Source organism: Sphingomonas sp. CFBP 13603 (assembly GCF_014892665.1).
Classification (GTDB): Bacteria; Pseudomonadota; Alphaproteobacteria; order Sphingomonadales; family Sphingomonadaceae; genus Sphingomonas.
Window position 1 is genome coordinate 1 of record NZ_JADBIA010000008.1, and the last position, 57,671, is coordinate 57,671.

At 59.5% G+C, this 57,671-nt stretch carries 47 protein-coding genes and 3 pseudogenes (1 of these 50 running past the window's edge); 12 read left to right on the forward strand and 38 right to left on the reverse strand.

Translation table 11 applies throughout. The features are described 5' to 3' along the window. The first annotated feature begins 213 nt into the window (after nucleotides 1-213). Nucleotides 214-450: a hypothetical protein gene (locus IFR23_RS13020; RefSeq protein ID WP_192976290.1), complete on the forward strand. Its 237-nt coding sequence runs from the start codon at nucleotides 214-216 to the stop codon at nucleotides 448-450. Nucleotides 451-786: 336 nt separating this feature from the next. Here IFR23_RS13020 and IFR23_RS13025 read toward each other — a convergent pair whose 3' ends face one another. The 7 genes and pseudogenes from IFR23_RS13025 to IFR23_RS13055 form a co-directional block, all read right to left on the reverse strand. Continuing rightward, nucleotides 787-1,179, reverse strand: coding sequence for a hypothetical protein (locus IFR23_RS13025; RefSeq protein ID WP_192976291.1), 393 nt, complete (start codon nucleotides 1,177-1,179; stop codon nucleotides 787-789). A 384-nt stretch (nucleotides 1,180-1,563) separates the two neighbouring features. Continuing rightward, nucleotides 1,564-1,899, reverse strand: coding sequence for a hypothetical protein (locus tag IFR23_RS13030; protein WP_192976292.1), 336 nt, complete (start codon nucleotides 1,897-1,899; stop codon nucleotides 1,564-1,566). A gap of 78 nt (nucleotides 1,900-1,977) precedes the next feature. Then, nucleotides 1,978-2,187, reverse strand: a pseudogene (locus IFR23_RS20620) (hypothetical protein); the annotation flags it as partial. 280 nt (nucleotides 2,188-2,467) lie between these two features. Continuing rightward, nucleotides 2,468-3,503, reverse strand: a pseudogene (locus IFR23_RS13040) (IS110 family transposase). A 377-nt stretch (nucleotides 3,504-3,880) separates the two neighbouring features. Next, nucleotides 3,881-4,717 carry a helix-turn-helix domain-containing protein gene (locus tag IFR23_RS13045; protein ID WP_192976293.1) on the reverse strand — a complete coding sequence of 279 codons (837 nt, stop codon included), beginning with the start codon at nucleotides 4,715-4,717 and terminating at the stop codon, nucleotides 3,881-3,883. A 447-nt stretch (nucleotides 4,718-5,164) separates the two neighbouring features. Beyond that, entirely contained in the window at nucleotides 5,165-6,196 is a 1,032-nt protein-coding gene (locus IFR23_RS13050; RefSeq protein WP_192976294.1) for a replication initiator protein A, read from the reverse strand. Nucleotides 6,197-6,770: 574 nt separating this feature from the next. Further along, nucleotides 6,771-6,979: pseudogene (locus IFR23_RS13055) on the reverse strand (transposase); the annotation flags it as partial. Between the two features lie 252 nt (nucleotides 6,980-7,231). On the opposite strand from IFR23_RS13055, the gene IFR23_RS13060 reads away from it, so the two are divergent. Then, nucleotides 7,232-8,539, forward strand: a complete 1,308-nt coding sequence (locus IFR23_RS13060; protein WP_192976296.1) for a sugar transferase — start codon at nucleotides 7,232-7,234, stop codon at nucleotides 8,537-8,539. On the opposite strand, the gene IFR23_RS20625 is transcribed toward IFR23_RS13060, so the two are convergent. The 5 genes from IFR23_RS20625 to asnB form a co-directional block, all read right to left on the reverse strand. Further along, the gene (locus IFR23_RS20625) at nucleotides 8,540-8,974 is read right to left on the reverse strand and encodes a DnaJ domain-containing protein (protein ID WP_192976297.1); all 435 of its coding nucleotides are present in this window, start codon (nucleotides 8,972-8,974) and stop codon (nucleotides 8,540-8,542) included. It abuts the gene before it with no gap. Next, entirely contained in the window at nucleotides 8,971-9,981 is a 1,011-nt protein-coding gene (locus IFR23_RS13070; protein WP_192976298.1) for a M48 family metalloprotease, read from the reverse strand. Before IFR23_RS13070 ends, IFR23_RS20625 begins: the two co-directional genes overlap by 4 nt. Nucleotides 9,982-10,061: 80 nt before the next feature. Next, a complete protein-coding gene (locus IFR23_RS13075; RefSeq protein ID WP_192976299.1) occupies nucleotides 10,062-10,295 on the reverse strand; it encodes a hypothetical protein in 234 nt (77 codons plus the stop codon). 250 nt (nucleotides 10,296-10,545) lie between these two features. Next, nucleotides 10,546-11,541 carry an SDR family NAD(P)-dependent oxidoreductase gene (locus IFR23_RS13080; protein WP_192976300.1) on the reverse strand — a complete coding sequence of 332 codons (996 nt, stop codon included), beginning with the start codon at nucleotides 11,539-11,541 and terminating at the stop codon, nucleotides 10,546-10,548. 87 nt (nucleotides 11,542-11,628) lie between these two features. Then, nucleotides 11,629-13,590 carry an asparagine synthase (glutamine-hydrolyzing) gene (gene asnB / locus IFR23_RS13085; protein WP_192976301.1) on the reverse strand — a complete coding sequence of 654 codons (1,962 nt, stop codon included), beginning with the start codon at nucleotides 13,588-13,590 and terminating at the stop codon, nucleotides 11,629-11,631. Nucleotides 13,591-13,796: 206 nt separating this feature from the next. Here asnB and IFR23_RS13090 point away from each other — a divergent pair, with 206 nt between their 5' ends. The 3 genes from IFR23_RS13090 (at nucleotide 13,797) to IFR23_RS13100 (ending at nucleotide 16,863) form a co-directional block, all read left to right on the forward strand. After that, nucleotides 13,797-14,648, forward strand: a complete 852-nt coding sequence (locus IFR23_RS13090; RefSeq protein ID WP_192976302.1) for a class I SAM-dependent methyltransferase — start codon at nucleotides 13,797-13,799, stop codon at nucleotides 14,646-14,648. A 192-nt stretch (nucleotides 14,649-14,840) separates the two neighbouring features. After that, nucleotides 14,841-15,626, forward strand: a complete 786-nt coding sequence (locus IFR23_RS13095) for an FkbM family methyltransferase (protein ID WP_192976303.1) — start codon at nucleotides 14,841-14,843, stop codon at nucleotides 15,624-15,626. Nucleotides 15,627-15,750: 124 nt separating this feature from the next. Next, nucleotides 15,751-16,863, forward strand: coding sequence for a glycosyltransferase family 4 protein (locus IFR23_RS13100; RefSeq protein ID WP_192976304.1), 1,113 nt, complete (start codon nucleotides 15,751-15,753; stop codon nucleotides 16,861-16,863). A gap of 24 nt (nucleotides 16,864-16,887) precedes the next feature. Here the strand turns inward: IFR23_RS13100 and IFR23_RS13105 are convergent, their stop codons facing one another. Beyond that, nucleotides 16,888-18,024 carry a glycosyltransferase gene (locus IFR23_RS13105; RefSeq protein ID WP_192976305.1) on the reverse strand — a complete coding sequence of 379 codons (1,137 nt, stop codon included), beginning with the start codon at nucleotides 18,022-18,024 and terminating at the stop codon, nucleotides 16,888-16,890. 43 nt (nucleotides 18,025-18,067) lie between these two features. After that, nucleotides 18,068-19,105, reverse strand: coding sequence for a glycosyltransferase (locus tag IFR23_RS13110; RefSeq protein WP_192976306.1), 1,038 nt, complete (start codon nucleotides 19,103-19,105; stop codon nucleotides 18,068-18,070). A gap of 308 nt (nucleotides 19,106-19,413) precedes the next feature. Between IFR23_RS13110 and IFR23_RS20630 the strand changes: the two genes are divergently transcribed. Together IFR23_RS20630 and IFR23_RS13120 are read left to right on the forward strand one after the other, a co-directional pair. Further along, nucleotides 19,414-19,689 carry a glycosyltransferase family 2 protein gene (locus tag IFR23_RS20630; protein ID WP_446740909.1) on the forward strand — a complete coding sequence of 92 codons (276 nt, stop codon included), beginning with the start codon at nucleotides 19,414-19,416 and terminating at the stop codon, nucleotides 19,687-19,689. A 256-nt stretch (nucleotides 19,690-19,945) separates the two neighbouring features. Further along, complete coding sequence (locus IFR23_RS13120; protein WP_192976308.1) at nucleotides 19,946-21,022, forward strand: TIGR00180 family glycosyltransferase; 1,077 nt, start codon at nucleotides 19,946-19,948, stop codon at nucleotides 21,020-21,022. Here IFR23_RS13120 and IFR23_RS13125 read toward each other — a convergent pair. From IFR23_RS13125 to IFR23_RS13165, 9 genes are all read right to left on the reverse strand, one after another. Further along, nucleotides 21,008-22,561, reverse strand: coding sequence for a lipopolysaccharide biosynthesis protein (locus IFR23_RS13125; protein WP_192976309.1), 1,554 nt, complete (start codon nucleotides 22,559-22,561; stop codon nucleotides 21,008-21,010). The two genes, IFR23_RS13120 and IFR23_RS13125, sit on opposite strands and share 15 nt — an antisense overlap. Continuing rightward, the gene (locus IFR23_RS13130; protein ID WP_192976310.1) at nucleotides 22,558-23,745 is read right to left on the reverse strand and encodes a class I SAM-dependent methyltransferase; all 1,188 of its coding nucleotides are present in this window, start codon (nucleotides 23,743-23,745) and stop codon (nucleotides 22,558-22,560) included. The genes IFR23_RS13125 and IFR23_RS13130 overlap by 4 nt, the downstream gene beginning before the upstream one ends. Further along, on the reverse strand, nucleotides 23,742-24,635 hold the full coding sequence (locus IFR23_RS13135) for an NAD-dependent epimerase/dehydratase family protein (RefSeq protein ID WP_192976311.1): 894 nt from the start codon (nucleotides 24,633-24,635) through the stop codon (nucleotides 23,742-23,744). Before IFR23_RS13135 ends, IFR23_RS13130 begins: the two co-directional genes overlap by 4 nt. Continuing rightward, nucleotides 24,632-25,165 carry a dTDP-4-dehydrorhamnose 3,5-epimerase family protein gene (locus tag IFR23_RS13140; protein ID WP_192976312.1) on the reverse strand — a complete coding sequence of 178 codons (534 nt, stop codon included), beginning with the start codon at nucleotides 25,163-25,165 and terminating at the stop codon, nucleotides 24,632-24,634. The genes IFR23_RS13135 and IFR23_RS13140 overlap by 4 nt, the downstream gene beginning before the upstream one ends. Then, nucleotides 25,155-26,420 carry a class I SAM-dependent methyltransferase gene (locus IFR23_RS13145; protein ID WP_192976313.1) on the reverse strand — a complete coding sequence of 422 codons (1,266 nt, stop codon included), beginning with the start codon at nucleotides 26,418-26,420 and terminating at the stop codon, nucleotides 25,155-25,157. Before IFR23_RS13145 ends, IFR23_RS13140 begins: the two co-directional genes overlap by 11 nt. Further along, nucleotides 26,417-27,520, reverse strand: coding sequence for a CDP-glucose 4,6-dehydratase (gene rfbG, locus IFR23_RS13150; RefSeq protein WP_192976314.1), 1,104 nt, complete (start codon nucleotides 27,518-27,520; stop codon nucleotides 26,417-26,419). The genes IFR23_RS13145 and rfbG overlap by 4 nt, the downstream gene beginning before the upstream one ends. Further along, complete coding sequence (rfbF, locus tag IFR23_RS13155; protein ID WP_192976315.1) at nucleotides 27,484-28,257, reverse strand: glucose-1-phosphate cytidylyltransferase; 774 nt, start codon at nucleotides 28,255-28,257, stop codon at nucleotides 27,484-27,486. Before rfbF ends, rfbG begins: the two co-directional genes overlap by 37 nt. 29 nt (nucleotides 28,258-28,286) lie before the next feature. Next, nucleotides 28,287-29,057 (reverse strand): cephalosporin hydroxylase family protein, encoded by a 771-nt coding sequence (locus IFR23_RS13160; protein ID WP_192976316.1) that lies wholly within the window; start codon nucleotides 29,055-29,057, stop codon nucleotides 28,287-28,289. 294 nt (nucleotides 29,058-29,351) lie between these two features. After that, a complete protein-coding gene (locus tag IFR23_RS13165; RefSeq protein ID WP_192976317.1) occupies nucleotides 29,352-30,362 on the reverse strand; it encodes an EpsG family protein in 1,011 nt (336 codons plus the stop codon). A 153-nt stretch (nucleotides 30,363-30,515) separates the two neighbouring features. Between IFR23_RS13165 and IFR23_RS13170 the strand changes: the two genes are divergently transcribed. Beyond that, nucleotides 30,516-31,628 carry a glycosyltransferase family 4 protein gene (locus IFR23_RS13170; RefSeq protein ID WP_192976318.1) on the forward strand — a complete coding sequence of 371 codons (1,113 nt, stop codon included), beginning with the start codon at nucleotides 30,516-30,518 and terminating at the stop codon, nucleotides 31,626-31,628. 12 nt (nucleotides 31,629-31,640) lie between these two features. Here the strand turns inward: IFR23_RS13170 and IFR23_RS13175 are convergent, their stop codons facing one another. Genes IFR23_RS13175 through IFR23_RS13190 form a run of 4 tightly spaced genes read right to left on the reverse strand, consistent with a single transcriptional unit; the run spans nucleotide 31,641 to nucleotide 37,242 of the window. Then, complete coding sequence (locus IFR23_RS13175; protein ID WP_192976319.1) at nucleotides 31,641-32,987, reverse strand: O-antigen ligase family protein; 1,347 nt, start codon at nucleotides 32,985-32,987, stop codon at nucleotides 31,641-31,643. Next, nucleotides 32,984-34,309, reverse strand: a complete 1,326-nt coding sequence (locus tag IFR23_RS13180; RefSeq protein WP_192976320.1) for a hypothetical protein — start codon at nucleotides 34,307-34,309, stop codon at nucleotides 32,984-32,986. Before IFR23_RS13180 ends, IFR23_RS13175 begins: the two co-directional genes overlap by 4 nt. After that, the gene (locus IFR23_RS13185) at nucleotides 34,299-36,518 is read right to left on the reverse strand and encodes a GumC family protein (protein WP_342344957.1); all 2,220 of its coding nucleotides are present in this window, start codon (nucleotides 36,516-36,518) and stop codon (nucleotides 34,299-34,301) included. Before IFR23_RS13185 ends, IFR23_RS13180 begins: the two co-directional genes overlap by 11 nt. Nucleotides 36,519-36,561: 43 nt before the next feature. Next, the gene (locus IFR23_RS13190) at nucleotides 36,562-37,242 is read right to left on the reverse strand and encodes a polysaccharide biosynthesis/export family protein (protein ID WP_192976322.1); all 681 of its coding nucleotides are present in this window, start codon (nucleotides 37,240-37,242) and stop codon (nucleotides 36,562-36,564) included. A 1,185-nt stretch (nucleotides 37,243-38,427) separates the two neighbouring features. Between IFR23_RS13190 and IFR23_RS13195 the strand changes: the two genes are divergently transcribed. Then, nucleotides 38,428-38,838, forward strand: a complete 411-nt coding sequence (locus IFR23_RS13195) for a hypothetical protein (RefSeq protein ID WP_192976323.1) — start codon at nucleotides 38,428-38,430, stop codon at nucleotides 38,836-38,838. 354 nt (nucleotides 38,839-39,192) lie between these two features. Here IFR23_RS13195 and IFR23_RS13200 read toward each other — a convergent pair whose 3' ends face one another. Further along, on the reverse strand, nucleotides 39,193-39,966 hold the full coding sequence (locus IFR23_RS13200; RefSeq protein ID WP_192976421.1) for a metallophosphoesterase: 774 nt from the start codon (nucleotides 39,964-39,966) through the stop codon (nucleotides 39,193-39,195). Nucleotides 39,967-40,032: 66 nt separating this feature from the next. Then, nucleotides 40,033-41,319, reverse strand: coding sequence for a nucleotide sugar dehydrogenase (locus IFR23_RS13205; protein WP_192976324.1), 1,287 nt, complete (start codon nucleotides 41,317-41,319; stop codon nucleotides 40,033-40,035). A 290-nt stretch (nucleotides 41,320-41,609) separates the two neighbouring features. On the opposite strand from IFR23_RS13205, the gene IFR23_RS13210 reads away from it, so the two are divergent. Continuing rightward, nucleotides 41,610-42,602, forward strand: coding sequence for a site-specific integrase (locus IFR23_RS13210; protein ID WP_192976325.1), 993 nt, complete (start codon nucleotides 41,610-41,612; stop codon nucleotides 42,600-42,602). A gap of 251 nt (nucleotides 42,603-42,853) precedes the next feature. After that, complete coding sequence (locus IFR23_RS13215; protein WP_192976326.1) at nucleotides 42,854-43,813, forward strand: IS481 family transposase; 960 nt, start codon at nucleotides 42,854-42,856, stop codon at nucleotides 43,811-43,813. Nucleotides 43,814-43,923: 110 nt separating this feature from the next. On the opposite strand, the gene IFR23_RS13220 is transcribed toward IFR23_RS13215, so the two are convergent. From IFR23_RS13220 to IFR23_RS13235, 4 genes are all read right to left on the reverse strand, one after another. Then, the gene (locus IFR23_RS13220) at nucleotides 43,924-45,846 is read right to left on the reverse strand and encodes a S9 family peptidase (RefSeq protein WP_192976327.1); all 1,923 of its coding nucleotides are present in this window, start codon (nucleotides 45,844-45,846) and stop codon (nucleotides 43,924-43,926) included. A 263-nt stretch (nucleotides 45,847-46,109) separates the two neighbouring features. Beyond that, nucleotides 46,110-47,198, reverse strand: coding sequence for a glycosyltransferase (locus IFR23_RS20560; protein ID WP_192976328.1), 1,089 nt, complete (start codon nucleotides 47,196-47,198; stop codon nucleotides 46,110-46,112). Beyond that, a complete protein-coding gene (locus IFR23_RS13230; protein ID WP_192976329.1) occupies nucleotides 47,195-48,496 on the reverse strand; it encodes an O-antigen ligase family protein in 1,302 nt (433 codons plus the stop codon). The genes IFR23_RS20560 and IFR23_RS13230 overlap by 4 nt, the downstream gene beginning before the upstream one ends. Before the next feature lie 231 nt (nucleotides 48,497-48,727). After that, nucleotides 48,728-49,609, reverse strand: coding sequence for a glycosyltransferase family 2 protein (locus IFR23_RS13235; protein ID WP_192976330.1), 882 nt, complete (start codon nucleotides 49,607-49,609; stop codon nucleotides 48,728-48,730). Nucleotides 49,610-49,817: 208 nt separating this feature from the next. Here IFR23_RS13235 and IFR23_RS13240 point away from each other — a divergent pair, with 208 nt between their 5' ends. Then, a complete protein-coding gene (locus IFR23_RS13240; RefSeq protein ID WP_192976331.1) occupies nucleotides 49,818-50,726 on the forward strand; it encodes a hypothetical protein in 909 nt (302 codons plus the stop codon). Between the two features lie 16 nt (nucleotides 50,727-50,742). Here the strand turns inward: IFR23_RS13240 and IFR23_RS13245 are convergent, their stop codons facing one another. The 5 genes from IFR23_RS13245 to IFR23_RS13265 form a co-directional block, all read right to left on the reverse strand. Then, on the reverse strand, nucleotides 50,743-51,933 hold the full coding sequence (locus IFR23_RS13245) for a sugar transferase (protein ID WP_192976332.1): 1,191 nt from the start codon (nucleotides 51,931-51,933) through the stop codon (nucleotides 50,743-50,745). A 311-nt stretch (nucleotides 51,934-52,244) separates the two neighbouring features. Continuing rightward, entirely contained in the window at nucleotides 52,245-53,441 is a 1,197-nt protein-coding gene (locus tag IFR23_RS13250) for a hypothetical protein (protein WP_192976333.1), read from the reverse strand. Then, nucleotides 53,438-55,633, reverse strand: coding sequence for a GumC family protein (locus IFR23_RS13255; protein WP_192976334.1), 2,196 nt, complete (start codon nucleotides 55,631-55,633; stop codon nucleotides 53,438-53,440). The genes IFR23_RS13250 and IFR23_RS13255 overlap by 4 nt, the downstream gene beginning before the upstream one ends. Before the next feature lie 17 nt (nucleotides 55,634-55,650). Next, nucleotides 55,651-56,388 (reverse strand): polysaccharide biosynthesis/export family protein, encoded by a 738-nt coding sequence (locus tag IFR23_RS13260; RefSeq protein WP_192976335.1) that lies wholly within the window; start codon nucleotides 56,386-56,388, stop codon nucleotides 55,651-55,653. Nucleotides 56,389-56,474: 86 nt separating this feature from the next. Continuing rightward, a protein-coding gene (locus IFR23_RS13265; RefSeq protein ID WP_192976336.1) for an O-antigen ligase family protein crosses the window boundary here: on the reverse strand, nucleotides 56,475-57,671 show its 3' portion. The gene runs 165 nt beyond the window's last position; only the last 1,197 of its 1,362 coding nucleotides appear in the window; its start codon lies beyond the right edge, outside the window; it ends in the stop codon at nucleotides 56,475-56,477.

Genomic DNA, 57,671 nt, shown 5'->3' on the forward strand with positions numbered 1-57,671 from the left:
CCGTCTTCTTCTCTGCCGTCGCGCTCGCGGCCACTGTCATCTTCTGGCTATGACCAATGAGTCCTGACCCTAGCCGGAACAGAGTCCAATTAGTGCACAATAAGCTTATTTATGCCATAGTAATTAGACCGTCGGCCTGGCCTCACCGACCCTCGTCGATGCGGTGATGATCAAGAGTGAGGCTCAAAGCGGTTCAGGGAAATTAGTCGGCTGATGGATATCGCCAAATTTGATGCACGATATCCGACACCGGGGCACGCTGCCGCAGCGGAACGACGGGAACGATTGCCTGCCTGCGATCGGGCGCGCTTCGACTATCTTCGAGGGTGCCGAGAACGAGCAATTCGGGCCCTGAAAATTGCCGAAAACGATGACGACCGATCTTACAATCGCGAATCCATAGAAATGGTCGATCGCGGAATTGCGAAGCTTGAACGCCGCTGGAGATGAAGCGAACCAATGCTTCTGCTGTGGAGCCATAAGGTCGTTTGATTTTAAAATCGGTAGCCCGCAGGCCTGCAGTGTGGGGCGTAAGCGACGTCCTGAACGACGATCAGGCAGTTGAAGCCTGCCGCCAAATTGACCGGGCAGTTAAGGCCATAAAACAAATTGGGTCGTAATAACGATTGGCCACCAACACCCGAACTGGCTGTGGACGGCTTACATGCTTGGCCAAAACGATTTTCTTGCGACAAAATCAACAGTTACGCGTTAATGGAATCAGTCGCGACGGGTGGTCCTTTAACGTGCTCGTCACACGCATTCGTCGCGACATTGCATATCGTTTTAGTTTAATTTATCGCTTAGTTGTCGCGGCAGGTTGAGCTTTCCCAGGGCGCCTCCCTGCCGCGACGCATCCCAGATTAGCTCCCGGACGTCGCCTTGATTGTGGCTGTTACGGCCTCTGCCTGCTTCAACGCCGCCAGTTGCTCCACTGCCGTTGCTGCATACCGCGCTGCCAGTAGACCGCGTTCCGCCAGCGACGTCGCCAAGCGCACGCGCGCTGCGTTCCCGAGACAGGAACGGAAGCACGAGTTCGGCCGTCGACGCGATCCGGTCATAAGCGGCCTGAGCTCGATCGATCGCGGATCCGATATGCGCAGCTTGCCCGGTCGAGATCGTCGCGCAGCTGGCGAGCATCGACGGCGCGCATAGCGCCGTGGACAGCAATTTGTTCATAGCGATCTTTTCGAAGATTCTGCCTGATCCTCAGGCGGGGGCGTTTGGGCCGGTCAGGCAAAGGCGCAGTTCGCGCAGTTCGCGACTTCAATGGATGGTAAAGAAACGACAGCGCGATTTGTCGGGCGAAAGCGTAGGGAAAAGTTCTCTGTGGGGGGTGACTATGTTTGGCAGCGATGTGAAAGTTTGGACGCCCCACATAGGGTTATCGTCCGCGTCCCAAGTATATCTCTTCAATGGGAATGGCTTTGAGCCTCTTACACTGACATCGGCGCCCGTAGCTCATCGGGAGCGGCGGAATGACCGCCCTTCGGTCGATGCCGCGCGCACTGATTCATAGCCAGCCTCCCGCGATTAGCGCCTCCTGAAACGACATCGCCAACCCTACCACTTTTTCGGCGCGATCAATCCCGTTGATGATCCGTCGCGCCGAGGTGAACTGCTGCGAGGTTGCGACGCCCTGGCAGGCACGTAGCGTGCGAACTTATGCCGCCCGACCTTATCGCCAGCGAACCAATTCTCGGACATCCCCCGGGCCATGATGCGCGCGGAGATTTCGGTCTCGAGCGCACGGTCGAAGTAGGCGAGTAGCGCCCCCTTTAGCCCGAGTTGGGCGTCCTCGATCTCGTAGCTGCCGTCCCACGTCAGCTGGACGTCGCCGCTGTTCGACCGCTCCTGGACGGTCAGCGCGGCGAGCGCCCGGTAAGCATCGCCTCGCACGTCAACACCAGCTAGCCGCCGCTCTCGCCGCGGGCGAGAGCGCGCGAATCCGCCACCCGTCACGCCCCACCGTTTTCAGCGATTGTAGAGCGGCCCTTCGACAGGCTCAGGACAGGCTTTTGCTGGCCGTAGTGCTGGGTGCATCACGCTAGCGCAGCCATTGCGGTTCACGAAAACGATGCCGCTCAATACCCGCCGGTCGTCAATTCACGGCTTGCCATGGCTCGTTGGGAAATATGGCCGCAGGCGCGCCATCTGCTCCTCCGCCAACCCGTACAGGTCGCTCATCCTCAGTCCCCTCACGGAGCCTGAATCATCTGTGGACGCCCCTTCGGTTGCAAGCGGAGTTTGGAAGTTCTGACACGTAGTCGGATGCTGCCATCTGTCCGGCCTGTAATGCAGCGTAAGCCGCTAATCCGTATGGGAGTTCGCGGACCGGAACCACATCAGATTAACGTGCTCGAAGCACACTGATTCAGTCTGGTTCTTCCGGCCCCGTCTCGCCGACTGTTGTGCCATACCTTCCTTCGTCCGACTGCGCCCTCCGACGCCTCTAGCCCGCCTTGGCTTACGCCGCAGCCGCGACCGGAGCTCTGTAATCCTCTTGCTTGATCAGCAATGCCCAAACGGTGCGCGCCATCTTGTTGGCGAGCGCGACCGTAACCAGCATACGCGGTTTTCGCGCGAGCATGCTTTCGAGCCATGAGCCCGCCGGTGCTCCGCGCTTGCTCGCCTGAAGCACAACCGCGCCGCTACCGATGATGAGCAGACGCCGCAGCGTTCGTTCTCCCATGCGCGAGATCGCGCCGAGCTTCTGCTTGCCACCGGTCGACATCTGTTTTGGCACTAACCCCAACCAGGTGGCGAAGTCGCGCCCCTTGGCGAAGGTTTCAGCGGGAGGAGCTATCGCCGCAATGGCCGTGGCGGTAATCGGACCAATGCCGGGAATGGTCATCAGCCGGCGCGCTACCTCGTCCTCGCGAGCACGACGCGCAATCTCCTTGTCGAGGACCGCTATTCGCTTGTCGAGTTCGGCCAACATGTCGACCATCATTGCGAACATCGGTCGCGCCGCCTCGGGCAGCGTTTCCCCGATCTTTCCGTCATCGAGCAGATCCGCCAGCATCGCGAGGTGGGCGGCACCCTTCGGAGCGACCCAGCCATATTCAGCCAGATGTCCGCGAAGCGCGTTCCCGAGCTGAGTGCGCTGCTTCACTGCGAGATCGCGCGTGCGGAACACCAGCGCGGCCGCCTGCTGTGCCTCGGTCTTCACCGCCACGAACCTGATGCTCGGTCGCTGAGCAGCCTCGCAAATCGCCTCAGCATCCACCGCATCGTTTCTATGTCGCTTCACATACGGTTTCACGTACGCTGGCGGGATCAAGCGCACCTCATGGCCCATCGCCGTCAGTTCGCGCGCCCAGTGATGCGCGCCGCCACATGCCTCCAGTGCCACCAGACAGCGTGGCTGCGCTCTAAAAAAGTTGAGGAACTTGCCACGGCGTGATCCTGCGGCTGAACATCGCCCGGCCGGCCGCGTCGGCACCATGCGCGTGAAAAACCTGCTTAGCGATATCAAGACCGATTGTGGTAACCTCTGTCACGTACGCCTCCCTCAGTGGTGCTCAACACCTCCACTATTGCACATCGATGCAGTCGGGGGGCGTCCACCCCATCAGATTGCACGTCTCACACCAATGAGTTCTGACCCTACATAGTGACGAGGCAACAGCCGAGAGAGGCTTGATGGCATGAGACGACATCAAACCAGCCGCCCCGTCCGTTGACGGTTCGACCTGTAGATGTCGCGTCGGATAAAACGCATCGCCGGCCGCTTGCTCCAGTTAGGGAGCATATGACGGCGCAGCCGGCATTCGGAATGCCCTTTTGCGATTCGTTGGATCGTGTTCGTTTGTCACTTCCGGTGTCGTCAGGCTGGTGCGCTGACCGGTTAGGTCGGCTCGATAGTAAAGTAATTATATTAATTTGGTAGTGGTTGCGGATTGTTTTGAGACTCGCGCTCGAGACGATCGATACCCGCGCCCAGCTTGGCAAGCATTTTGCCCAATTGCCCGCCGACCATCGCTGTGGCGAGCTCGTGGCACGACAGCCCCGCAACCATCGCCGCAACCTCGCCGGTGCGGTCGATCTCTCGCTGTACCACGTCATCGGGCAGGGGGGCCGGACGCATCCAGCGTGGCATGAAGCCCAGCACCCGCTGCGGCAGGGTAGGGCGGTACGCGTTGGAAGTCTGTCGATAGCGCGGTCCCGGCCCGTCCGCATCGACGCGCTTGAACCGGCGCTGACGGACGAGAAAACCGATATCTTCAAGGATATGGAGCGCGCGAGCGATGGTCGCCCGACCCAGGCTCGTCGTCATGGAGAGATGGTCGTAACTGGGGAAGACACGTCCCCGATTGAGACGGGCGAGTGTGAGTATCTCCTCATAGACCCGCACAGCGGCTGCGGTGAGCGTGACGATCCGGCGCTCGGCGGCGGTCAGGACGCGATCGCCGGCGCGGGCCTCGCGGCGCAGCTGGCGGCCTGCATCGAGCGTCCGACGAGCGATCCGCAGCAATTTATCGGTCTCGCCCTTAGCCGGTACCGCGAAGAACAGCTCTTCGAACGTTCCCGCTTCGATGCTGTCGCGCAGCACGAGCGCACCAGTCCGATGCGGCATGCGAGCGCGTCCAGCGCCTGACTGGGCGGTTAGGCGGGTGGTGGCTGCCACACCACGCGAGCCTGTGGGCGCGGCCATGCTCACGCCCGCCTTGCCGAGCGCCTTCGCGGTCGCCTGGCCCAGGGTAAAAACCGTCATCTTCCATCCCCTTGTCGGGGCTGGGACCAAGGCAAAAAGGGGCGTGGCGCGAAACGCGCATCCTTGAACCGAAGTTCGTGTCCGGCTATATGGAGGGGGTCTGACAGTGACCCCGGATCGACGTTTGGCGACGTCGCTCCATTTAAGCTTGGGATGCCCGGCCTCGTGCCGGGCTTTCCTTTATGGGGTCACAGCCGCTCCATCTTCGGTCGTGCCAGCATCAGCGCCGACATTCCCTATTTTTTGCAGCAAATTCTGGGGAGCGAAAGCACCTACGGTTCGTGCTTTCGAGTATCAAATACGAATTACTTTAAGTTTTTGCGTCGAAAGTTCGTGCTTTCGAGTATCAATTCACTCATTCATTCGTGCTTTCGAGTATGAATTGCTGTGCATGTTCGTGCTTTCGGATATCAATTCCGATGTAAATTCGTGCTTTCGAGTATGAATTCATGGTGCCTCGTTCGAATCGGGCAAATTTGAGTCGCGGCGTGATTCGGAAATCGAGTCGCGCAGGGATTCACGGACGACCTCGCGCGCCGTTTCCGTCGGCGGACCGATCGGCGGGCTCTCGGCAAGCAGCGCCGGACGCCGGGTAATCACGACCTTGACCGGGTTGCTCTTGCGGCCGCGCTTGACGGTGTCGACGACCGCATCGGGGTCGCTGACGGTCTCGATCAGCTCGAGCCGGTAATCCGGAATCGTGTCGGCACCGGCAATCTGTCGCAATGCCGCACGGAAGTTTGCGAGCGGATTCTGATAGCCGATTTGCAGGCGGAAGGTCGCGAGGTCGATCTCGAACCCGTCGCCATCACCGGTCGAACGGGCGACTTCGTAGATCCGCCGTTCGATCGGACCCAGTTGAAAATATGCCGCGGCATAGTCGAGCACATGCCTATCGAGCAGGATCGCCCGAAACAGCCAGTCGCAGAGCCGTACCTTGACCGCCTTCAACCGCCGTTCGCCGGCACGCGTCTTGTTATAATGCAGCTTTGCCTCTGACAACCATGAGAAAAAGCCTTCCTCGCCTTCGCCACCAGCCTCGATATTGGTCTTGATCTGCGTGCCCTGCAGCCGCTCCAGCGCCTCCGACAGCCGGCCGTAGGAGCGTGCGCTGTGATTGCTGCCGGTCACGCTGAACAGATCGTGCGCGGTAAACACGAAATCCTGCGCGACATCCTCGCCCGCCTCGAGCTTGGCGGCCATGAGGCTGGCAATGTAGAGCACGATCTCCTTGTCGTAGATCGTCGCCACGCCACTGGCGCTCGGGCGCACCTCGATCGTCACGGTATCGGTCTGATAGGAGAGCGGCCTCATCCACGCATTCTTGCTGAGTGCGAAGAACGGGAAGGCCATTAGCGATCGCTCGCCGCGGATCTCGCCGTACAAGGGACTGTCGAGCAGGAAGAGCTCGCCTTGGGGAATCCTGGACGGCGTCGTTTTGCCGTCCTTGGTGCGCTTTATGGTGGGCGGTCTGGTCATCCCGCATTCCTACTCGAAAGCACGAACTTTTGGCATCCTATCTCCTGCTACAAGGGGCAGAAGGCTCGTTACGCCCCCCCGGTTCGTGCTTTCGAGTAGAAATTCACCCACCCTTGTGAAGCAAATCGACTAACATCCGGCGTGGCGCCGGTTAGGCAATTCCACGCCTCTTTGTCGACATGTCGGACCCGCCACATGTCGATAATCGGTGGTTGTGATTCAACAGGTCGCTTCGAGCGGCGCTGACGGTGGTACGAATTCGTCAAATGCGTTTACTCGGTCGTATCTACGCTGATTTCTTGCCAGCCCGGAGCCAGATACTAGGGCTCGGACTTATTCACAGCCAGAAGGCGACAGCCGTTGCGAGGGCTACGGCTGAGAGGAAGTTGGCAGCGAGCTTGTCGTGACGAGTAGCTACGTGGCGGAAATCTTTCAGGTGGCAGAGGCGTTCACGATGAGGTGGCGGCCGCAGTATCGTTGTTTGTCGTAGCGAATGGTTCGCTTCCGGTTGCAGCGTCCAGAAATGACGGGGATAGCGCCTGCCCCGCGGAAAGAACGGCGCAAGCTATCGGCATCGTAGCGCCGATACATATAGCATCGACCCCGCCAACAGCTTCTTCAGCTGTTGGTTCTCATCCTTTAGCGTTCGCAATCGCGCCACCTCCGACACTGTCATCCCGCCGTACCTCGACTCCCAGTTGTAAAACGTCGCATCGCTGATCCCATGCTTGAGCACTGGTCGGACGTCTTTATGCCAGCCTCATTCTCGCACAGCCCCCCGATGACCTGATCCTCGGTAAATCGGCCTCACCGCATCACTCGTCTCCATCTGACGAGTTAAACTAACTTACCAACGGCATGATTTTTGGAGCAGGTCACGTCAACAGGAGATCGTTGCCTAATATGACGCAATAATTGTAAATACCACGGGTTGATCCCGGGCAGTGTCCGGCATAGTTCGCGGGTACACTCGACACGTAAGCTGGCAGAACCTCAGCTCCTGACGAAAAGATGGCTTGAGCCGGGGGGCTGAGTATGGGATGGCGTCTGTTGTTACGAAGTGATCATGTGAGATCGACGCGAGCGGGCCAAACGGAAGTTCGATTAGTGAAGCCACTGCTAATGGTGGCGCTGGCATCGTATTTTGTGCCGCTGGTCTCGCCCTTGATAGCGTCGGATACCCTCACTCTAAATCTCGCAAGTACTGTAAACACGCAACTTACCTCGTTGATCGCTGCGATCGCGGCGTTGTTCGTCTTTCGCCGCGTGACGGTCTACCCAGGCGCCCGCGCGTTCGGGTTCATCTTGCCTGCCTTCTCCACGACCTTCGGTGTTGCCGCGGCTGCGCTGCTGGTGTCGCGCGTCAGCTATAGCGGCTCGATGCTGCTGGCGGGCTATCTTGCATCGGTGGGCGTGACGTTCCTGCTAGGCTATTTCAACCAGCGTGCAGTGCCGCGGTGCATGTATTATGTCCCTGCCGGCAAGACCGGCATCGTCGATGACGCCCCCGACGTCGATTGGGTCAGGATGGTCGAGCCCATCGTCCCGGACGATCCCAACGCCTCGATCGTCGTCGATCTGCGCTCGGACCATTCGCCCGAATGGGAGCGGATGCTGGCGCAGGCAGCGCTCGCGGGGATACCTGTCTATCATACCAAGCAACTGCGTGAATCGCTGACGGGGCGCGTCCAGATCGAGCACCTGTCGGAGAACAGCTTCGGGTCGTTGTTGCCGGCGCTCGGCTATCGCGGCGTCAAGCGAACGATCGACATTGTCGTGAGCATCGTGCTGTTGCCCATCCTGGTGCTGCCGTTGACCATCGTTGCGCTTCTGGTGCGGGCAAGCTCGCCTGGGCCGATTCTGTTCCGCCAGCACCGGATGGGCTATCGCGGCATACCCTTCGACATGATCAAGTTCCGAACGATGGTGGAGCAGGCGACGACCACCGATGACGCTGCAGCGCGTCACTCGGCGATGACGCGCGACGCCGATGATCGCATCACCGATATCGGACGCTTTCTGCGCCGGTCGCGGATCGACGAACTGCCGCAGATCATCAACATCCTGCGCGGCGAGATGAGCTGGATCGGGCCGCGACCGGAAGCGGTGACGCTGTCGACTTGGTACGAGAGCGAGCTGCCCTTTTACGCCTATCGGCATATCGTGCGGCCCGGGATCACAGGGTGGGCACAGGTCAACCAAGGTCATGTGGCGGGGCTCGACGCCGTTCATGTCAAGCTTCACTATGATTTCTATTACATCAAATTCTTTTCGTCATGGCTCGATCTGCTGATTGCGATCCGTACCGTGGGGATCATGTTTACCGGTTTCGGCGCAAAATAGTCAGCCGACCAGGTTGAGGGCGCGCGCGACGATCACTGCGCTCGTGGTTGCAATTAGGAGCAATCGCCAGCAAATCTTGCGCCAAAAACGGGCGTGAGGATCGAGATGGAGGTGTGGCTGATGGGGCTGGGGTCGAGGCTGTGGATGGGGATGGCGCCCGTCATAGCGTCGGAGGCGATGCTGCAAGCTTCGTTGGCGTGCGAAGTGAAGCCGTTCGCTTTCGTGGAGAGCACGATCATGCGCCGTGCGTGCGGTGTCGTCGGACAGGCAACGATACGCTTGCTGTACCTCCTGCAAGCGTCCGGGCAGTTCACCTGCGCGGCGTGCGTGATCCGGATGGTGGTGCTTGGCAAGCCGTACGAAGGCAGCGCGGATATCGGTGGACGATGCGTCTCGCGTGACGCCTAGGACTTGATAGAAATCGCGCTGGTTCATTGGGTGTTTCGGGCATCGGCCAGCGCGTGCATAGCGGCGATGCGCTTGCCCGCGGAATTATGTGCGGCGAACAGGTCGATCCCCAGATCACCCCCGCTGACGCGCTCAAGCATCGCGACCCCACTGACGTGATCGAAGCCGGCGTCGATCATCAGTTCGCCCCCAAGCGCGTCTGCTTCGCGCTCCGTCTCGCGCACGATCCAGCCGCTTCGTCCCAGCGTGCGCCCCAGGCCATGCTTCACATTGCCACCCCGCATGATCGTCGCATGATGCAGGATGTTGTGTGCCATCTCATGCGCAATGACGAACGCCAGTTCATCGTCATTCCGAAGTCGCGACAGCAGACCGGTGGTGAGGAAGACATGACGTCCGTCGGCATAGGCGTTGCGCTGGTTCGAGCGTGCGAGATGAACATGTGTCGGGCAAGCGGGCAGGGGTGCCACGTTGACGATCGATACCATATTCCCGCGTAGCAGTGAGATCGCGAAGCGGTGCGTTTCGACACCCGCCAGCAGATCTTGAATGGTATCTACTCGCGCATGGGCAAGTGCCGCGTCGAACGGCGCGTAAGGCGCCATATCGGGGGGCAGGGCGCGCCCGTCGATTGCCAGCAGCACGTCTCCAGGACTTATCCCAGCCCTGTCCGCTGGACCGTCAGGCACCACCACGATCACGCCGGGCCCGCGATCGAGCGACTGTTCGGCAATCATGCCGGGCCGGTCGTTCAATTCGAATTGAGATAGATGTTGAAGCACGAGACCAAGATTGGGCTCTAGCGTCGTGCAGCGCGCTCGACCGGCAACCGCAAGGCGGAACGCGAACTGCTCAACGCGGGCATCCTCCTCGCGGCCGGGAATTGCCGTGGCTGGTGCGGCAGTAGCGACTGCCCCGAGAGCGGGTGTGCTATGCTCAGGCAAGGTCTGTGGGCGCGACCGACAATATGCCGGTTCAGCTGCAACGATCGCGAGAAAACTCATTGCCGCGAGTTTGAAGTTGATCGGAGACATGCGCGATCGAACGTGCCGACAAGAAAAAGGCCCGTAATGGCGTACCATCCGAGCCATTTCTCTACCGAAGGCCAGATGGCTTACGGGCTGTTGGGCGAATCGTCCGAATCTGCAGCGACATAGATGCCGACGCCGATTGCAACGACTGCAAGCGCGGCAATCAGGAAGCCACCGCCAGCAAGCGCGTTGTCGCCATCGACCGACTCGGTCGCGGGCTGGGTCAGCGGCGTACCGATAGGTGCTGCTGCTGCGATCGTCGGCGCCGCGACGAGCGAGAGCGCCGCCATGGCTGTGTAAAGCATCTTCAATTTCACGCCATTATCCTCTTTTAGGATTCAGAAGAACCTAATATTCCGAACGGCATAAACCGGAATAGGTTGCGTTGTCACGTAAAATCATCGTGGCATCACGGTGTCAGGAATCTTTGACACGTAAAATCCCGATCTCGTACCTTCGTGATCAAGTTCCCATCCGTCTCCGCCGAGATAAATCTTTTCGCCGTGTCGCCAGGTCGACAGTATTCGGGCGAAAGTTATGGCAATCGATTCTGCCCATCCGCACCGCTCAGAGTCCGTGGTACTCGCGATACCATTGTACGAAACGCGGCACGCCCTCGGCGATGGTGGTGCGGGGTTCGAAGCCCAGGTCGCGCTGGATCGCGCTGATGTCGGCAAAGGTATCGCGCACGTCGCCCGGCTGCATAGGTAGCAGGCGGCGCTCGGCGGGACGGCCGCAAGCCTGCTCGATCAGCGAGATCATCTCGCCGAGATCTTCCGAACGGCTGTTGCCGATATTGTAGATGCGGTGCGGGCTGACGCTGCCGCCTGCCTTGACCGTGCGATCGTCGACCGGCGGATTGTCCACGCAGGCGACGATGCCGGCGACAATGTCGTCGATATAGGTGAAGTCGCGGCGCATCCGGCCCTCGCCGAACACGTCGATCGGGCGACCTTCGAAGATCGCCTTGGTAAACAGCCACATCGCCATGTCGGGACGGCCCCAGGGGCCATAGACGGTGAAGAAGCGCAGCCCGGTCAGCGGGATACGGTACAGATGGGCGTAGGTCTCGCTCATCAGCTCATCCGCCTTCTTGGTGGCGGCATAGAGCGACAGCGGCTGGTCGACACGATCCTCGACGCGGAACGGCAGCGTGTCGTTGCCGCCATAGACCGAGGAGGAAGAGGCATAGACCATATGCTCGACCTTCCGGTGGCGGGCGATCTCGATCATGTTAAGATGCCCGGCGAGATTGGCCTGCAGATAGGCGCGCGGGTTCTCGATCGAATAGCGCACGCCGGCCTGCGCGCCGAGATGGACGATGCGGTCGAAGCGTTCACCGTCGAGCGCAGCCTCAAGCGCGACGTGATCGGAGAAGTCGACCTGCTTGAACGCAAAGCCATCTCCCAGCTTGCCCAGTTCGGCCAGCCGTGCATGCTTCAGCGTGACGTCGTAATACTCATTAAGACTGTCGATGCCGAGCACCGTATCGCCGCGGGCGAGCAGATGGCGGCTGACGTTGAAGCCGATGAACCCGGCCGCGCCGGTAACGAGAACGCGCATGCGGTCACTCCTGGAAATTCGAGATGGCTCTAGGGTGCCGCCCCGCAAACGGCAACGACGGGACGAGCGGGGATTGTCGCGGGGAGATCAGCGCGCGTGCCACTCGCGGGCCCAGGCCTGGAACATCAGCACGGCCCAAAGCGATCCGGTCCGATCGTGCGTGCCGGCGAGGTGTTCGGCCCACCGCGCGCGGATCGCGGCGACGTCGAGCGTCGGCTGCTCGGCAAGCGCGTCGGCCGACAGGAGCGAGTCCGCCCAGTCGCGCAGCGGTCCGCGCAGCCATGCGCCGATCGGGATCGCGAACCCCGCCTTGGGTCGCTCGATCAGCGCCTTGGGGACATAGCGATACAGGATCTGGCGCAGCGCCCATTTGCCTTGGCCGTCACGGACCTTGAACGCGAGCGGGGTGCGCCACGCCTGTTCGACGACGCGGTGGTCGAGCAGCGGAACGCGCGTCTCCAGGCTCGCCGCCATCGCCGCGCGATCGACCTTGGTCAGGATGTCGTTGGGTAGATAGGACTGCATGTCCCAGTGCATCATCTGCTCGGCCGCCTCGTCGCGGAGCACGGGCGGGGTATCGATCGACGCGGCGAGGCGAACGTCGGAGGTCAGCGGCAATGCGCCCGACCATTCCTCGCTGGAGGCGCGGTAGATGTCGGCGACCCCGACCGGCGTTTGCAGCATCCGGCCGACCTTGTGCACTTTGTCGCCGAGCATGCCGATGCGCGGTACCCCCGGGAGCCGGGTCAGCGCGTCCCAGCTCCCCGGCGACAACCGGGTGAGTGCCTTGCCGATGCCTGCCCGTAGCGGCGCTGGTACGCGCGCGGCCGCATCCCAGTAGCGGCGCGACACGAGGTAGCGGTTATAACCGCAGAACAACTCGTCGCCGCCATCGCCCGACAGCGCGACGGTGACCGACTGCCGCGTCAGCCGGCTGAGCAGAACGGTCGGGATCTGCGAGGAATCGGCAAACGGCTCGTCGTAGATCCGCGCGAGATCGGGGATCACCGCGCGCACGTCTTCGGCACCCACGTACATCTCGTGGTGATCGGTGCCGAGATGCGCGGCGACCGCGCGGGCATGCGGTGCCTCGTCGAACCCGGTTTCGGCAAAGCCGATCGTGAAGGTCTTCACGTCGGCGCTGGTGACGTTGCGCATCAATGCGACGATCGCCGAGGAATCGACGCCGCCCGACAGGAACGCGCCGACCGGCACGTCGGCGACCGTCTGGATCTTCACCGCCTCGGTCAGCCGCGCTTCGAGACCGGACAGCGCCTCGCTCTCGGTCATCGCCGGATCGGCGCCCGCCGCAACGACTGCGTCAAGCGACCAGTACCGGCGACATGTAACGCCGGGCGGCGATGTACCGTCTGCGGTTGGCGGCAATGCAGGCGGAGCGCCGAGCGCGTCGCGACGCAGCGTCACGATCACGCCGGGTTCCACCTTGTAGACATGTCGAAGGATCGACCAGGGGGCGGGCACGTAGTTGAAGCGCAAATAGAGCGACAGCACGTCGGGATCGACCGGGTTGGCGAAACCTGGTGCCGCGCGCAGCGCCTTCAGTTCGGACCCGAACACGAGCCCGACCTTGCTCCAGCCATAGAAGAGCGGCTTCTCGCCCATCCGGTCGCGCGCCAGCGACAGCGTGTGTTCGTGCCGATCCCACAGCGCGATCGCGAACATCCCGACCGCGCGCTCCAGTGTCGCGTCCAGGCCCCAGCGCGCGATACCGTGGACCAGCGTCTCGGTATCCGAATGCCCGCGCCACGCGATCGCTCCGGTCGCCTCGAGCTCCCGGCGCAGGTCGAGATGATTATAGATCTCGCCATTGAAGGCGATCATGTAGCGCCCGTCGGGCGACGCCATCGGCTGCGCGCCGGCCGGCGAGAGATCGATGATCGACAGGCGGCGATGCGACAGGGCGATACCGGCATCGGCATCCGACCATGCGCCCCCATCGTCGGGCCCACGGTGCGTCAATGCGTCAGCCATCGGTCGGGCGTCCGTAAGCGAGCGCGTCATGCTCCAGAAACCGGCTATTCCACACATGCGCTTTTGTCTCCTGTCCGCCCCGGCATACGCGTCCTGACGTGGTCGGAGCGGAGAGTTCAGAGCGGATAGAGTCGAGAAAGTCCAGATGAACCGAGAAAGACTTGCTAAGGAAGGGTTGGCGGAATTGCCCTGACTGCTAAGTTTGTCGGCGCGTTGGATTGGTCGTTGACACGCGATCGACGATGGAAGCTGAGGATGAGAACATGGGTGTTGCGTTTCACGAACTCAAATTTCTAACGATGGTAGCCAAAAACCGAGACTTGGGAGACGTCATTACGTTTGCACGCCAAGATTTGAATGTTTCGAAATATGATGTCGCAAAAGAATATGGATCGGATACCGTATTGGATGATTACCAATATGCTGACGATCTTATTAGGAAGAAGATGGGTGCCTCATCGGTTTCATCAATAGATAATTCCGATTATGAAGGCGCCAGTTATATAGAAAATCTGAACGACGATATAAAGCTGAAAAAGCAGTTCGATACAGTAATAGATTTTGGCACGTCCGAGCATATATTCGATATCGGTCAGGCTTTTAAAAATGCTATAAAACTGTGCAAAAAAGGTGGTAGAATAATTCATTCTCTGCCGTCAAACAGTGAGTGCGGGCATGGATTTTATCAAATTTCGCCAGAATTGTTTTTTTCTCTCTACTCCGAAAGAAACGGATTCAGGGATACGATAGTTTACGTTGCTGACTTGATGAATGAATCGTCATGGTACGCCGTGACGGCGCCCAGTGGTGGGCAGAGGGCGATGGCGAATTCGTTGTCCGCCACTTACATTTTGTGCGTCACCGAAAAATTTGCCGATACGGAATCTATATCCGTCCAGCAAAGCGACTATGTCCAGGCGTGGAAAGATGGATCGTCCGTGCGAAGGGGGCAAAGCGCGCTCAAGGACAGAATGAGAAAGATGTTCAAGGGATCGGTATTCGCCGGGACAGCGACGTTGATCTACCGAAGCATGTTCGCCGGAACCGGCCTCCACCGCGCAAACGTACATCTGAAGAAGGTCTCCATCGCATCGCAGATTGAACGATATCATTGACGTCGGCCGGCACGACGCGCGTAGGAGAAGTGGTCTTTTGCCTTTCCGGCTGAACTGGCGGTGCGGTCATGTGCGCGATCGATACGATGGCGACCGTGCTGGCGGTGGCGTTGTACGGGTGCTTGAGTACGCGGGGCTTTCAAATCCTGGTGTTTACGCTAACCCGCGATATGTTTTTCGGGGGTGATGTATATGCGCGGTATCAAAGGCGTCTTCAGAGATTTGTTGCCGTCCAGCGTGCAGGTACCGTTCAAATATTTCTATGGTCGCGTCCGCAGGGAGCTTGAGCCGGAAATGATGTTGCTGCCCGCGCTTGTATCGCGTGGTGACCGGGTCATCGATGTCGGCGGCAATCGTGGCACGTATGCCTATCGCCTCGATCAGCTCGGCGCCCGCGTCGAAGTTTTCGAACCCAATCCCGTTTGCCTGCGCGTGCTTCGCCCTTGGGCGGCAGGGCGACGCTCGGTAAGCGTGCACGCGGTCGCATTGTCCGCGAGCAACGGGACCGCCGAACTGGCGATCCCGATCGACGGGAATGGCGTCGAGCATGATGCATCGGCGTCGATCGAACATGGTACGGGTGCCGACGTGCGATTTGAGACCGTGCCGATCAGCACGCTCGACAGTTTCGGCTTTCGTGACGCGGTGCTCATCAAGATCGACGTCGAAGGCCATGAGCAGAGCGTGATTGAAGGCAGTCTGGAAACTATTGCCGCGTCGTCGCCCGCGTTGCTCATCGAAATCGAGCAACGCCATTTGTCAAAGCCCATACGGGACGTTTTCGCGCGCATTGAATCGCTGGGATATCAAGGATATTTCCAACGCGGGACGGTGCTTGAGCCGATTGCCGGCTTTGATCCTGCCAAGGACCAGATCATCGCGAATTTCGAAAGCGGTTCCGGGCGATATTACAATAATTTCCTTTTCCTCGCCAATGAGAAGCTGCAGCGTGGAGTATACAAGGGTATTGTCAATTGACGGTGTGCCCGATGACCCGGGTCGTGGTAGGTAACCACTTGGATACGACCGTTGCCCGCCGCGGAGTAAATCGGTGGCTTCTAGCTACGCGACCTGTGGGCGCCGTCTTGGTCTTGGTCTGACGATGCGCGTTGGGCTCAATGCGACCTGCTTCAACGATCGACCATCGGGTGCCAACCAGCGCTTTCTGGGAATATACGGGGCGCTGATCAGGCAAAACCCGGATATTGAGTTCGTCGTGTACGAGCCGTCCGACCAGCGCATCGCGACTTGGTTCGGCGACGCGCCCAACGTATCGGCACGCGCCACGCCGATACCGAGCGTCGGGCGGCTCGCGCGGGTGCGAGCGGGATTCAACTATTGGCGTCATCGCTTGCGTGAGGACAGGCTGGACCTGTTCGAGGCGTTCCATCTTCCCTTGGTGCGCGCACCCGATTGCCCTACCATATTGACTATCCACGACCTCCGCCCGCTCCTGGCCGATACGCCGCTGCTCACTCGCGTGATGTCCGGTCTCGTCCTCCACGACGCGTTCCGGCGCGCCGATCATGTGATTGCCGTGTCGGACGCGGTTGCGGACGAGATCAGAACTTTCTATCCTTCGGCAAATGTCTCGACCGTTTATAACGGCGTCGATCCGGCGTCCTTTGCGAGGCCTTCGGCACAGGCCGTGGCGGCGGTACGCGCGCGCTACACCCTGCCTGAGACCTATCTTCTGACCATTGGGCATCTAGAGGCGCGCAAGAACCTGCCGTTGCTGATTGATGCGGTCGCGTTGTTGCGTGCGCGCGGCGCGATCCGTCCGCTAGCGATCGTTGGTAACGACGGTGGCGATCGCGCGGCAATCCGTAGTCATATCGCCGAGCATGGTCTGGAGGACCTCGTCACGGTCATCGAGCACGCCGACGATGCCGCGGTACGTGCGCTCTATGCAGGATGCGAGATGCTGGTGTTTCCGTCGCGCTACGAGGGGTTCGGCATACCCATCCTCGAGGCCATGGCCACGGACAAGCCGATGGTGCTGGCCGACACGGCGGTCTTCCGCGAACTGACGTCGGGGCAGGGGGTCTATTTCCCGGTCGACGATGCGCTGGCTGCGGCCGACGCTATCGACCGGCTGTGGCAACAGCCTGTCGAGCACAGGAAACAGGTGCAGTTCGGCCGGGCACGGCTGCACGATTTTACGTTCGATATGTTGGCCGATCAGATTGCCGCCCGCTACGCGATGCTGGTCTGATCCGATCGTCCACCGCTGAGCCGACTATACCAGAGCAGATCGTTCTTGATCCCGGTTCTCCTCCGGTTCCAGTTCCAGCCCGAGCAACGCGAAGTGTTGGGCGAGGATCACCCTTTCCCGAAACGGTGCGGTCGCCCGATCGAGCGCGGCGCTGCTGGCCGGGAACTCGAGGGCGCGCTCGATGGCATCGGCCATCGCGATCACATCGTCGATTGCCACGAGATGGCCGACGCGTCCTCCCTCGATGACTTCCCGCGGTCCCGTGGGGCAATCTGTGGCGACCGGGGTGCACCCGGAGATCATTCCTTCGACCAGGACGTTCGGCAAGCCCTCAGCATAGGATGTCAGCGCCAGAACGTCCGCATGCGAGAAATAGGCCAGCGGATTGGCGACGCGACCTGGCAGCCAGGTCCGATCTTCGATACCATGATGCGCGATCAGCGTTTCCAGCTCCTCGCGCCGATAGCCCTCGCCAAAGATCGCCAGCCGTACGTAGCGCCCGCGCCGTTTCAGCTCACCGAGGACATTGACGAGCATCTTGAAGTTTTTCCGGCCCGTGAGCGTTCCTGCACTGACGACCAGCGGCACGTCGCGCTTGACGAACCACGTGTGCTCTACGGGTTCGGCCGCGCGCGCGCGCGAGGTGGCGTCGTCGATAATGTTGTAGACCGCTTCGTGCGGCCCGCCCGGAAAATATTCACGATAGGCCGTGACCATGTCCTGCGAAACGCAGGTGAGTGCATCCGCACGCCGACTGATGATCGTCATGGCGATCTTGCGGAACCAGCCTTTGGTGAACGGCGTGTTCGAATAGCTGTCGGAAGGCGGAACCCGAGACGATCCGGTAATCTTCGCGTTCGATCTCGCCAGCAAGGCAGCCAGCAGGACGGCGCCGTTGAGGTGATCTTCCGCCGAGAAGACCACCGCTGGCTTGGTCGTCTTCAAATAGCGGACCAGGGGCAAGACCATGTGCCGCACGCCTGCAGCGTTCCAGATCACCACCGTAACCCCTGGCGTATCGGGGATCGTCAGATCCGAATCCTTTCGGCCGATGACGAGATCGACATCATGACCTTCCGCAGCCAGCGCCAGTGCGAGGCGGCGCTGGGCGAGCGGCACGCCGGCGATTGCCCAGCGCGGCGTAACGACACATATCTTCAATTCGACGCACCCCACCTGAATTTCTGATCGTTCCCGCTAATGTTCATGGTGTCTTGACGTCCAGAATGCGCGCAAGTCGCACGGCTGTCGCACTGGGCGAGTGATCGCGCTCGTATAGCAGGCGCGTCGCCGCATCGTAAGATCGCAGCGGCAGGGCTCGCGCTTCGGCAATGGCGGCAACGAACTCGGCTGCGTCGGAGCAGCACCAGTTCGCGGCGACGACGTCATGCGCATAGCCCGAAAAGGCCTCCGGCGTGCCGACGACGCGTTTGCCGAACATCAACGCCTCGGCGACCTTGGTCTTCATGCCCGAGCCATCGAAGATCGGCGCGATCACCAGCCGAGCATCGCGATACAGCGGTTCGAGACTATCGACCGCGCCGATAACGCGCATGTCGGGTGCACGTTCGAGAGTGTCGCGCATCGCGTCCATGCCCTGGCCGACGACATCCGTCCGGATTTTAATACGAGGGGCGACTGCGTTGGCGAACCACGCGATCCCCGCTTGGTTCGCGTAGAAGGATCCGCCGACGAAGAGCAGTGGCGCGTCCGGGGCGGCCAGTTGATCCTGTGTAGCCGGCTGATCCTGTGTCGCCAGCTGATCCTGTGTCGAGGGTATGCGTATGCCTAGCTGGTCGCGTAACGCCATTGGCAGGATGTGATCGGCACGACGCCCATACAGCCGCTCGAGACCGCCGCCATCGCGGTCGCTCAGTACGATTACCTCGGTGCTGTGGCGTATCGCCATCCGCTCTGCGACGTAATTGCCGATCAATACGCCTGCCGCTCGCAGGTTTCGTGCGCGGCGTAGTGCACCGAGAAAGAAGCGTGCCTCGACGTTGTGGAAGAAGGTCAGGATGCGGACCTGCGGCCGGGCGCGTTTCACGGCTTGAGCGATCCGGCCGAGATTGGATCCGTCGAGCCACAACGTATCGGCACCATGCGAATCGAGCGCCGCGACGACCGCTGCAATGCCTGACTGCGTGGCGCCGTCGATATGGCCTGCAAGCCTGTTCGATGTCCGCGCACTTTCAGGGTGGAGCGCCAGATCGACAAAGCCCCTGCCGAGCAGGTCATGCAAGACATCCCGATGCAGCCGAGCCAGCATTGCACGTCCACCATTAGCGGTGGGAAGGAATGGGCTAACGAATAACAGGCGCACGGTTGTTACGAAGAGACAGGTAAGACATACCGACACCGGTTGTCAGGCTATGCCGACGCTGTAAAGAGCTGTAATTGAATACCAGGGAAGCGGATCAGGTCATATTGCAACGTGCGTAAATTCAATGCGGTGGTTGATGACACCGGAAAAAGTTGCGTGAACGGAATAGTGAAGGACAAGATCGAAAGACCGAGCTAATATTGGCTCATCCGGTACAGGTGGTGGGTGTGCCCTGCTACTACGAAGCGGAATTGATCGAGCGAACGTTGCAGTCGCTGGCGCATCAGGCATGGCAAGATTTTGCCATGCTTATAAGTGGCGATGCTTCGACGAACGCAACGGGTGAAATTGGCCGCGTCTTCTTCGCCCGTGATCCATGTTTCCATTATTATCGACAGCCCGCCAACATAGATTGTAGTCGAAATTTAAACTTCGTTGCCGATCATACCGCCAGCCGATCCAAATTATGGATGGGGCACACGACTTGGTCGAGCTCAACATGATCGAGCACCATGCCCGTCAGCTCGAAGCCCGACCGGACGTCAGCGTCTCGCAGTCTGTCCATGCGTGGGTGGACACCGACGATTGCTTCGTCGAGCGGGTACCAAACTTTTCTAGCTGGCTATGCTCGATGTTGATAGATATTGATGCGGCCGCGAGATCAGCACGGGCGTTTTTTGGGTCAAAAAATCCCTCAATGGACGACATAAGAAATTTATGCCTAGCCCTGCTTCTTGCAGTTCATCTCGGAAGACCGGGATGGATGATGTCACAATCCTAGTTCTGACAGCCAACCGACCCGAGCAGCTTTACCGGTTGTTGCGCTATTATGCCGCGTCACCGGAAATAGGTGCCTGCAAGATAATGGTAGCGGATGGCAGCACTCCTGAAAATACCACGAGATTCGACGCCATGATGCGATCTGCGTCGTTCGATATTACTTATGATCTGCAGCGATTTTCTTCGACGATCGGCTTTCCCCAACGCTTGCAACAGGCATTTGCCACCGTTTCCACACGCTATGTGATGCTGGCTGCGGATGACGATTTCTATTTCCCGGATTGGGTGTCCAACGTGCTGGGCGAATTCGATCGCCGAAGCGACGTAACCGCAATGATCGGAAATTACTGCGTCTTCGGTCTCAATCGTTTCACTGCGTTCTCGGATACGGTGAGCATCGTCGACGGCGGACCGGAGCGGTTCGCGATCCCCTGGCTTGAAGGCGACACCGCTGAAGCCCGCATAGGCGAGCTTGCGGCAAACCCTCATGGTATCCAGACGATCGCTTGGTATGCGCTTCATCGTACCAAGGTACTGGCGCGCATATTGGATCATAGCAGCCACTACGATCTGCCGTTGCTTCTGTTCGAGCGCTTCTTCACTGTCGCGCAGGCGGCGTCGGGGAAAACGCATTTCACACCTGCAATATTTCTAGCGCGCCAAGCCGATGCGAACCCCGCTGATCATCTCTGGCGTAACGAACCGATGAGCTTGGCAAAGCAACAACGGGACGTAGCCGAGCTCGAAGCCTGCACTCGAACGTTCCTGACCGATGTGCTCGGATATGGGGATGAGCGGTCGGCCGAACTGGTAGCTACGGCTTATGCCAATCAGATTCGGATGATGAGGCAGGCCGACAATCGTCGTGTGCTGAGATATCTCGTTAATCGTCTGGGTATACGGCGTTGGCTCACCGCATTTCGTCATGCCAAGCCACCCCAGCTTCGCGACCCGCGTCTGCCGCAACGTTGCGACGAGCAGGAACTTCGCCTACGTGGGGAACAGGTCAGGCTCGCATGTCGACCTGATCCACAGCTTGCCTCAAAGCCGTACTGAGACGCGTGTCGTCAGCAATCGCAGCCCATGAGACCGTAAAAGTGGTGCTCCCAGCGCGGCTGCGATCAATGCGGCTAGCGAGATAACAACCAGCACGCAGATCTGCCCAATCTTGCCGTCGATACGACCATCGAACTGGGTCGCGACAATCCATCGCAGCACGATGATGACGCACCCCGCGCTGATCAGCGGAACCGCGATATCCTGCCAATACCAGCGCCATTTTTCATGGCGGAGGATACGCCGGTGCATAAGGTGTGCGCCGATCAGCAAATAGCCGGCGTTCAGCAATACCCACACCATCGCGGCGCTGATCGCACCGAACCGCGGCACCGCCCACAGCAATGCCGGGACGACCGCAATTACCGCGACGATATTGATGCGTAGCGTAAGTCCGGTCCAGCGATTGGCTAGTTGCGCTTGATAGGGCATCCACATCAGGACGTTGAACAGATAGCCCAACGTCAGAAGCTGGAGGAACGGCGCGACTTCGGCGGATAGTGCGCGGTCTGACGTCCACGCCGTCAGCACCAGTTCGGGAAAGCCGATCAGCACGAGTCCCGCGGCGCCTGCAGTCACGGTCACTATCTGCGAACCGGCATGGTAGAGCGCGACGAAGCCAGCATCGTCCTCTGTGGCGTGCAACCGCGAGAGCCGCGGCACTACTGCCTGAAACAGCGGCGCGACCATGGTCTCGAGCGCAGATGCCGCGACCGTCGCCAGCATGTAATGGCCAAGTGCCGTCAGGCTCAGCAGCCGGGACAGCATGATCTTGTCGATCTGCGTCAGCATGAGTGCGAGCAGCGAGATACCCAGCATACCCGCGGCGAACCGCCAGATCGAGCGAATTGCCTCGAACGAAAACCGCCCGCCACGATCGCCGCGAGGTAGCGTGGCATAGGTCGCTACTGCGAGCGCTGCCAGCGTTGCGATCGACACCAGGCCTTGCCAGATAAAAAAGGCGTCGAGCGTACGCGACAGGTTGGCGAGCACCAGAATGGCGCCGACCCCGCGCAATGTCGCCATCGTTGCCGCGATCGCGTTATAGAGTACCTGCCGGTGCAATCCAAGGATCGCGCCGCGAAAGATGCCCTCGACGAAGCGTAGTGCTGCGACGATTCCCATGATGGTCAATGCTCGCGCCAATTCGGCGTTGGGAATCGACTGCGCGCGAAGCCATGACTGCGACAGCCAGCCCGAGGCGGCCCAGATGATCAGCGCGGCGGTGATTCCGACGATCGCTGCCACGATTTCGACGCTGCGCAGGAGGTCACGGACCCCGACGACATCGCGCTCACCACCGGTAAAGCGCGCGATCTCACGGGTGAGGGTGGGCGTCATGCCGAGGTCGAGGATGATCAGCATTCCCTGCAGCGTCGCGAACAGGCCGATCACGCCGTACGCCTCGATCCCCAGATAACGGATATAGACGGGCACGAACATGACGCCCATGACTGCGATCCAGGCTTGCGCTGCATAGGTCGCGATGAGATCGCGCCGTATCGTCGAAACGCGGGGTGTCGAATCGCCGAAGGTCAAACCGTCACCGACTCCGCGATCGAGTGGATCGTCAGGTCAACGCCCAGGTCGGCGACGTCCTTGCGGATTTCATCGAGATAGGCCGGATTGATGACGATCGCGTGGCGTATTCCGGTGGCGACCGCAGCTTTGGGGCTCAGGATAGGGATTGCCGACGTGGGAAGATAGCAGCCCTGCTTGCGACTGTTGATATCGATCACGCACGACAGCCGCTCGGCAGCGTGTGGGAGGGTCAAGCAGATCGTCACACCCTTCGATGCGCCTCCCCATAACGCGACGCTGCCGCGAGGGCCCAAGCTGTCGATGGTTGCCGCCAGACCCGCGATGTACGCCGCACGCTTGTGGCGAAAACCCAGGTCGTCGAACGTCCCGGGCGCCGGCATCGGGGCGGGCGCCCGGTCGAGAGGCCCTGCGGTTGCCATCGCCAGTTGATATTGATCGTCGAAGATCGGCCGTACATCGTCGACGATGAACCCCGCACGCTCGAGCGCGAAGGCCAGCGTCGATTGCGCGAACAAGCTGCAATGCTCGTAATAGAAATCGAAGAAGACGCCGCCACGCAAAACCCAGTCGATATCGGGCGTCTCGATGAATACCGGTGTTCCTTCGGGTATGCCGGCGCGTATCGCGCGCAGGAACGCGATGGGATCCGGCACATGCTCGATCACGTGGCGGCTGATGACGAGATTGGGAGTGGGATCGTCGTCGCGGATCGAGCCGTCGCCGAAATAGGTGCCCCGTACCTCCCCGCCGGGGGGGAGGTGGCGGGTGTCGCCCTGCCAGGCGGGGTCGAAACCGATCGCGGACGACAGTCGTGCGCCGAAGCGTTCGCCCATCACCGCCATGAAAGTTCCTTGGCCGCAACCAACCTCAACCAGGTTTATCGCCCCCTGATCGCCGATGCGGTCGGCAATTCGCGCGGCGACCTCTGCAGTGTGCTGCTGAAACCGTACCGAAAAATTCTGATCGTTATCATAGGCGGCGTCATAGACCATCAGGTTGGAATCGAACGCCGCATTCCAGACGAACCCGCAGGCGGTGCAGCGGCGCATGTCCAGTTCGCCCGCCGGGCAATGCCGCGCTGCCTCGGATGTCGGCAGAATCAGGTTTTGAGCGATGGGAACGGGCCCGCGACGATCCAGCACGGTCGCGTCGGTGTTCTCACATATCTTGCAGTGGGTCATGACTTATCCCTGTGCGTTTCCTGCCAGCCGGTAAAGACGCGTTCCAGGCCGGCGTGCAGCGTGATGCGAGGGGCCCAGCCGGTCGAGCGCAACGGCGCTGCGTCCGCCAGCAGCGCGGCAGGATCGCCGGGACGATCGATCTTGCGACCCAGTCCGGTCTCGCTCGCGCCTGCCAGTCCGGCAATCAGGACGGCGACATCCGCCAGCAAGGTTCCGGTGCCGGTACCGATATCGACCACGCCGGTTGGCGCGTCGTCGTCGAGCAGCATCAGCAACGCACGTGCCGCATCGTCGATATGGATCAGGTCGCGTCGCTGTTGCCCGCTACCGAGATCGGGAACGACGCCAGCGGCATAGGACCGACACAACAGGGGAATGAACCGCGCGGCATTCTCATCAGGGCCATACACCCAGAAAATGCGGGCATCGACCGCAGCGAAGTTCGCATGTGCGGCGGTCTCGATAGCGTGAAACGCCGCAAGCTTTGCCTTGCCGTACCGGGTCGCCGGGGCATCGTGCATCGGTACGCCGCCATCCCAGTCGTATTCGGCGCAGCTGCCGATCTGCAGGAACCGCGTTCCGCCCACCCGTGCGAACGCCCCGGCCATCGCGGCAGTCGCGACGACCCAGTCAAGATTGACGGGGTCGTTCCAATAGGTCGGCTGCCGGGTTTCCCATGCCGCATGGACGATATGGCTAGGGGCGATGGTCTCCACCAGCGTCGCAGCCGCGCTCGCGTCCGTGAGATCGGCGCCGATACTGGTCACGCCATCCGGTAAGCCGGTCGGTGTGCGACGTCCGCAGGCGACCACTTCGATTCCGTTGGCCACCGCGGCGCGCGCGACCGCGCTGCCGATCAGACCGCCAGCGCCGGTCACGAGAAGCTTCATGCCGATTTCAGCAACGGATAGCCCTGGTCGGCCTCTGACATGACCGCAGGCTGCACAGGCCAGTCGATGCCAATCGCCGGATCGTCCCAGCGCACGCCGGTAGCGGCCCCCGGCACATAGGCGGCACCCATCAGGTAATGGACTTCGCTGTCGGGTTCTAGCGTGATGAAGCCGTGCGCGACGCCGGTCGGCAGGTGCAGCGCACTGTCGCTCGCGGGCGACAGCTCGAAGCCCTGCCACTGACGATAGGTCGGCGAGCTTTCACGCATATCGACTGCGACGTCCCATATCCGACCACGAGGGCAAGACACGATCTTGGGTTCGCCATGTGGCGTGCGTTGATAATGAAGCCCGCGCAACGTGTGGTTGGCGATGTTGCGCGATATGTTTGTCTGGACGACCACGAACGGCAGCCCTGCGTTCGCCATCTCCTCGACGCAGAACGTCCGGGCGAAGCCGCCACGGGCGTCGCTCTTCACGTCGAGCCGGATCAGGACGACGCCGTCGATCCGGCTGGGCTCAAAGTGCACCGGTCACGACCCGGATTTCGGGTACCGCGATCACGAAGTCGCCGCCCCATCCGGTAACCTCGGGCAGCTGGCGGATCACCTCGTCCTTGATGTTCCACGGCAGGATCAGGACATGGTCGGGGCGGGCCTCGACCAGGGCGTCGACCGTACGCACCGGGATATGGCTGCCCGGCAGCAGGCGGTTCTGCTTGGCAGGATTGCGATCGACCACGAAGGCGATGTCGGCTGCGGTCGCGCCGCAATAGTTGAGCAGCGTGTTGCCCTTGGCTGCGGCGCCATAGGCGACCACGCGCTCGCCTTTGTCCTTGGCGTCTGCGAGGAAGCCGAGCAGTCCCTCGCGTACCGCGCGGACACGCGCGTCGAAGCCTTCATAGCCGTCGGGGCGATCGAGTCCGGCCGCGATCTCCTCGTCGAGCACCGCCTGCACGTTGGGCGTCACCGCGTGTGCGCTGTCGGGGCGGGCCATGAACACGCGCAACGAGCCGCCATGCGTCGGCTGCTTCTCGACGTCGAAGATGCGCAGACCCTGACGCTCGGCGATCGTCCTGACCGCGAGCAACGACAGATAGGTGAAATGCTCGTGATAGATCGTGTCGAACTGGACCTGCTGGATTAGGTTGAGCAGGTGCGGGAACTCGACCGTGAAGACGCCCTCGGACTTGAGCATCTCACGGACGCCGGCGACGAAATCGTTGATGTCGGGAACATGCGCAAGAACGTTCTTGGCGGCGAGCAGATCGGCCGCCCAGCCGCTATCGACCATCCGGCGCGCGGTCGCCTCGCCGAAGAACGCGACCTCGGTCGGCACGCCCTTGGCGATCGCTGTCGCGGCAACGTTGGCGGCGGGCTCAATGCCCATCACCGGCACGCCCATCGCGACGAAATACTGTAGCATGTAGCCGTCGTTGCTAGCGATCTCGACCACGCGCGACTGCGCATCGAGGGCGAAGCGCGCGGCCATGTCCTCAGCATAGCGCTTGCAGTGCGCCAGCCAGCTGTCCGAGAAGGACGAGAAATAGGCATAGTCGACGAAGATGTCCTCGGGCGGCGCGACCGCATCGACCTGGACCAGCAGGCAGGCATCGCAGACCCGAGCATGCAGCGGATAGACCGGCTCGTACGCATCGGCGCGTTCCGGCGGAATATAGCTGTTGGCCAAGGGCTGCAGGCCCAGATCGACCATGGTGCGGGTCAGCGTCGCGCCGCAGCTCTGGCAGATTGGCGCTTGACCGGGAGACAGGGTGTCGGACGTCATGGAAGAGCCTCGTATTGATCGATTTGTGCTTCGCACAGTGCGCGTGCATCGGCGCCCCCGGCGAAGTCGGAATACCAGCGCGCGGTCCATGCCACGCCCGCGGCATCGTCGAGCCGGGGGCGCCAGCCGAGCGCATGACGGGCCAGCGCCGGATCGAGCGACAGAAGTTTCATCTCGGGCGGATGATCGCCGTCGTCGCATTGCCAGGCGCGTGTGACCTGCATCGCAGCGGTCATCGTGTCGGCAACCTGCGCGACGGTCATCGCGGCGCCGGGGACGGGTCCGAAATTGATCGCGCGCGGCGTGGCGGGATCGCGCGCAAGAGCCTGCGCATGGAGCAGATAGCCGCGGATCGGCTCGAGCACATGCTGCCACGGGCGTGTCGCGTCGGGATACCGTAGCAACAGCGGGCGATCGGCCTGCATTGCGCGCCATATGTCGGGGATCAGGCGATCCGCAGACCAGTCGCCCCCGCCGATGACGTTGCCCGCGCGCGCGGTCGCCACCGGAACGCCGGCATTGTCGAAATAGGATGCGGCAAAGCTGCGGGTCAGCAGTTCGGCCGCGGCCTTGGAGGCCGAATAGGGATCGTGTCCGCCCAGCGGATCGTCCTCGACGAAGTCGCGCCCGCCATCGTTGTTGGCATAGACCTTGTCGGTGGTAACGATGACGACCGCTGCCAGCCCCTGCACATTGCGTAAGACATCGAGCAGATAGGCGGTGCCCATCGTGTTGCTCGCGATCGTCGCCAGCGGATCGGCATAGCTGCGCCGGACCAGAGCCTGTGCAGCGAGATGCAGCACGATCTCCGGCCGTCCTGCGTCGATCGCTGCGGCAAGCGCGCTGCGGTCGGTGATGTCGGCGATGGTCTCACCCGCCAGCAGATCGTCGCCCAGCAAGGACCACAACGCCGGATCGGTCTCTGGTGACAGCGCATAGCCATGAACATGCGCTCCCAGGCGGGACAGCCATAGCGCGGTCCACGCGCCCTTGAATCCGGTATGCCCCGTCAGGAACACGCGACGACCGCGCCAGAAGCCTGGGTCGAGCTGCCCGTCTGCGCTCACCATGTCTTCCAAGGCGGTTGTCCGCTTGCCCATAGTTCCTCGAGCTGGGTCCGGTCGCGCAACGTGTCCATCGGTTGCCAGAACCCGTCATGGAGGAAGGCCGCGAGTTGGCTATCGGCAGCAAGCCCGGTGAGCGGCTCGGCTTCGAAGGGCATGGCATCGCCCGTCACCCGGTCGAGGACGCGCGGTTCGAGCACGAAGAACCCACCGTTGATCCGACCACCGTCGCCGGCCGGCTTTTCCTCGAAACGCAGCACGCGGTCGTTCTCGATCACCGTAGCCCCGTAGCGACCGGGCGGGCGCACGGCGGTTACGGTGGCGTCGAAATCATGCGCCTTGTGGAAGGCTACCAATTTGCCAATGTCGACATCGGAAACGCCGTCGCCATAGGTCATGCAGAACGGCTCGTTGTCCGGCAGCAAATGACGAATCCGTTTCAGTCGTCCGCCAGTCATCGTGTCCGCGCCAGTATCGACCAGCGTCACCTTCCACTTTGGTACATCCTCTCCACGTGAATAGGTGATCGAGCCGTTGGCGAGATCAACCGTCAGGTCGGAACGATGCAGCACGAAATTGGTGAAATACTCTTTGATGTAATAGCCCTTGTAGCCAAGGCAGACGATGAAATCGTCAAACCCATGGCGGGCGTACATCGACATGATATGCCACAATATCGGATTGCCACCGATCTCGACCATCGGCTTGGGACGCAGATGCGTCTCCTCGGAAAGGCGCGATCCGAGGCCGCCCGCCAGAAGCACCACTTTCACGTGCCGTCTCCTCAATCAGCCGGTGACGTTCAGCTGACCCGCTTGACGAAGCAGGACGGCCAATAGGTAACGCGCTCGGTCACTACGCTTTCATTGAACAGCCATTGCGGCTCCTCGATGACGAAGCGGGTATCCTCGACGACGAAATCGCGCGCGGCTTCCTGGGGATTGTTGGTGGCCCAGTCGCCCTGGCTGCGCGGCGCGCCGACGACCTGCTGCATGATGCCGTCGGTCGAAACGATATAGCTGCCTACGGGCACGAAATCGGCATACGCGCGTAGTTCGTTCAGTACGTGATCGTAGCTATGGTTCGAATCCAGAATGACCAGAACGCGTTCGTTCGGTCGGATCAGGGCCTTCACCTGATCAACGATCTCGGGGGCGGTCGACGATCCTTCGACCAGATCGATCCGCTTGAACATCGGATGCGCTTCGATCGCTTCCCGATTGTGCGGACGGATCTCGATGTCGATGCCGATGACGCGGCCATTGCCCATCGCCTCGAACAGTGACGCGTAATAGATGAGCGAACCGCCATGCGCGACACCGGTCTCGACCACCACATCTGGCTTCAGAGACCAGATCACTTCCTGCAATCGTACCATGTCTTCTGGCAACTGGATGATCGGGCGACCCATCCAGGTGAAGGAGTAGACGTGCTTTGCATCCCACCCCACGCGCAACCAAGCATCTGACGCGGCCTTGAAACCTTCGGCGCTCGCCATCGCATAGGTAGCATCGCATCCCGCAGCATCGGTTATGGTGACGGTTGCGGCCACCTCGTCAATGATCGTTTTCATCTTTGCCCTTGATCGAGTGGCTTCGCCTGGATCGGCACTGCCGGAATTCGCTTAGCAGTAGTCGCGCGGTAACCTCAACCCCGGCTTCTTCCGGCTCAAGCGATTGTAGCAATTGCAACCGCAAACAACCAAGCGTCGATCATAAAGATTCAGATTTTTCCAATTGTAAATTCCGTACGTCTATTAATATTCAACGAATATGCGTAAAATCCTTACAAGTTGGACGCATTGTATCAATGGACGAGGATTTACGCTTTTTAAAGATAGTATACAAAAAGTAGATACGTATTCGTCCTAAAGCGATATTTTATACGGAACCCAGTAATTGGCATTATTTGCATAGTTGAGCCATACGAATTGAACCAAGAAGCTATAAGCTAATACTCCAATTAATATGGATGGTAGTGCTTTGTTGTTGCGACCCAAAATGTAAGGTAGACGAGAATAACAAACCGCTTGAAGCGGTATAAGATAAAGCGATATTCTATCAACACCGGACGATGCCGAGGAAGCGGCTAGCGCAAGTACGGATACCAGGGCAAGAACTGCGCAGCTTGTCCAGAAGCTCTTAAGAAAAGGCGGTAAATCGATTTTCTTGCGAAAAAGTAGGAAGGTCGCGGCAGCCATGACATTCATGGCGACGCGTATTGCAGCCCCTTGTGAATCGTAATTGCCAGTAACATAATTCTGAACGAGTTTATCGGATGTGTCTCGTAAAATGAGGAAAAATAAGACAGTAAATAATACTGCGCCAATAATACCGAGCAATGGACTGCGCCGAAAAATGGGAATCAAGGCAATTGGCAAAATCATAATCGCGCTCTTGTGAAGCAGTGCGGCGATGCCAATCAAAACCACCAATTTAATTAGATGTCGTTCCGACGCATCCGCAATCGCAAAACATATCACGCCGATCGCTGCAGCCTGCCGCGTATAGCCCATTCCCACGACAATGATTAGATATGGTACTGCAACCAGGACAGCGAGGGCGGGGTTCGGCTGTTTCCAGGCTAGGCGAGCAAAACCACCCATAAACAACGCCGCGCATAGAAGATTAACAAAAGATATTCCAAAATTTAAGTAAGCTGATAACCAGTTGAGTATAGCATACCCAGGGTCGGTTATCGCGGTAGAAGCTGGTAATGATAGAAAATATATAGAATTGTAAGTTCTTACATAAGCACCCCAGTCTCCGCCTACCTCGAAACGCAAGCCAATCATTAGCGTGGTGAGTATCACCAGCGGAATGAAGAAGAAAACTCGTGCGTCATTGGCTTTGCGCCGTTCCGCCTGAGCGGCGCCCACCGCCCACAGTATGAACATTAGCCAATACGGTAGCAAAAATATTCCTGTCGCGTCATGTACCGCTAGTCTGCGGAAGGTTGGCGATATAGCGTTCGCTATGGTCGGGTCCAGCGCATAAAGCGTCGCTTACCGCAGAGGGAGGATGCAAAGATTATGAGCAAGACGATCGTCCTGTCGATCAATACCAGCTGGAACATCGTCAATTTTCGCCGCAACCTGATCGTGCGGTTGCAGCGCGAGGGGTATGACGTTGTGGCGCTGGCGCCACGCGATACGCATAGCGACGCACTGGTGGCGATGGGGGTGCGCTATTTCCGGATCGATATCGACAGCAAGGGGCTGTCGCCGGTCGGCGACCTGAAGCTTGCAGCGCAATATTATCGCCTTCTGAAGCGGCTGCGCCCGGTCGCATTCCTCGGTTGGACGATCAAGCCCAATGTCTATGGTTCTCTCGCGGCGCATGCGCTGGGCATTCCAGTCGTGAACAACATCTCCGGGCTCGGCACAGCGTTCATCAAGGTCGGATTGATCACGCGGATCGTGAGGATGCTTTATCGTACTGCGCTAGCACGATCGGCGACGGTGTTCTTCCAGAACCGCCACGACTGCGACCTGTTCGTCGCACAGCGGCTGGTACGCGCATCGCGCACCGCGCTGTTGCCCGGCTCAGGGATCGATCTTGCCCAGTTCGTTCCTGATCCGGCGAGCCAAGCTGCGCCGCCAGCGTTCCTGATGGTGGCGCGGCTGTTGCGCGACAAGGGCGTGCTCGAGTTCGCCGAGGCCGCGCGAATCGTCCGCGAGACTCGGCCGGACGTTCAGTTCCAATTACTCGGCTTCCTCGACGTACAGAACCGCACCGCGATCGACCGCGACACCGTCGAGGGGTGGGAGCAGGAGGGAACGCTAAGCTACCTCGGCGAGGCGGGCGATGTCCGGCCGTATCTGGCGCGTGCGACTGCGGTTGTGCTGCCGTCCTACCGCGAGGGCATGCCCCGGTCGTTGCTCGAGGCGGCTGCGATGGGGCGCCCGCTGATCGCCACCGACGTGCCTGGATGCACCGAGATCGCGCGGGCCGGCGAAAACGCCTTTCTATGCGCGCCCCGCGACGCGCGGTCATTGGCCGACGCGATGTTCTCGCTGCTCGATCTGGACGGGGACGCGCGCGCGGCTATGGGGCGTCGCAGCCGAGAGATTGCCGAGCGGGAGTTCGACGTCTCGGTCGTCGAGGCGCGCTATCTCGATGCGCTCGCGCGCGCGCTCGCATAACCGGCGCCTGAACTACAGCGTCAGATGGCGTGCTGAGGACGGCTGGCGACTGCGCTGCGTATAGGGACGGACCCCGGACATCAGGCCGATACACGCCGCGAAAACCGCTGACAGCGCCGCGGTGCGCAGTGGATAGTCGACCACGCTGTGCATCATAATCGCCGCGGTTGCTATGACGGCCGCTTGCGCGAACGCATCGGGTTCGTCGGCGCGCCAGATCGCCCGCACGCGGATAATCCACCAAGCTAGGAACAGTGCGGCGAACGCGACCCCGACGATGCCTGTTTCCAGCAGCAGCTCAAGCCAGTCGCTGTGCGCGTGGTTCATGAACGTCGTGGTGACCGACGAGAGCGGCTCCTGCGTGTGATAGACCGGCTGGAAGCTGCCGGTGCCCGAGCCAATCGGGAAGTAGGCCCGGGCCGCGCGGAACGTGAGCGCGAAGGAGGTCTGGCGCGACAGTTCTACGTTGCTTTTCTGCGTCCCGAACAGGTTGTTACCGAACGGGCCGACCACGATCGTGACGACCGCTGTGAGCGATACGGCGACCGCGGCGACGACGATCCCGCGGCGTAGCGCAGGCCGCTGGTACCCGAAGGCAAGCCAGGATCCGAGCGCTACGGGGACACTTAGGCCGATGCCAGCCAGCGACGAGTTGATGAGCAGGCCGACGAAGATGACGGCATAGGCCGCGCCGACCAGCAGGCGGATCGCCGACGCGCTGCGCTGCGATCCGCTCCGCCTCAACGCTGTCGCCTGAAGCGCTGCGAGGAACGGGATGCAGACCAGCAGCAGCGTCGCATTGTGGTTGGCATTGGCGAAGAAGCCGACCGCCACGCCGTAATTGGTGATCCGGTAGAGATAGGCGCTGGTCCCGCCGATCACCTGCAACGCGCCGATCGCGACCGAGGCGAGCGTGACCGCGACGATCGCCGTGGCGATGCCGCGTCCGCGAAACGCACCAAGCACGACGATGCCCAGCAACGTGGCGAAGGCGGGCAGCAGCCAGAGGATGCTCGACGGCGCGACGTCGGGCGCCAGCGTCAGCGGCAACCAGGGCAGGGGGATGCCGAGCAGGCGATAGCCCTCGACCACCGCGCCGCGGCCGGGCAGCAGGGTCCATAGCGCAGGCGGTAGCGGCACCAGCTGTAGCAGCGCGATGACGACGAAGATCGCGAGCATGCTGAGCGGTGCGCGGATCTGTGCGGAGGGGCGTTCCTGCATCATCTGCCACAAGGCCCAGCCGATCAGCGGCAGGCTGGCGATCTGAAGGACAAAATTGGCGATGAAGCCCGCCGCACTCGCGCCCCCGAGCAACAGGCAAGCGAGCAAATAGGCGGGGACGACCGCGTGGCGGATCATGGCGTGGTTTCCGATGCGGCTGCCGATGCTGGTTTCGACATGCCCGCCGATGCCGGTCCCGACAGGGGGCGAAGGTCGAGGTCGCGTAGCGTCACGCCCATCGGGGAAGGAAAATCGCCGGCTTCACCGCGCAGCGTCAGCGTCTGCGCCGGGCAGCCGGTCGGAACGGTGATCTCGGCCGCGATACGATGCAGTTTGGGAGTCGCGGTAACGGCGACGTTCATGAGCTGGTTTCGGTCGCTTGGCGCACCCGATCCGCAGGCGAGCGACCAGTATAGCTTGGTGGCGCCATCGGTCTTGCCGGGATCGACGGTGATCGCAAAACGGTAGCGACCCGGTTGCAGCACCAGCAGCTGGCGGGCGAGGTCGCCGCTGTCACGGCCGTAATAGTCCACCATGAGGCTGCGGTTGCGGATATCGGCTGCGCCGAGCCCGCTGGCGGTCAGCGTCCAGTCGAACGGGGGCGACGCGGTGGTCTTGCGGAAGCCGGCGTTGGTGATGAGCGCTGCGGTCTGCGCCGGTGCTATGCCGTAGATGCGCTGCCATACCGACCGAGCAGTTGGATACTGGCCGCGTTCGACCAGGCGGTTCACCAGAACCGGGCCCCAACTCTCCTTCGCGCGCGCATCGGCGCGACCCGCGGGGCTCGCGAGCGCGAAGATCGCGTCCGGTGCGGTATCGGACTTGGCGAGTGCGGTGAGCACGCCGCGTTCCAGGACCGGATCGGTGCTCAGCGTATGGCGGACCGCATCGCGCGTTTCGGGTGCCATCGTCATCTTCGCCATGGCGGTCGCGATCGGCACCTGCGTCGCGCCGAGGATACGCGCCAGGACCGAGAATTGCGCTGCGGCGTCGGCGTAGCGCGCGGTGCGCAGATAGCGGTCTAGCAGCAACAGGTGGATGAGGCGTTGCCGGGGATCAAGCCGCTGCCCGGCCTCCAGCGTCGCGACGGCACGGTTGGGCATCTGGTCGAGCAGCTGCTGGTGGCCTAGGATGAGATAGGCGCGCGCATCGAGCGGCGCGGCCGCAGCCGCGCGCCGGACGGCGTCGAGCGTGGCGGTATCGAGCATGCCGCGCTGCGCGACGAGCATGGTAGCAGTCCTGGCGAGCACGGCATCGGGGTATTTGGGCGCGAACCGCGCGATGATCGGCGATGACGCCGGCAACGTCCGCACCATCGCGGCCTGGAACGATAGCCAGCCAACCGATACGCCGGCGACCACCAGAATCGCAGCAGACGCAAAGCCGCGAACGCTGCCCAGGCCATAACGGCTTGATTTACGGCTTGGACTGCCGCTGCGGTCGCTTCGATTACGGCTCATCATGCATCGTCAGCATGATCCGACGCTTCTTCTCGTTGCCGTCCGCGACATAGCGGTATTGATCCTTGTTCTGCCCATAGCCGTAGCCATAGCCGTACCCATAGGACGCCTGTGGCTGGTAGCGCGTGAGGATGGCGCCAACCATGCGCGCGCCAGCGGTGCGCATGCGGTTCTGCGCTTCCACCGCCGCACGTGTCCGGGTGCGACCGGACTCGATCACCATCAGCGTCGCCTGCGCGATCGACGACAACAGGGGGGCATCGGCCAGGCCGAGGATCGGCGGACCGTCGATGACGACGACGTCGAACGTCGCCGACGCGTCGGCGAGCAATGCAGCGAAACGCGCCGACGCGATCAGCTCGGGCGGGCTGGGCGGAAGGGTGCCCGACGGCATAACCCACAGTGCATCGACATCGGTCTGCAGCACATGCTCGCTAAGCGATCCGGTGTTGGTGAGGATATGCGACAGCCCGACATTCTCGCGCCCTGTCACGAAAGCGGGGCGGCGCATGTCGGCATCGATCAGCAGTACCGACTTGCCGAGCCGCGTGAAGCTGTGCGCCAGCGCCCAGGCCGAGGTCGACTTGCCCTCGGCGGGACGCGTGCTGGTGACGAGCAGCGTCTTGGGCGCACCGCCTTCGGTGATGAACTGCATCGCCGAGGCGGTCGACAGATAGGCTTCCGCGACCGGCGACAGCGTGTCGCGCAATTCCTCGATCGGCTTTGCCGTCTTCGCGTTGGGAATGCCGCCCAGGAACGGCAGTTGCAGCTTGTCGCGAACATCGTCGGGCGATTTGATCGTGTCGTTGATGAACTCGAGCGCGATCGCGGCGAGCATGCCCATTACTAGGCCCAGTACAGCGCCAACCAGAAGATTGAAGTAGAGATTGGGCGAAAAAGCCCCCCCCGGCACCAGTCCGCGATCGACCACCGAGGCGACTGCAGTGCCGATCCCGCCGGCGACGCCGATCTCCTTGTAGCGCTGCAGCAGCGCATCGTAGAGCGTGCGGTTGGTGTCGACGTCGCGCTTGAGGATATTATACTGGATCAAGCGCCCGCGTTGATCGAGAACCGTGCCGCTAAGCCCGGACACCTGTGATCGCAGCCGGTCTTCTTCGGCGCGCGCCGCCTGGAAGTCCTGGCGAAGCGTGCCGATACGATCCGAATTGGCGGTGCGCGTCTCGGTGACGACGGAGGCGCGCAGGGCATCGATCCGTGCCTTCAGCGCGACCATCTCGGGATAGTCGGGACGGAAGGCCTGGAGTTTCTGCTGATACTCGGCGTCGAGTGCGGCGATCTGTGCGCGCAAGGGGGCCGCAGCGCTGCTGCCCTCGGTTGTGGCGCCGCCCAATGCCGCTTCGCGATACTTCTGCTCGGCCGCGATGCGACGCGCCTGTGTGGCGGCGAGCGCAGTGTTTAGCGAGACCAGCGAGCTGCCGGTCAGTGAATTGGTGTCGCCGCCTTCCTCGTTGCTGCCGGTGCTGATCAGACGTTGCTGCTGGGCGTAGGTTGTAAGTTGTCGTTCCGACCGCTCAAGATCACGACGCGTGGTGGCGATCTGACGTTGAAGGAAGTCGCGTGCGTAAGACGAGGATTGGTAACGTCGCTCGAGGTTGGTCGCGATATAAGCGTCGGTGACGCCGTTGACGATCTTCGCTGCGACCTGTGGATCGCGGGCAACGAACGAGACGGTTACGATCATGCTCTGCGGCTGCAGGCGCACCTGAGTTCCGCCTTGCACGAAGCCTGCTGCGGCTGCGGTGTTGGCAGTACGGTCGGTACCTTCGCCGACGATAGTCGGATCCCCCGCAAGGTTAAGATTCTGCGCGACGCGTTCGGCCAGCGCCCGACTGCCGAGCAAGGCAAGCTGCGTACCAACGAAATTTGTGTCGTTGCGCGAACTGCTCTCCCTGCCGCCCTTGCTGCCCTCGTCGGCCATTATCTCCACCTCGGGCGGATTGAGCTCGAGTGAGGCAGTTGAGCGATATTTGAGCGGCGTCAGCAGCGTGATGAGGATCGCGGCAAGGATGCCGGTGCCGATCGCTGCCAGGACCAGCCATCGCCACTCAACGGCGGTGCGCCACAGCAGAGACAACGAAAGTTCACGCCCGCTGGCCGTACTGCCATAATTGCCGTAACCATTCTCCCGAGCCTTAGGGGCGAGTTCGTGGCGCTGATCCGATTGTACGGTCAGATTCGTGGGACCCACGGCCCCTGGGCTTGCCATGTACAAAGATCCTGAAGTCGGGGCGTCAAAGCGCCATGAAGATAGAAGCGAGTGGCAGGCTCTGCAACAGACTACGCTGCGCCTTCTTGACGCCGGATCCATCCACAACGACGGTGTCGCCTGGATATATTTGCGGATCCTCCATTTCACCGCGGCGAATACTTGTAAGGTCGAACGCCGCTGCCATCCGTTTGCCACCAATTGTTCGGAAGATGGCAACACGGCGCGGATTGGCCAAGTCGTCGGTGCCGCGTGCGAGGGCGACAACCTGAACCAAAGTTAGAATTCCGGTCGCCGGGTAGATACCGGGCTGACGAACTGATCCGTCAACTGTAACGACGCGACTGGCCGACGATTTTAAAGCGACTGTTACACTCGGATTCCGCAGATATTTTTCATCTAGCCGACGCCCGATCAACGTTCCAAGTTCAGTTGTACTCAGGCCGACCGCATCGACGCGGCCAAGCAGCGGCATAGTAATGCGTCCGCTTTGGTCGATGTCGTAGTCGCGGCTGAGATCGGCGACCTGGAAAACCATGATGCTAATCGTATCGAGCGGGGCGAGCTTGTAAGTATCGTCAACCGCCGTAATCTTCGGTGCGTCGGGGGTTCCGAACTTACTCGAATCATAAGAGATGCTACCGCCCCGTGTCGACGCACACGCTGCGAGCAGCAAGGCTAGACCGATAACGGCCAGATGGCTCATCGATCCGTTTCTAGTCATGTCGCTGCCCTGCAAAAACGGAATGCACCGATCTGATGCAACGCAGCTCATCTACAATTAACTGCAGTTTACCGCAAGCCAGCGCAATCGATCCGTTATACTGCGGGTTGGCATGTTGAGAGGGGGGGGGCGGCGAGGAAATCTAAACAGCCGGATAGGTGGATTGCCGATCCGGCAGTGGCCATGCTGGCCGCGACGATGCGGCAAGATTGAGCAAACGACCCCGCCGGATATCAGCCCGGCGTTCAGAAGGTGGTAACGCAGGCTACTGTAAGAGACGAGGATATGCTAGCGCAGGTGTAGCGGTGGCATGGCACATCCCAATATCAAACCAGTGACGGGCGCCGCTGCTGACAATCAAGCGAGGCTTCTCGCGATCAGCCGAAGCGCACTTATTCTTTCCCACTGCCTGTATCCTGACGGCTACGCGCCGGATCGGCGAGGTTCACCTGTAGCATCCAGCGCTACACCGTACGTTTCTACGACGTAAGCGCAAACCGCTGAGCATCGCTCGCTAGCGCTCAATCCTACGATGCAAAATGAAGCACAACCCGAACAATGACTATTCTTGGCTAAATTAAGCCGGTTAGCCCGTACCAAAACCTCGCCGAGCGATAGAAAAATCGATATTAATTGTAAAATTAAAACAGCTCGGATTGGTGAGGTCATTTAAACTATCAGGTCTATGATCACTAAAGAATAATCAAATTAATCATTGAGTTATAAGTGATATGTTCTTATAATTTTTTTGAAGGTTGGTATTATTGACAAAACCTACCTCAAAAACTATACATTTTAATAAATTGCAATAATAGATTCAAGTGGAATCGCTGTTTAGTATATTTAGAGATGATAATTATCATGCTGCAAAAGATAGCGATTATATTGTTTTCGTCTTGTAGTGTTTTGGCGCTATATATATTTTTGGCGGGTTCGGTTTCTAAAGATATCAGTGCTGATGACTTATATGCTATAAGTACATTAAATGTAGATAGTCGGTGCAATAGTATGGATAACTTTGAAAATCAGTTAACCTGCATAAAATCAGTACAGCATTCTATACAAACTAGATTTCCTGATAAGCGATGCGCTCCTGCCAACGAATTGATAGAGCCGATAAATTATATTAGGCGAGGGTACGGGTGTTGTTACGATAGGGCTAGGTTTATGTCTAAGGCCCTGGAAAAATTTGGATATATGACTCGTCATGTATCTCTGCATGACAGTAGTAAGTACGGATATTTTGCATATTTTATGCCAAATGTTGCTTCTCATGCAACTACGGAAGTTCTCACAAATAGAGGTTGGATGGGCGTTGATTCTAACGAGCCGTTCATACTTTTAACTAAATCAATGCAGCCTGTGAACTTTTCGAATTATAACAAGTTTAGAAGTCAATTAACGCTTCAGCCCGTTCCAGAAGAATTTTTCAAACTTCCGTTGCTGGTAACGTACGGCCTCTATTCCCGTCATGGACGATTTCATGGGGTGAGGCTTCCGGCTCCTGAAATAAACTATCATGACTTTTTAAAGTACAATCTTTTTGTAAATTCAAAAAATCAAGGCTTGGTAAATTAATCGCAGCCAATGTAATAGCGCTATTCATGTTATGAATTTACGCTTATAACGATGTTAAAGCGTAATATCTTAAATAAACAATGATAAATCGAGGCTTGATAGAGAATTCTCGAAATTCGCGGTTTTGCCGTGGCTTGTATAAAGCACATCACCGTAAAGTCCGCATAGAACCGCTCCCAGCGAAATTAGATAAGTGGCCTGCGCTGTGTACGCGACTACACGGATAAAGATAGGCTGCCGTCCACCCGGTGGTGAGGTGGGTTGCCAAGGTAGGGCGTACGCATAAGCACAAGGTCTTGACCCTGTCTGGCTGCACCTACTCGCGTTCTTGTATGATAATGAGAAGCACCCACCTTACTGCGCTCCCGTCGCGAGGAAGCGGAGATCATATTCCTCTATCACTACCGCAGTAAGAACCCCGGTTCGATAGGCACCGGTATCGATGCCAATACGATTGGCGCGGCGGTCGACACCATCGCTGATCGTATGGCCATGTATTACCATACAACCATGATCGTGCGCATCGGACAGGAACGGCTGCCGGATCCATCGTAGGTCGCGAGGCTGTTGCTGTTCGATCGGCACGCCTGGCCGGATACCCGCATGGACGAGAAGATAGTCGCCGAACGCGAAGGTATCGCCGAAGGTCTTCAGGAACGCGACATGTCCTACCGGGATCGCGGCACGCAACACCTCCGCGATCCGCCGTTCGTCCATCGCCTGCAACGCCGAAGGTGCGATACCGTAGCTTTCCGCGCAGGCGTCGCCGCCAAAGCCGAGCCAATCATGCGCGATGCCGGGTTCTCCCATAAGTACCCGCAGGAGGAATTCCTCATGATTACCGAGCAGGAACAGGGTTTTGGCAGGAAAGTGCTGGAGGCTCTGCAACCGTTCGAGGACGCCTGCGGAATCGGGACCGCGATCGATCAGGTCACCCAGGAAGACAATCACCGCGGTTTCGATGGGGCGGTCGGCAATGTCGTCCTCGATGCGACCGAGAAGGTCATCGACGAGATCGAGGCGGCCATGGACGTCGCCGACCGCGTATAACCGTTTGCCCTTGGGGCCGGTAAAGCTGCGCGTCGACGATACGGTGGCCGACATGCGGCGGAACAGCTTAGAGAACACGCAAACCTCGACCGCAAATCCGGACGGTCGCACCATGACCGCCTGGATAGTGTGTAGGCGCGTTCGCTACATCGTCCATAGCTTCATTCCGACGGGCGCCTGTCCCGACCCTGCCAGCGCGTTCTTCAAATCGACGATCCCGCCGCCCGGTGCCAATAGTCCCGTGAAGCGCGCGAAATCCTCGACCAGCTCGCGGTGGGGCACGGCAAGGACAACCAAGTCGTAGGCGGTATCGCCGGGAGCCGCGACGATCTCGAGGCCATATTCGTGCAACGCGTCGGATGCGGAGACGAGGGGGTCGTGGACGTCGACCCGGTGGCCGAGACCTTGGAATGCGGCGACCAGATCGGCGACCTTCGAGTTGCGCAGGTCGGGAACATCCTGCTTGAACGCCAAGCCGAGCATCAGCACCTTGCAAGGCCCGCTCCCTCCTGAACCCTCGTGCCAGTCGTGCACATCCTTCGCCACCCACGCCGCCATACCGTCGTTCATGTCGCGCCCCGCCAGGATGATACGCGGATCGCAGCCGAGCTCGGTCGCGCGGTGTGCGAGATAATAGGGATCGACACCGATGCAGTGTCCGCCGACGAGGCCGGGCTCGAACTTCAGGAAATTCCACTTGGTCCCCGCCGCGGCCAGCACGTCCCACACCGACAGGTCCATCTTTGCGAAGATCTGCGTGATCTCGTTGACGAAGGCGATGTTGATGTCGCGCTGCGCGTTCTCGATCACCTTGGCCGCCTCGGCCGCCTTGATCGAGGCGGCACGGAACACGCCGCCCGTCGTCACCTTATTATATAGACCGGCAATATCCTCGAGCACCTCAGGCGTCTGGCCGGAGATCACCTTGGTGATCCGGTCGACGGTATGCTCTCGGTCGCCCGGATTGATGCGTTCGGGCGAATAGCCGAGAAAGAAGTCCTTGCCACAGACGAGCCCGCTGACGCGCGCTAGCTCGGGTCCGCACAAGTCTTCGGTGACGCCAGGATAGACGGTGCTCTCGTAGATGACGATCGATCGCCGACCCGGCTTCAGCATGCCGCCCACCGTGCGCGTCGCGGCCATAACGATGCTGAGATCGGGCCGGTTGTCGGCATCGACCGGGGTCGGCACCGTGACGATGTAGAAGTCGGCATCCGGGCAAGCCGCAGGATCGGTCGTCAGGCGCAGGCTCGATGTAGCAAGCCGGTCCGCGTCGATCTCACCGGTACGGTCATGGCCACGTTCGAGTTCGGCGATGCGGCCGGTATCGACATCCAATCCCCAAGTCTCGAACGCCTTGGCCAGCGCGACAGCGAGCGGTAACCCGACATAGCCGAGACCGATCACTATTACGCGCTTGTCTTTGGCCATGTTCGACACCCCTGCCTGTTCCGTCAAAATCGGTTCCTTATTCTCAATCAGTGTAACGGCAAGTCGCGTTAATTACAGTTAGCGATCCACCGCCTAGCGAGAGTTAGGACGGAATTGGTCGGATGGCGTCCTTCGACCGAATACCCAAGGCGATTCCGCGGATCTTGGAATAGCGATTCTTTATTCCGATAAATGGCATTCTCGGAATAAAGAATCTGGCAAAATCAGGCGGAATTGCTATGCGCGCTTGGTGCACACACCCGGTGTGACCCAACCTGGAGCAATTGCGCATGAGCGACGACCTCGACGACACCGCGCTGACGCGGATCTCGTCGACACCGTTGATCCCGTTGTTGTTGGACGAAGAGATTGAAGCCGCACGGGCCTACGTTGCCGCAGCGCGTGCGCCAGCGACGCGGCGTGCGTATGAATCGGACTGGCGCATCTTTCTCGCATGGTGTGCGGCGCGCGCGATTGATCCGCTGCCGGCCGCGCCCAGCGCAGTGGCGATCTTCCTGTCAGGCGAGGCGCGGGACGGCGCACGGCCATCGACGATCGGGCGGCGTCTGGCGGCGATCGGCTACATGCATGCGCAGGCGGGGTTGGATCCACCGCAGCAACAGGCTGGCGCGGTCGCGATCCGCAATGTCGTGGCCGGGATCCGGCGCACCCATGGCGTTAAGAAAGTGCAGAAGCGTGCCGCGGACGGCGACATGCTACGCGATATGTTGCGTGCCTGTGATGGTGACAGCATACGCGATGTGCGCGACCGGGCGATGCTCGCGATCGGCATGGCTGCGGCGTTGCGGCGATCCGAACTGGTCGCTCTGGATATCGACGACGTCGCGATCACGCCTGATGGGTTGTTGATCACGATCCGCAAATCAAAGACCGACCAGGAAGGCGAAGGCGCGACGATCGCGGTGCCCGAGGGCCGTCGGATCCGACCAAAGGCGTTGCTGTTGGCGTGGATCGCCTGTGCCGGGTTCGGCGATGGCCCTGTATTCCGCAAGCTGACCCCCCAAGGGCGGATCACGGCCAAGCCGATGAGCGATCGCGGCGTGGCGCTGGTCGTCAAGGCGCGGGCCGCAGCCGCTGGCTATGATCCGGCGCACGTTGCAGGGCACTCACTGCGTGCCGGCTTTTTAACCGAGGCGGCGCGGCAAGGAGCGACGGTATTCAAGATGAAGGAAGTCAGCCGGCACAAGTCACTCGAGATCCTGTCCGACTATGTCCGTAACCACGAACTGTTCCGCGATCATGCCGGCGAACGCTTTTTATAGCGGTCAAGCGGCATTGGTCAGGCCTTATATATGGACGCAGAGTGCCCGGTTTCCCACAGCAGGAAAATGCCTTATTTCCCATCAAGGGAAACGTTAGTTCGACGGCATGAGGATCATCGCCGGGAACAGGCTGACCGCGTGCTGGGCGAGGCACCCGACAACCGAAGCCTCTTTGCGGCATTGGCATGAATTCGCTGTTTGATCCCACGGTTTGATGGTGCGATCCTTTCGTTAGAGTGGAAGGAAGCCATATGGGACAGGTACGTCACGGGAGCGCCACGACCACGCACGCCGTCAGAGCAGCAATACAGCGATCGCAAGCTTCGCTCTCGACGCTGAGCCGGGAGCTTGGGATCAACCCCAAGACGGTGGCGAAATGGCGGAAGCGGGCGACGGTCGAGGATTTGAAGACCGGGCCGAAGGCCCCTCGCTCCACAACCTTGACCCAAGCCGAGGAGGCAGCTGTCGTCGCATTCCGGCGCCACACACTCCTGCCGCTCGACGATTGTCTCTATGCGTTGCAGCCGTCGATCCCGCATCTGACACGGTCAGCGCTGCACCGCTGCCTGCAGCTGCACGGCATATCCCGTCTGCCGGATATCGAGGGCGACAAGCCAAAGCGACAGCGCTTCAAGCGTTACCCGATCGGCTTCTTCCACATGGATATCGCCGAGGTTCAGACTGCCGAAGGCAAACTCTACCTGTTCGTCGGCATCGACCGCACGAGTAAATTCGCGGTCACCCAGCTCGTCGACAAGGTTGACAGGCGAACGGCGTGGGAGTTCCTTGAGCACCTGCTGAAAGCGGTGCCGTACCGGATCCACACGATCCTGACCGACAATGGCATCCAGTTCGCCGACCAGCCGCGCAACCGTAACACCGCCTGGTCGCGTCAGATGCGCTTCGACATGATCTGCGAAGCGAACGACATTGAGCACCGGCTCACGAAGCCGAACCACCCCTGGACCAACGGACAAGTCGAGCGGATGAACCGCACGATCAAGGAGGCGACCGTCAAACGCTTCCACTACGAAAGCCACGAGCAGTTACGGGTGCACCTCGCCGACTTCATGGCGGCCTACAATTTCGCCCGTCGGCTCAAAACGCTCAGCGGCCTCACGCCTTACGAATACATCGCCAAAATCTGGACGGCAGAGCCGGATAGGTTCATCGTCGATCCGATCCACCAGATGCCGGGACTAAACACCTAGAAGCCGGCGGGTCATCGCCACCGGTATCCGATCGATCCGGCGCTGACCGAGGTCGGGCGCTTCGTCTGAACCCCGCGCGCCTATGCCGGCGCACGGGTTTCAGGGAATGCTCAGCGGGCGTTTTTCACGTACCGATCGTACCAGGCGATCGCGCGTTGGCGCACGTCCGCGGACTGGTCGGGGCCCGTTACGCAGTGGCCGGCGTCGGGGTAGATCACCAGGCTTACCGGCACGTTGCGGTCCTTCAGTGCATGCCACCATTCGATCGACTGGGTGGGTGGCACCTCGATATCGCGCTCGCCGACATAGATGAAGGTCGGCGTCTTTGCGCGCTTGGCCTGGTAGATCGCCGACACGTCCTCATACGCCTTCATGTCGTCGTACATCGACTTGCCGAAGAACGGCAGCATCCACTGGTCGATGCCGTTGGTGCCGTAATAGCTCACCCAGTTCGACAGACCGGCGCCCGCAACGATGCCCTTGAAGCGGTCGGTTTGCGTATTCGCCCACATCGCCATGAAGCCGCCATAGCTGCACCCGCCCAGCCCCAGACGCTTGTCGTCGATCGGTGCGATCCGCTCGACCGCGTCGATCCCGGCCAGGACGTCACGCAGGTCGCCACCCCCGAAATCGCGCTTGTTGGCGGCGGTGAACGCCTCGCCCTGCCCGTAGCTGCCACGCGGATTGGGAAGAAAGACGTAATAGCCGGCCTTCAACAGCGCGGCATTCAGCGAGCTCTCGGACAGATACCCGGGCGTCGACGCCGCGGACGGCCCACCGTGGACGAGCGTGATCATCGGCGCCCTGCCCGCAAATGCGCCCGCAGATGGGCCCGCGGGAGGGGTCCGAGGCGCGAGCAGCCAGCCCTGCACGTCGTATCCCTCGTTCTTCCAGCTGACGCTGCGCGCGCTCACGAGCGCGGGCGCTGCGTCGTTGTCGTGCGTGAGCTGACGCACCGCCTTGATCGGTCCCGCATAGATTGCGGGGGCATGCTCGTAATCCTGCACCACGGCCGCGGCGATGCGGCCATCGGCGGAAAACACCGCACGACCGTCCCCTGCGCTGACGCTTGCCGGCTTGGTGAAACCGGCCACGACCGGCTGACCGGGCGTCAGCGTGCCGAGCTGGACCTGGTCGCCCGCCAGCGTCACCGTCCGCAGACCGGCCTTGGTCCAGTCGATCGTGGTCACGGTCGACTTCGCACCCGCGGTGATGTTGCGCGGATTGCCGCCTGCTAGCGGTACGGTGAAGACGTCGCCGCCAATCGAACCGAAATCGCTCATCAACCCGCCGATATACGCCACCGTCTGTCCATCGGGCGACACGCGCGGCTGGTTGAGCTGCGTTGCGGGCTTCGCGATCGGGCGCACCGCGCCGGTCCGCGCATCGATCGCGTCGAGCGTCGCCACCCACCAGTTATTGTCGCCATTGCCGAGCGCGGTCGTCGCGACGAACCCGCTACCATCCGGCGTCCAGGCATATTCGTAAATGTAGCGACCCGCGGGCGATAGCGGCTTCACCGTCGTGGCTGGCTTCGCAATGTCGAACACCGCGAGGCGCTGCTCGTCGCTCTTCTCGCCAATCTCGCCGATCATCCGCACGCCTGCTTGTGTCGCGCCCGATTCCTTGGCGGCGCCCAGCGTCACCAGCAGCGCGATCCGCTTGCCGTCGGGGGATACGCGCGGCGTCTGCGCGATGCCGGCGATCGTCGCGACGGTGCGCGTCGTCTTGGCATCTGCATAGGTCAGCCGCACGGTGCCCGCGGTGGCGTCGCGCACCAGAAAAACCAGGTCGCCGCCCGGCGTGAAGGTCAGCCCCGAATAGCTACATGTCGCGCAGGGATCGATCGTCCGCAGCACCCGCCCGTCGACGACGCTGCGGATCGTCACCACACCGCGCTTACCGCTATTCTCGACCGTCGCGATCCGGTCGCCCGCAGGCGAAAGCGCGAGGGCGCCATATTGGTGAAGCGACTGCGCCGATGTCGGCGCCGCGGATGCAACGAGGAGAGCGGCAGCAAAGGTCAAGCGCATCGAAAGCTCCGGTAAAGCGGCAATACCCATGACGCTTAACGTGTTGCCCAGTCGTCGCAAGCCAAGGCGAGAAATCGCAATCGTCCTGACCCTAGCTGATCAAACCGGCATGTCGGGTTGTATGGGAGAAGCGAACCAGTTTACGCGTGAGCGCTTCGTCGCTGCTAATCATCGCAGCTACGCCAAGCGCCGGTATCGTAGTTGCCTCGGCACCGGTTGTTGGCGCTTAGTGTATATCTGGGTCCGTTCGGTGTCCCGCCCCCTCACAGGACCGCATGTTGAAGAGTGGTTGCAATCTTTTCAGCGCTATGATCCCAGCGGAAACGCTGTGCTTGCGAAAGATTATGCCGAATTACTTGATCGATATAATTCTCACCTCGATCGATACTATTGCAGGTTGCCTCGATTGTGTTGATCCACCCTTTCAGATCGTCGCCATTAATGAATTGAACGAGACTTCCCTCGGCAACTTCGACCATCGCACCGGCGTTAGAACTGATACACACATTACCTGCGAGCATACCTTCCAATAAAGGAAGGCCAAATCCCTCGTATAGCGACGGCATCAGTAAAATAGAGCTTTCCTTATAAAGCTCGGTCAAAGAATCATTAGATAGACCGCGGCGTACCGTCGTCCTCTCTACTGACGATGCCATTTCTTCTATATCTATGGACGACTTCAATGCGGACCCCGGTGAAACTATGACCAGCGACCAATCCGGCGATGTTTGGGCTTGACGCCAAGCTTCTAGAAGCAACGGGAAATTCTTGTGCTTCTTGGAGGCGGCCACGACCATGAGTTGGCGCTTTCGATCACCTATGAGCATAGGTCTCCCATAATTCAGGTGATCGCCACCCAAATGGATAATCTCGCTACGGCGAGGCTCGCCAATCGACTGCACAAAAGCTTGTTGCGTAAACCGACTGACGAACATGACCATCGTTGCGTCACGACGAACCTTATTGAAAGCCTGCTTCGATAAAATCCGTTTGGCTTTAGACGCGGGAAAGTATTCTGGAATAAGATGCAGCATGTCATGAACGGTCGCAACGAAACGACCCTGCCAATGCAAAGGCACCCAGTAGTTCGTAAACCACGTCAGATCATACCCTTTTGCATAGCCCGAGAGCGACACTTGTTCAGCAAGCGAAAATGGCTCGATCGGACATGGTATGATCGTTAAGTTGGCATTGCCGGTAAATACATCCTCGGCCATCGCAATGGCAGTTGGCCCTACTAAAACGCCTATCTGCCAATCAGGTTTTAATCGGGCTATCCGGGGTAGCGTGTTCCCAATAACCCGCCCAATACCATGCCCCCAACCGACTCGCGCATCAACGAGGAGCTTCACTTGCGTACCCCATTGCCCGATACTGACGGCGTTTGCAGAGACATCGTGTCGCTCTCTGCTTGACAAGCAAGCTTCATACGGTGTTCGCGATCTAGCTCCACCGCGGCCAACGCCAAGCCTGATATGATCCAGGGATAGGCAAAATTCAGCTGAACGCCAAAGACCGCAGCGACGATTGGATACGTGGCGAGCAAAACAATCCATGGACGGGTTCGCCAACTCACGATGATCGGATAAGCATAAATCCACATGACGAAGATTGTCAGAGGAATGCCCAACTCGGCACAATAGCCTAACAGACCGAGACCGTGCAGATCCCACGACTCCACACGCGGCATGCCTTGCAAAATCGATGGATCGTTACGTACCAATGAATAATTACCGACTCCTATGCCTAGGAACGGATGAGCAGCCACCATTCGGGGTAGCAATATCGCTCCTGCAATTCGGCCCATGATGAGGTTTGTGTCGTCCGGGCGCTCACTGACAGCCGTCTCGAAATTGGCCATACTATCGTAATAGCCGCCAATGCCCTCAAGTACGTTGCTCGCAATCACGACAGGGATAGCGACCACAGCCAAGGCCAAAATTATTTTAATGCGCCGAACACGTATCAAATAAGGAATAGAGACTGTCACGATAAGCAAGGCAGATGCTTTCGATTGAGCACCGACCAATGCTAACATGAGTAAAATAAGACCTGCATAGAATGACTGACGAGAAATATATTTTAGATAGTGCCCCCTGATAACCTGTACGATAATCGCCCCGACCAGATAGATGCCGAACGGTCCCCCTTCAATAAAAAATCCACGGATTCGCGCGGTACTTTGCACGATGACACCCGGCAACTCTAATCCGGCGAAATACGCCAGCATCGACACGATGCCCCAGAGTGCACCGGCATAGGCGCACCAAACATATGCGGTTAAAAGCTTGCGAAATGCATCAGGGCTCTGCCTTCCCGCCAAGGCTACGATGAATAGGGCGCATACCGACAGCATAACCTGAATCATGCGAGCAAAAGTGGCAAAGGGCGGCTGCTTAAGCGCACTGATACCATCGGGCGGATAGAAACTAAGTCGAAGCGAAAGCACCGATCCGATAAATATCAGGATGAACATCCATAGGAACTTCATCTTCATGCTGTCGATGGGGCCGGGCGCGCGCAAATTGATCTGCCGATGCGGTAACAGCAGCGACAGGACGATCGCTACGAGCACGATCACTTCGACACTTTGGATGTCAGCAAGCTTGATGTTGGTGAAGCCGGACAGAAGGCAGATGATGACTGCCAAGAAGATGGGCATCGCGACCTGCGGCGCCTGGAAGGCGACTCGGGATGCAGGAGGTCGAGGAGAAAACGTCTGCGCCATCAGGATGCTACCAAGGGTAAGAAAGGGTGTGGCCGGTCCAAGCCGGAACTAAAAGGTCCAGGCACAGCCGAAATTGGCTGATCGTTGCATAGCGAGCCGTTGTTGACCCTTATGGTCCGTTCAGTCAGGGTGGGAGGTCGTCTCACCGCCTGGTCAGCTCGCCAGACCCGAAGCGATACCCCGGCGCCAGACTGCAAGCTGGCTTGGCTTCATTCGTCGACGCAAGACATTCAGCAGCGCCTTGGCAAACGCAACCGGCAGCACGAACGCCAGAGCGGACGACCCGAAATGCTTCCGTACGAACAGCATGTGACCACGATTAAAATGGAAGATTGAAAAGTCGCTAAATGACCCCCCGGTCGATACGCTAACTTTGTGGCGACATTCGAGCGCCGTATCGGTCACGATCCGCAAGCCTCGCTTCTTCAATTCCATACTGAGATCTGCATCCTCCCAGTACACGAAGAAACGGTCGTCGAAGCCTGGTATTGTCTCGAACGTGTCAAGGCGGAATACCAAACAGCAACCCGGCGCGAAATCCGTTGCTCGAATGTCCAGAGAAGCAGGCAGATCGGTGACCAGATCTCCAATCAGATCGTGATACGGAATCATACCGCGATTCCACCGATAGGAGCCGGTCGCGAACCACAGCCGCTCAGGTTGATCGAACAGAGTAATCAGCGGCGACAAACCCGCAGCACCGCTTGCCTCGAGCGATGCGACCATCCCGCCGATCAGATCGGGGCCGAATTCCACGTCATTGTTGATGAAGGTGACATGGGTCGCGCCCAACTCGCGCGCGACCGCAATTCCCTGATTGCAGGCACGACCAAAGCCGATATTCTCATCGTTAAGGATCAACCGGAGATTGGGCAATGCGAGGCTGCGCAGATAATCCGGAGTACCATCGGTCGAGGCGTTGTCGATCACCAGCAGCGTGAAATCGGTATCGCGTTGCGCGCGGATGCAATCCAAGAACGCGGGCAGGATGTCGTGCCCCAACGCGTTGTAGGTGATGGTGACAAGGACGTTCATCTGCTGCCTTTTTACCGAGCCGACACGAAATGCTCCCAGCTAGGCCATGCCTGGTTGCCCTACGATCATTTCCTTCGTAGCGCCGGCATATCGTCATGGTGCGTTGCGAAAATTCGTGGCGAGCCATACCCACCGCTGTCCGCGGTGTCCAGATTGCTGCTGTTGGCCAGTGACTTTCACATCCCAATGATACGCAGGAGCGCGACCGTTGAAGTCCTTTGTAAAAAAACTTCTGGGTCACCGTCCGTCGCCGACGACGCAAGTCGGTATCGATGCCCTGAAACCAAATTGGACGTTCCATCCTTCCCGGCCGGACGGCATTACGGCTGCGGTGCGGTTGACCACGCTACGCGGGCTGTCCAGCGCGCCCGCCTCGACTGCAATCGTACCGATCACTGCCAGACCACGCTGGATCAGCTACTTCGTCTACTTACCCACAGGCGGCGCGCTGACGTCGGCCCATCGTTTTACGCTTGCGCAATTGCGTAAGGCAGAGGCCGGGCTGTGCGTGATCTGTGCTGCGCCAACGCCCGACGACATTCCCCCCGAACTGCGCGGCATGGTCGATGCGCTCTATTGGAAAGCGCCCCCGGGCTTCGATTTCTCCGCCTATGCCATCGCAGTCCGAGAAGTTGCACAGCACAGCCCGGGTGCAGACCTCCTAGTCCTGAACGATTCAGTTTTTGGTCCGTTCGTCCCGGTCGATACGCTATGGTCAAAGATGCAATGGAGCCTGACGGGTTTTACTGCCTCGGCACAGCTCCAGAACCATATCCAATCCTATGCATTCTTCCTGAAGCAGGTTGACCACCGTACGGTCAGAGCGCTCAGGAGCGTCCTATTCGCCCACTTCTCTTTTGATGATTATCGTGGTGCCGTTTACGGGCAGGAAAGCCGATTTGCGTCGGTTGCCGCGCGATCAATGTCGGTAGGCGCGCTTTGGTACGCCGACGGAATTACATGTGGCGACCCTAGCGTGTTCGCAGCATTGCCGTTGCTCGAAGCTGGATTTCCTTTTCTCAAGCGGTCACTTTTGTCGAAGAACGCGCATTTTTTCGATCGGGCCGAACTAATCACCGCTTTGAAGACGCGAGGCCATCCAATAGACAGTGTGTGAAATAGCACCAATCACGTCAGAAGGCATTTTTGTGAACTATAACTTGAAAGGTCATGATAATGATCTTGATGTCACGCATAATAGACCATGTATCCAAGTACTCGAGATCGGCTTTAAGGCGATTTCGTAAATCATCCTCCACAACTGTTGCGCCGCGATAACCGCGAACCTGCGCCAGTCCGGTAAGTCCTGGCTTGGCCGCGTGACGATGCCAGTAGCGGCCATCGACTTCCCAAAACAGTTTGTCGGCCGCACGGGAACCCAAGGCATGCGGTCGCGGACCAACAATACTCATCGTGCCTGAAAGGACATTGAAGAGTTGCGGCAGCTCATCCAAACTCATCCGGCGCAGCAACCGCCCAACACGCGTAATGCGGTTATCGTCGCGCGATGCCGAGCGATGTCCGCCGCTATCACTACCCTCGACCGTCATGCTTCGAAATTTGAAGATACGGAACACCCGGTTGGAACGACCGATTCGGTCCTGTCGGAAAAAGATTGGTCCGCTGGTTTCCAACCGGATTGCGATAGCGATCACCGACAACAGCGGTGACAGCACGATCAGCGCAGGCACGGCGATTGCTAAGTCGAATGTCCGCTTGATTACCCGATCTACCAAATTAAGCGGTCCGTGCGATACGACCAGCGCCGTCATCGCCCCATGCATGTTAACACCCAGCGGAGCGAGCGATTGAAGCTCGGGCATAAGTATCTCGCTTTGGATGCAGGCGCCCTTGAGCGCATGCGTCCAGGCATTGCGCCGGTCGGGATGACACGAGACGACCACGTTATGCACCCCGCCCAATGCAGCCGCGAGCTGATCGTACATCATGGGATCGTGTCGTTCGGGATCAATGAACCCTTCAGCGGCAATCTTTACCGAGAATTCAATTGGGGGAATGGGCTGATCGGGTTCCCATATTAATGCCACGCTATAAGGCTCACCGCCGACGATGGCTTTCCGATAAACGATGAAATAATATCGACTTACGACAAGAAAAATAATCGACAGTATAGAGCCCACCGCTACGGTCAGCCGCGGCAATTCAGTTGTCGTTCTGGTATAAAAACTTGCCACCATCATGATTGCAAGCGCGATGAGATAAGCTTTTACCGTTATCCATATCGAATGCCATTGATTTGATAGCAATCGTACAGAATACACTTTTCCATTCAACGCTACTATCAGATAGAATGGAAGTATCATGGCGATTATTAAGGGCCAACTCGCCCCACTGGGCACACCGCGCCTTATAAGCCCGATAGTTGCAAAACCGGCGATAATGCACAATGCGTCAAATATTATTGGGTAAGTGAACGTACGTATTCTGATAGTTGCACTACTAGCGCGCCAATGCGTCCTTCCGGAACCGGAATTTAGACTAGGCAAGTGCACCGTGTCTTTCGCTTTTGCTTTGTACGGCGCAGGATCTAACATTATCAAATCTCAAGATACGATGGCGCCTTAGCGAGTATGGCGCCGGCTATACCTATAAACCATCTAGCATCATATGGTAGTTAGCTGGGAGTGCGTTGTAGCGCTATGCCATTCAACGTAAAGGTTATATCCTGCCGCGTATCGGTAAGAACGCCAAAAATCTCCAGTCGAGGAAAGGCGCAAGGCACCGGTTGAACGGTACGCCAGTCGCTATGTGTGGTATCTGGTGCAGATACGTAGACAAGGTCGATCCGGGCGTCCCCGCACATCAGGCGGTACCCGACTGCCTTGGCGCTTGCTGCATCCTCTGGGTCGAATGCCACTCGCATTTTATATGCGCCAGCCGCCCCGGAGGTTTGCTGCGTCGCAAAAATAGGAACGCCCTGCCCGTTCCAGTGGATGACAACGCCTGGCGCACCACGTCCTCGGGGCGTTACGTCAAAGTTATCGCCCGAAAGCAGACGCCAGTTGAAGGGCTTAGCTGTGTCATCTTGATTGATGACCGTGGCAGCGTCCGAAAACTGAGGATCATTCACTGGTCGTGCGATACCCTTACGGCCAAACGACCAAAGGGAAAAAGCATCTGCCGTACGGCCTACCCGGACCAGTACCGGCAGCAGAGCTGTCATCTCCTGCTCGGGTAGACGGTCACCTGTTCGTTGCAACGTTCGCAGGGTCTGGTACCGCCCCTCGATTGCAGCTGGATCGGTCAGGACGTTGCTGCCCAGCAGAAAAGGACGTCTCCAGGCGGGACTAGCCCGTAGACGTCTGACGACGTCGGCGCGTAGTTGGGGATCGGTTTCCGCTAGCGAGAATACCGTGGTCGCCTCCTCCATGCGTTTTTCACGACGGAACAGTGCATCCGCAACGTCGAGGACGCGACCAATATTATTGCGACTGGCATGGTAATAAATGAGATTTTGAAGGGCTGGCGTACTCCGCCAGCCATAATGCCCCAAGGTCGTAAACCAAGTTTCGGCTGGTAACACGTTACTTCCGCGCCGGCCGATCTGCATCATAGCAGTATTAAAGATACTCTGATTGAGGGGATCAGCCTCAATCGCACGCTCGATCACTGCCCTCGACGGTGGTGGGGCACCTGTTGCTGGAACGGTACTTTTGAGCAGAAAATCGCTGACCCGGAACTGCGTCACAATCGAAACGGCGTTTGACTGATAAGCATAACTTGCGGTCAGTGCGGCAGTCCCGATAACTGCTAAGGCCGCGCCAACAAGCGCGCGCCCCCGTGACGTCCGATTGCGTTCCAGCACCGTCACTTCTCGGAGTAATCGTAGCTGTAGTTATAACCATAGGCATCACCTTGCCCGTAACCGAATTTACTTGGATCGAACTTGGTCAAAATCGCACCGACGATGCGCGCGCCGCCCTGATCCAAGCGAGCAAGGGCTGCCTGGACACCCCGAATGGAGTTACGTCCCGCCTCAATAACAAAGAGGGTCGCCTCGACCTCGGCAGCAAGTATCACCGCATCAGCAAGCCCCAGTACCGGCGCGGAGTCGAATAGAACGATATCGAATTGTGCCATCAGATCGGCGGTAACGCTCTTCATCCGGTCACTGGACAGCAGTTCGGCAGGGTTGGGCGGCAGCGCGCCGGCAGTGACAAAGCTCACATTTTCGAACGAAGCCGGGCGTATCGCCTGAGCTAGGTCCAACTGACCTACGACAACATTACTGAGGCCGTCCTTGTTCGACGCGTCGAACATGCGGTGGACGTTGGGGCGACGGAAATCCACGTCGACGACCACAATGCGACGACCAAGACGGCCAAGGCTGACCGCAAGCGCTTGGGTTGCGCTCGATTTACCTTCTTGAGCCTGGGTGCTCGTCACCATCAGCGTGCGTGGCATGCCATTGTTCGATGCCATCGCCAAGCTCGTCCTGATCGAACCGAACGCCTCACTGATGATCGACTTGGGAATCGCGATCTCTTCCTTTGGATCGTCAACGATCGGCGTACTGCCCAAGAACGAAAGCCGCAGTCGATCGGTGACGTCGTCCGGCGTACGCACTCCATCAAACAGCTGCTGACGCGCGATGACATAGCCCATCGACAGAATGAGGCCGATCGCAATCGCCAGTGCAAGGTTCAACAGCGGCTTTGGCCATGCCGTTGCACGCGGTACGTCAGCACGGTCGACGATATTGAGGTTGTTTGTCTGGACGCCAGCCTCGGCATTTAATTCGTTGTAACGGCGAAGCAGCGAGTCATATTGCTGACGGTTGGTGTCCGCCTCGCGACGCAGGATAGACAACTGAATGCCCTGCGACTGCTCGGTGAGGGTGTTGTTCTTGAGCTTTTCGATCGCACTTGCGATTTCTGCCTGACGGGCGATTGCAACGTCGTACGGCGCCTTGATAGACCGCCGGATATTCGCCGCGATCGCGTTCATCTGAACCTTGATCCCGGCAAGCTGCGCGGCCGCCCGGACGACGGCAGGGTGATCGGCACGACGTGTCGACAATTCTTGCTTGTAGCTCGCCTCAAGCTGCGCTTGCTGGTCAAGCAGCTGTTGGATGGCGGGACTAGCCAGCACTTCGGGGATGTTCATCGACGGCAACGCAGCGGTCTGCAGCCATTTTTGCTCGGCTTGAATTCGGTCCGACACGGCGGTCGAATAGGCTTGGTTCAGTTGTACGAGCTGCGCTGTCACAAGCGATTGTGGTTGCGAGGACGCACCGCTCGAACTGCCGCCCGCTGCGTTGCTGACATCGATGATCCGCGTCTGACGGCCATACGCCAATGCATCGCGCTCGGACTTCTGCAGTCGTTCCTGTGCTTCGCGTAACTGATCGCGAAGAAAATCGAGCGCATAGGACGAACTATTGAATTTACGCGTCAGGTTGTTGCGGATGAAAGCCTCGGCATAAGCGTTCGCAACTTCGGCTGCGAGCGCCGCATCAGGACTTTGGAACGACAAATCGGCAATTCGGGTATTGCCGCTATACTCGACCTTAAGCCCTTTCTGCAGTGCAGCGATGACTTGTTCGCGACGAACGTCCTGCGGAATCGCATCGTCCGCATCGTCGGTATCGATAGTCTTCATGCGGACCAGGAAATTGGTTCCGCGATAATAGCCTTTGCTCTGTGCGACGGCATTTGCGACACCGCGACTGCGAATGATATCAAGCTGGGTCTGAAGGAATTTTTCTGAATCCCCTCGCGATGCACCGCTTTCGCGATCGGCCTCGGTGCCGAGCACCTTTTCCGCTTCCTGACGAACTTCGATGGTCACCGTGCTGCGGTAGTAGCGCGTCGCGACGAGCGAATAGATGATCGCGATCGCAATCACCGATGCCATGATACCAATGACCGCGATCCGCGAGCGATAAACGGCAGCCCATAGCTCGCGCAGATTGAAACCGCCTGGCGCCACTCCGCCGGCATCAGTGGACTGTTTTGCGCGCGTTGGCTCAAACCCTTCGCGGGCAGACATATCGGACGACATTATATGACTAATCCTGCTCAGCGGAACGCTAGGAAGACGCCCGCGACCGCCGCTAAGCCCGGAAGTGCGGAAATGAGATTGCGCGAGAAGCGACTGCGCCGCGAAATACCCACTACGATCAGGTCCGACTGCTTGATCTCGGGATCGGGGTAACGGCCGTAGCGGATGTCTTCGACATTGAAACGCGCCGCATATTGCTGGCCATTCATACGCCGGATAACGATAACGTCTTCAACTTCGGCGTCTGCGGTAAAGCCGCTGCTTAGCGCCACGGCCTGCATCAGCGATATCCGCCCCGGGATCTCATAGACACCAGGCTTCTGAACCTGTCCTTCAACGGTGAACGAATACCCTATCGCTTTTACGACCGCCACTGCGACGCTAGCGTTACGCAGGTAACGGCTGTTGAGGCCACGCGTAATCGCTTGGGCAACCTCTTCTACCGTATGACCTGCGGCGGGGACCTGACCCAGCAGCGGCATCGACAAATTCCCCGCCAGCGACACGGCTTGTTCATCGAGCGTCAGATCGGGCTCGCCGAGGACCTTGACCGACAGCGTATCGCGGGGGCCAATGCGATAATCATCACCGGGTACCTGCACGGTAATCGGGTTCGGCTGATAGGCTGGAACACCTAGCGGTTCCTTTTTCCCACTCGAACAGCCTGCAACGAGCAGGACGAACGCACCGAGCAGAATTTTCCGTTTGCTTAGCAACTGACACCCTATCATTCGCGCAACCATCCAGCGCGACATCGCCTTGGTACAGTCGGCAATTAGCAGAAAAAATCCCCAATCGGCAAGGTTGATCGCCTAGCGGAAACCCGCAACGCGAACGACACCTATGCCTCTATGGCTACCTTCGCAGCTTTTTCTCGCCACCATATGATAGCGAAGGCCATGGCCAGTAGGGGAAAGGTCGCCGGCCGCCTGAGCGGGTAATCGACGATGCTGTGAAACGCAAACAGCATTATTATCGTCACAGCGGATACTGTGGCACTGCGATCACGCGGATAAAGGCGCCATGCCGCGACAGCGGCCATCGTCAGCGATAGTATCGTCAGCCCCAACAGCAATACGCCAGCCAGACCCTGCTCAATAGCGAGCTGGTAGAAGTCGTCATGCAATTGGTTCACGAATGTCGGCTTCACCCACAAAAGATTTTCATGAACGGCATAGAGGCGGCTGAAACTACCGCTACCCGATCCAGTGAGCCAATATTCATGCAGCAGGGGAAGGCTTTGCTGGGCAAAACGCCACCTCAGATCGTCGCCTACAGAATTGAACCGGCTAAATACCGCATCGACCTGGGGCAGCGACAACAGGATCGCACCGATCGCGAGGATGAGGATTGGCCCTCCGATCAGATAACGGCGGGGCTGATCACGTAGCATGCGCACAGCGATCGCAATCGTCGCCACCAACCCGAGCATCACGCCCGCGCGACTGTTGGTCAGCAGAATAGCGATAACCACGACACCCCAATAGCCGACGAATATCCATGGAATGCCACGGCGCTGGCGATCGTAGATTCCGCCTTCCAATGCCGCGATCGGCAAAGAGGCTGCAAGCATCAGCGCCATATGGTTCTTGTTCGAAAAGAACCCGATCAGGGCGCCATGATCCGCGCGGTCGTGCACGCGTAAGGCGCTTCCCCCGCTTGCGATCTGGACGACACCGATCAGGAGGCCGATCACGATCAGCGCAAAAACGAACCGCAACACGACGGCCTGGGCCTCACGCGATACCGTTAACAGCGCAATCGTCAGCGTGACGAATGCGATCGCCATCAATACCGTGTAGGTCGTATCCAGCGGAGATAACGACATTGGCTGCCAAGTGTCGGCAATGCCGATCAAACCATATGCGGACAGCCGCAATGCCTGCCCGGGCAGTTGCTGCCAGATCGCCGGCGGCAGAGGAATGATCTGAGCCAATGGTAGTAGGATAATTGCAGCCAGGGCGATCCGGGCCGTAATGCCCACGCTGGCAAAGGCCTTTGCGCCGTCGTTGAACGCGACCACGACGAGCAAGGCCAT

Coding starts and splice junctions, on each gene's coding strand:
- IFR23_RS13095 (WP_192976303.1), top strand. CDS start 14,841: ATGCGCGGTATCAAAGGCGTCTTCAGAGATTTGTTGCCGTCCAGCGTG.
- IFR23_RS13145 (WP_192976313.1), bottom strand. CDS start 26,420: ATGACGTCCGACACCCTGTCTCCCGGTCAAGCGCCAATCTGCCAGAGC.
- IFR23_RS13120 (WP_192976308.1), top strand. CDS start 19,946: ATGGATGATGTCACAATCCTAGTTCTGACAGCCAACCGACCCGAGCAG.
- IFR23_RS13175 (WP_192976319.1), bottom strand. CDS start 32,987: ATGATCCGCCACGCGGTCGTCCCCGCCTATTTGCTCGCTTGCCTGTTG.
- asnB (WP_192976301.1), bottom strand. CDS start 13,590: ATGTGTGGAATAGCCGGTTTCTGGAGCATGACGCGCTCGCTTACGGAC.
- IFR23_RS13080 (WP_192976300.1), bottom strand. CDS start 11,541: ATGCGCGTTCTCGTTACCGGCGCGGCCGGGTTCATCGGCTTCAACGTC.
- IFR23_RS13220 (WP_192976327.1), bottom strand. CDS start 45,846: ATGCGCTTGACCTTTGCTGCCGCTCTCCTCGTTGCATCCGCGGCGCCG.
- IFR23_RS13205 (WP_192976324.1), bottom strand. CDS start 41,319: ATGGCCAAAGACAAGCGCGTAATAGTGATCGGTCTCGGCTATGTCGGG.
- IFR23_RS13210 (WP_192976325.1), top strand. CDS start 41,610: ATGAGCGACGACCTCGACGACACCGCGCTGACGCGGATCTCGTCGACA.
- rfbG (WP_192976314.1), bottom strand. CDS start 27,520: ATGGGCAAGCGGACAACCGCCTTGGAAGACATGGTGAGCGCAGACGGG.
- IFR23_RS13020 (WP_192976290.1), top strand. CDS start 214: ATGGATATCGCCAAATTTGATGCACGATATCCGACACCGGGGCACGCT.
- IFR23_RS13100 (WP_192976304.1), top strand. CDS start 15,751: ATGCGCGTTGGGCTCAATGCGACCTGCTTCAACGATCGACCATCGGGT.
- IFR23_RS13050 (WP_192976294.1), bottom strand. CDS start 6,196: ATGACCAGACCGCCCACCATAAAGCGCACCAAGGACGGCAAAACGACG.
- IFR23_RS13195 (WP_192976323.1), top strand. CDS start 38,428: ATGTCTAAGGCCCTGGAAAAATTTGGATATATGACTCGTCATGTATCT.
- IFR23_RS13130 (WP_192976310.1), bottom strand. CDS start 23,745: ATGACCCACTGCAAGATATGTGAGAACACCGACGCGACCGTGCTGGAT.
- IFR23_RS13260 (WP_192976335.1), bottom strand. CDS start 56,388: ATGTCGCGCTGGATGGTTGCGCGAATGATAGGGTGTCAGTTGCTAAGC.
- IFR23_RS20625 (WP_192976297.1), bottom strand. CDS start 8,974: ATGAACCAGCGCGATTTCTATCAAGTCCTAGGCGTCACGCGAGACGCA.
- IFR23_RS13255 (WP_192976334.1), bottom strand. CDS start 55,633: ATGTCGTCCGATATGTCTGCCCGCGAAGGGTTTGAGCCAACGCGCGCA.
- IFR23_RS13025 (WP_192976291.1), bottom strand. CDS start 1,179: ATGAACAAATTGCTGTCCACGGCGCTATGCGCGCCGTCGATGCTCGCC.
- IFR23_RS13160 (WP_192976316.1), bottom strand. CDS start 29,057: ATGAAAACGATCATTGACGAGGTGGCCGCAACCGTCACCATAACCGAT.
- IFR23_RS13245 (WP_192976332.1), bottom strand. CDS start 51,933: ATGATACTTCCATTCTATCTGATAGTAGCGTTGAATGGAAAAGTGTAT.
- IFR23_RS13070 (WP_192976298.1), bottom strand. CDS start 9,981: ATGTCTCCGATCAACTTCAAACTCGCGGCAATGAGTTTTCTCGCGATC.
- IFR23_RS13060 (WP_192976296.1), top strand. CDS start 7,232: ATGGGATGGCGTCTGTTGTTACGAAGTGATCATGTGAGATCGACGCGA.
- IFR23_RS13090 (WP_192976302.1), top strand. CDS start 13,797: ATGGGTGTTGCGTTTCACGAACTCAAATTTCTAACGATGGTAGCCAAA.
- IFR23_RS13235 (WP_192976330.1), bottom strand. CDS start 49,609: ATGAACGTCCTTGTCACCATCACCTACAACGCGTTGGGGCACGACATC.
- IFR23_RS13045 (WP_192976293.1), bottom strand. CDS start 4,717: ATGACGGTTTTTACCCTGGGCCAGGCGACCGCGAAGGCGCTCGGCAAG.
- IFR23_RS13215 (WP_192976326.1), top strand. CDS start 42,854: ATGGGACAGGTACGTCACGGGAGCGCCACGACCACGCACGCCGTCAGA.
- IFR23_RS13135 (WP_192976311.1), bottom strand. CDS start 24,635: ATGAAGCTTCTCGTGACCGGCGCTGGCGGTCTGATCGGCAGCGCGGTC.
- IFR23_RS13190 (WP_192976322.1), bottom strand. CDS start 37,242: ATGAGCCATCTGGCCGTTATCGGTCTAGCCTTGCTGCTCGCAGCGTGT.
- IFR23_RS13170 (WP_192976318.1), top strand. CDS start 30,516: ATGAGCAAGACGATCGTCCTGTCGATCAATACCAGCTGGAACATCGTC.
- IFR23_RS13180 (WP_192976320.1), bottom strand. CDS start 34,309: ATGAGCCGTAATCGAAGCGACCGCAGCGGCAGTCCAAGCCGTAAATCA.